General features: G+C 41.4%; 58 protein-coding genes and 1 pseudogene (1 of these 59 running past the window's edge). 45 read left to right on the top strand and 14 right to left on the bottom strand.

Features of this window, described 5'->3' with window-relative positions; genetic code table 11:
• The 13 genes from RFK25_RS03855 to RFK25_RS03795 form a co-directional block, all read left to right on the top strand.
• Positions 1-655, top strand: partial view of an ABC transporter ATP-binding protein gene (locus RFK25_RS03855; protein ID WP_332411614.1) — the final stretch only. The gene continues 1,085 nt to the left of window position 1, outside the view; 655 of the gene's 1,740 nt are visible here — the last part of the coding sequence; its start codon lies off the left edge, out of view; the stop codon is at positions 653-655.
• A 137-nt stretch (positions 656-792) separates the two neighbouring features.
• Positions 793-1,731, top strand: a complete 939-nt coding sequence (locus tag RFK25_RS03850; RefSeq protein ID WP_332411611.1) for a TDT family transporter — start codon at positions 793-795, stop codon at positions 1,729-1,731.
• A gap of 76 nt (positions 1,732-1,807) precedes the next feature.
• Positions 1,808-2,506, top strand: a complete 699-nt coding sequence (locus RFK25_RS03845; protein WP_332411609.1) for an HAD family hydrolase — start codon at positions 1,808-1,810, stop codon at positions 2,504-2,506.
• Between the two features lie 126 nt (positions 2,507-2,632).
• Positions 2,633-3,196 (top strand): carboxymuconolactone decarboxylase family protein, encoded by a 564-nt coding sequence (locus RFK25_RS03840; RefSeq protein WP_332411608.1) that lies wholly within the window; start codon positions 2,633-2,635, stop codon positions 3,194-3,196.
• Between the two features lie 235 nt (positions 3,197-3,431).
• A complete protein-coding gene (locus RFK25_RS03835; protein ID WP_248051033.1) occupies positions 3,432-4,133 on the top strand; it encodes an N-acetylmannosamine-6-phosphate 2-epimerase in 702 nt (233 codons plus the stop codon).
• A gap of 54 nt (positions 4,134-4,187) precedes the next feature.
• On the top strand, positions 4,188-5,501 hold the full coding sequence (locus RFK25_RS03830) for an ABC transporter substrate-binding protein (protein WP_332411606.1): 1,314 nt from the start codon (positions 4,188-4,190) through the stop codon (positions 5,499-5,501).
• Positions 5,502-5,655: 154 nt separating this feature from the next.
• Complete coding sequence (locus RFK25_RS03825; protein ID WP_024380549.1) at positions 5,656-6,543, top strand: carbohydrate ABC transporter permease; 888 nt, start codon at positions 5,656-5,658, stop codon at positions 6,541-6,543.
• A gap of 13 nt (positions 6,544-6,556) precedes the next feature.
• A complete protein-coding gene (locus RFK25_RS03820) occupies positions 6,557-7,387 on the top strand; it encodes a carbohydrate ABC transporter permease (protein ID WP_029187785.1) in 831 nt (276 codons plus the stop codon).
• A 29-nt stretch (positions 7,388-7,416) separates the two neighbouring features.
• Positions 7,417-7,872 (top strand): YhcH/YjgK/YiaL family protein, encoded by a 456-nt coding sequence (locus tag RFK25_RS03815; RefSeq protein ID WP_332411604.1) that lies wholly within the window; start codon positions 7,417-7,419, stop codon positions 7,870-7,872.
• 34 nt (positions 7,873-7,906) lie between these two features.
• Positions 7,907-8,566, top strand: a complete 660-nt coding sequence (locus RFK25_RS03810; protein WP_332411601.1) for a YesL family protein — start codon at positions 7,907-7,909, stop codon at positions 8,564-8,566.
• Positions 8,563-9,483 (top strand): dihydrodipicolinate synthase family protein, encoded by a 921-nt coding sequence (locus RFK25_RS03805; protein ID WP_172053155.1) that lies wholly within the window; start codon positions 8,563-8,565, stop codon positions 9,481-9,483. Before RFK25_RS03810 ends, RFK25_RS03805 begins: the two co-directional genes overlap by 4 nt.
• Positions 9,484-9,492: 9 nt before the next feature.
• Entirely contained in the window at positions 9,493-10,383 is an 891-nt protein-coding gene (locus RFK25_RS03800; RefSeq protein WP_332411596.1) for an ROK family protein, read from the top strand.
• Between the two features lie 92 nt (positions 10,384-10,475).
• Positions 10,476-11,444 (top strand): alpha/beta fold hydrolase, encoded by a 969-nt coding sequence (locus RFK25_RS03795; RefSeq protein ID WP_332411640.1) that lies wholly within the window; start codon positions 10,476-10,478, stop codon positions 11,442-11,444.
• Between the two features lie 39 nt (positions 11,445-11,483).
• On the opposite strand, the gene RFK25_RS03790 is transcribed toward RFK25_RS03795, so the two are convergent.
• Positions 11,484-12,296 carry a MurR/RpiR family transcriptional regulator gene (locus tag RFK25_RS03790; protein ID WP_332411594.1) on the bottom strand — a complete coding sequence of 271 codons (813 nt, stop codon included), beginning with the start codon at positions 12,294-12,296 and terminating at the stop codon, positions 11,484-11,486.
• A gap of 99 nt (positions 12,297-12,395) precedes the next feature.
• Here RFK25_RS03790 and ybeY point away from each other — a divergent pair, with 99 nt between their 5' ends.
• From ybeY to tpx, 14 genes are all read left to right on the top strand, one after another.
• Positions 12,396-12,893, top strand: a complete 498-nt coding sequence (gene ybeY, locus RFK25_RS03785; protein ID WP_172024105.1) for an rRNA maturation RNase YbeY — start codon at positions 12,396-12,398, stop codon at positions 12,891-12,893.
• Positions 12,874-13,275: a diacylglycerol kinase family protein gene (locus tag RFK25_RS03780; RefSeq protein WP_012027339.1), complete on the top strand. Its 402-nt coding sequence runs from the start codon at positions 12,874-12,876 to the stop codon at positions 13,273-13,275. Before ybeY ends, RFK25_RS03780 begins: the two co-directional genes overlap by 20 nt.
• Positions 13,276-13,291: 16 nt before the next feature.
• Complete coding sequence (gene era / locus RFK25_RS03775) at positions 13,292-14,191, top strand: GTPase Era (protein ID WP_222330303.1); 900 nt, start codon at positions 13,292-13,294, stop codon at positions 14,189-14,191.
• Between the two features lie 360 nt (positions 14,192-14,551).
• Positions 14,552-14,989: a GNAT family N-acetyltransferase gene (locus RFK25_RS03770; protein WP_332411590.1), complete on the top strand. Its 438-nt coding sequence runs from the start codon at positions 14,552-14,554 to the stop codon at positions 14,987-14,989.
• 534 nt (positions 14,990-15,523) lie between these two features.
• Entirely contained in the window at positions 15,524-16,351 is an 828-nt protein-coding gene (gene mutM / locus RFK25_RS03765; RefSeq protein ID WP_332411639.1) for a DNA-formamidopyrimidine glycosylase, read from the top strand.
• A complete protein-coding gene (coaE, locus tag RFK25_RS03760) occupies positions 16,344-16,946 on the top strand; it encodes a dephospho-CoA kinase (protein WP_332411589.1) in 603 nt (200 codons plus the stop codon). Before mutM ends, coaE begins: the two co-directional genes overlap by 8 nt.
• Entirely contained in the window at positions 16,933-18,138 is a 1,206-nt protein-coding gene (locus RFK25_RS03755) for a multidrug efflux MFS transporter (RefSeq protein ID WP_332411588.1), read from the top strand. The genes coaE and RFK25_RS03755 overlap by 14 nt, the downstream gene beginning before the upstream one ends.
• Positions 18,138-18,287, top strand: coding sequence for a 50S ribosomal protein L33 (gene rpmG, locus RFK25_RS03750; protein ID WP_105207038.1), 150 nt, complete (start codon positions 18,138-18,140; stop codon positions 18,285-18,287). Before RFK25_RS03755 ends, rpmG begins: the two co-directional genes overlap by 1 nt.
• Before the next feature lie 46 nt (positions 18,288-18,333).
• A complete protein-coding gene (gene secG / locus RFK25_RS03745; RefSeq protein ID WP_105207037.1) occupies positions 18,334-18,567 on the top strand; it encodes a preprotein translocase subunit SecG in 234 nt (77 codons plus the stop codon).
• Between the two features lie 219 nt (positions 18,568-18,786).
• Positions 18,787-21,153, top strand: coding sequence for a ribonuclease R (gene rnr, locus RFK25_RS03740; RefSeq protein ID WP_332411587.1), 2,367 nt, complete (start codon positions 18,787-18,789; stop codon positions 21,151-21,153).
• Positions 21,154-21,155: 2 nt separating this feature from the next.
• A complete protein-coding gene (gene smpB / locus RFK25_RS03735) occupies positions 21,156-21,623 on the top strand; it encodes an SsrA-binding protein SmpB (protein WP_002935771.1) in 468 nt (155 codons plus the stop codon).
• Between the two features lie 81 nt (positions 21,624-21,704).
• A complete protein-coding gene (tehB, locus tag RFK25_RS03730; RefSeq protein ID WP_332411585.1) occupies positions 21,705-22,562 on the top strand; it encodes an SAM-dependent methyltransferase TehB in 858 nt (285 codons plus the stop codon).
• A gap of 92 nt (positions 22,563-22,654) precedes the next feature.
• On the top strand, positions 22,655-25,105 hold the full coding sequence (locus RFK25_RS03725; protein WP_332411584.1) for a heavy metal translocating P-type ATPase: 2,451 nt from the start codon (positions 22,655-22,657) through the stop codon (positions 25,103-25,105).
• A gap of 75 nt (positions 25,106-25,180) precedes the next feature.
• A complete protein-coding gene (gene tpx, locus RFK25_RS03720; protein WP_332411583.1) occupies positions 25,181-25,666 on the top strand; it encodes a thiol peroxidase in 486 nt (161 codons plus the stop codon).
• Positions 25,667-25,734: 68 nt separating this feature from the next.
• On the opposite strand, the gene RFK25_RS03715 is transcribed toward tpx, so the two are convergent.
• The 3 genes from RFK25_RS03715 to RFK25_RS03705 are packed head-to-tail and all read right to left on the bottom strand — an operon-like array spanning position 25,735 to position 28,709.
• Positions 25,735-26,616 carry a hypothetical protein gene (locus RFK25_RS03715; protein ID WP_332411582.1) on the bottom strand — a complete coding sequence of 294 codons (882 nt, stop codon included), beginning with the start codon at positions 26,614-26,616 and terminating at the stop codon, positions 25,735-25,737.
• Between the two features lie 12 nt (positions 26,617-26,628).
• Positions 26,629-27,489 (bottom strand): ABC transporter ATP-binding protein, encoded by an 861-nt coding sequence (locus RFK25_RS03710; RefSeq protein WP_332411581.1) that lies wholly within the window; start codon positions 27,487-27,489, stop codon positions 26,629-26,631.
• Between the two features lie 2 nt (positions 27,490-27,491).
• Entirely contained in the window at positions 27,492-28,709 is a 1,218-nt protein-coding gene (locus tag RFK25_RS03705; RefSeq protein WP_332411579.1) for a hypothetical protein, read from the bottom strand.
• A gap of 160 nt (positions 28,710-28,869) precedes the next feature.
• Between RFK25_RS03705 and RFK25_RS03700 the strand changes: the two genes are divergently transcribed.
• From RFK25_RS03700 to RFK25_RS03660, 9 genes and pseudogenes are all read left to right on the top strand, one after another.
• Positions 28,870-29,205, top strand: a complete 336-nt coding sequence (locus RFK25_RS03700) for a helicase BlpT (protein WP_332411577.1) — start codon at positions 28,870-28,872, stop codon at positions 29,203-29,205.
• Positions 29,206-29,272: 67 nt separating this feature from the next.
• Positions 29,273-29,974 (top strand): ABC transporter ATP-binding protein, encoded by a 702-nt coding sequence (locus RFK25_RS03695; RefSeq protein WP_332411575.1) that lies wholly within the window; start codon positions 29,273-29,275, stop codon positions 29,972-29,974.
• 11 nt (positions 29,975-29,985) lie between these two features.
• Positions 29,986-33,351 carry an FtsX-like permease family protein gene (locus RFK25_RS03690; RefSeq protein ID WP_332411574.1) on the top strand — a complete coding sequence of 1,122 codons (3,366 nt, stop codon included), beginning with the start codon at positions 29,986-29,988 and terminating at the stop codon, positions 33,349-33,351.
• Positions 33,352-33,647: 296 nt separating this feature from the next.
• Positions 33,648-34,394 carry a lysophospholipid acyltransferase family protein gene (locus tag RFK25_RS03685; protein WP_332411573.1) on the top strand — a complete coding sequence of 249 codons (747 nt, stop codon included), beginning with the start codon at positions 33,648-33,650 and terminating at the stop codon, positions 34,392-34,394.
• Positions 34,395-34,459: 65 nt separating this feature from the next.
• Complete coding sequence (locus tag RFK25_RS03680; RefSeq protein WP_332411572.1) at positions 34,460-35,122, top strand: helix-hairpin-helix domain-containing protein; 663 nt, start codon at positions 34,460-34,462, stop codon at positions 35,120-35,122.
• A pseudogene (locus RFK25_RS03675) lies at positions 35,106-36,779 on the top strand (ComEC/Rec2 family competence protein); the annotation flags it as partial. The gene RFK25_RS03680 and the pseudogene RFK25_RS03675, both read left to right, overlap by 17 nt.
• Before the next feature lie 152 nt (positions 36,780-36,931).
• Entirely contained in the window at positions 36,932-37,567 is a 636-nt protein-coding gene (locus RFK25_RS03670; protein WP_332411569.1) for a CpXC domain-containing protein, read from the top strand.
• Between the two features lie 130 nt (positions 37,568-37,697).
• A complete protein-coding gene (locus tag RFK25_RS03665) occupies positions 37,698-38,810 on the top strand; it encodes a recombinase family protein (RefSeq protein WP_222367702.1) in 1,113 nt (370 codons plus the stop codon).
• Between the two features lie 14 nt (positions 38,811-38,824).
• Entirely contained in the window at positions 38,825-39,244 is a 420-nt protein-coding gene (locus tag RFK25_RS03660; protein ID WP_172015131.1) for a hypothetical protein, read from the top strand.
• A 137-nt stretch (positions 39,245-39,381) separates the two neighbouring features.
• Here the strand turns inward: RFK25_RS03660 and RFK25_RS03655 are convergent, their stop codons facing one another.
• Positions 39,382-40,131 (bottom strand): MurR/RpiR family transcriptional regulator, encoded by a 750-nt coding sequence (locus RFK25_RS03655; protein WP_044688804.1) that lies wholly within the window; start codon positions 40,129-40,131, stop codon positions 39,382-39,384.
• A gap of 283 nt (positions 40,132-40,414) precedes the next feature.
• Between RFK25_RS03655 and pfkB the strand changes: the two genes are divergently transcribed.
• The 4 genes from pfkB to lacD all read left to right on the top strand — a co-directional run bounded on the left by pfkB (position 40,415) and on the right by lacD (position 44,219).
• Positions 40,415-41,350 carry a 1-phosphofructokinase gene (gene pfkB / locus RFK25_RS03650; RefSeq protein ID WP_222367697.1) on the top strand — a complete coding sequence of 312 codons (936 nt, stop codon included), beginning with the start codon at positions 40,415-40,417 and terminating at the stop codon, positions 41,348-41,350.
• Positions 41,351-42,739 (top strand): PTS fructose transporter subunit IIC, encoded by a 1,389-nt coding sequence (locus RFK25_RS03645; protein ID WP_044688802.1) that lies wholly within the window; start codon positions 41,351-41,353, stop codon positions 42,737-42,739.
• An 11-nt stretch (positions 42,740-42,750) separates the two neighbouring features.
• Positions 42,751-43,194 (top strand): fructose PTS transporter subunit IIA, encoded by a 444-nt coding sequence (locus RFK25_RS03640; protein WP_044688801.1) that lies wholly within the window; start codon positions 42,751-42,753, stop codon positions 43,192-43,194.
• Between the two features lie 65 nt (positions 43,195-43,259).
• Entirely contained in the window at positions 43,260-44,219 is a 960-nt protein-coding gene (gene lacD, locus RFK25_RS03635; protein WP_044688799.1) for a tagatose-bisphosphate aldolase, read from the top strand.
• Between the two features lie 86 nt (positions 44,220-44,305).
• On the opposite strand, the gene RFK25_RS03630 is transcribed toward lacD, so the two are convergent.
• The 6 genes from RFK25_RS03630 to RFK25_RS03605 are packed head-to-tail and all read right to left on the bottom strand — an operon-like array spanning position 44,306 to position 47,414.
• Positions 44,306-44,605: a DUF5960 family protein gene (locus RFK25_RS03630; RefSeq protein WP_044688798.1), complete on the bottom strand. Its 300-nt coding sequence runs from the start codon at positions 44,603-44,605 to the stop codon at positions 44,306-44,308.
• Complete coding sequence (locus tag RFK25_RS03625; protein ID WP_172059687.1) at positions 44,592-44,960, bottom strand: hypothetical protein; 369 nt, start codon at positions 44,958-44,960, stop codon at positions 44,592-44,594. The genes RFK25_RS03630 and RFK25_RS03625 overlap by 14 nt, the downstream gene beginning before the upstream one ends.
• Positions 44,957-46,372, bottom strand: a complete 1,416-nt coding sequence (locus RFK25_RS03620; protein WP_332411565.1) for a Y-family DNA polymerase — start codon at positions 46,370-46,372, stop codon at positions 44,957-44,959. The genes RFK25_RS03625 and RFK25_RS03620 overlap by 4 nt, the downstream gene beginning before the upstream one ends.
• 4 nt (positions 46,373-46,376) lie before the next feature.
• Positions 46,377-46,505, bottom strand: coding sequence for a hypothetical protein (locus tag RFK25_RS03615; RefSeq protein WP_014636309.1), 129 nt, complete (start codon positions 46,503-46,505; stop codon positions 46,377-46,379).
• On the bottom strand, positions 46,495-46,722 hold the full coding sequence (locus RFK25_RS03610; protein WP_332411563.1) for a hypothetical protein: 228 nt from the start codon (positions 46,720-46,722) through the stop codon (positions 46,495-46,497). The genes RFK25_RS03615 and RFK25_RS03610 overlap by 11 nt, the downstream gene beginning before the upstream one ends.
• A gap of 2 nt (positions 46,723-46,724) precedes the next feature.
• Entirely contained in the window at positions 46,725-47,414 is a 690-nt protein-coding gene (locus RFK25_RS03605) for a LexA family transcriptional regulator (RefSeq protein WP_332411562.1), read from the bottom strand.
• Positions 47,415-47,696: 282 nt separating this feature from the next.
• On the opposite strand from RFK25_RS03605, the gene RFK25_RS03600 reads away from it, so the two are divergent.
• The 4 genes from RFK25_RS03600 to RFK25_RS03585 are packed head-to-tail and all read left to right on the top strand — an operon-like array spanning position 47,697 to position 53,003.
• Positions 47,697-47,903, top strand: a complete 207-nt coding sequence (locus tag RFK25_RS03600; RefSeq protein WP_125071142.1) for a helix-turn-helix domain-containing protein — start codon at positions 47,697-47,699, stop codon at positions 47,901-47,903.
• Positions 47,904-47,906: 3 nt separating this feature from the next.
• Positions 47,907-49,568, top strand: coding sequence for a DNA cytosine methyltransferase (locus RFK25_RS03595; protein ID WP_239027101.1), 1,662 nt, complete (start codon positions 47,907-47,909; stop codon positions 49,566-49,568).
• 11 nt (positions 49,569-49,579) lie between these two features.
• Positions 49,580-51,721, top strand: a complete 2,142-nt coding sequence (locus RFK25_RS03590; protein WP_172092544.1) for an AAA family ATPase — start codon at positions 49,580-49,582, stop codon at positions 51,719-51,721.
• Positions 51,714-53,003, top strand: a complete 1,290-nt coding sequence (locus RFK25_RS03585) for an LlaJI family restriction endonuclease (protein WP_172092545.1) — start codon at positions 51,714-51,716, stop codon at positions 53,001-53,003. Before RFK25_RS03590 ends, RFK25_RS03585 begins: the two co-directional genes overlap by 8 nt.
• Here the strand turns inward: RFK25_RS03585 and RFK25_RS03580 are convergent.
• On the bottom strand, positions 53,000-54,184 hold the full coding sequence (locus tag RFK25_RS03580) for a hypothetical protein (RefSeq protein WP_332411556.1): 1,185 nt from the start codon (positions 54,182-54,184) through the stop codon (positions 53,000-53,002). The genes RFK25_RS03585 and RFK25_RS03580 overlap by 4 nt on opposite strands.
• Positions 54,185-54,596: 412 nt before the next feature.
• On the opposite strand from RFK25_RS03580, the gene RFK25_RS03575 reads away from it, so the two are divergent.
• Positions 54,597-55,166, top strand: a complete 570-nt coding sequence (locus tag RFK25_RS03575; RefSeq protein ID WP_332411555.1) for a hypothetical protein — start codon at positions 54,597-54,599, stop codon at positions 55,164-55,166.
• A 38-nt stretch (positions 55,167-55,204) separates the two neighbouring features.
• Here the strand turns inward: RFK25_RS03575 and RFK25_RS03570 are convergent, their stop codons facing one another.
• The gene (locus RFK25_RS03570; RefSeq protein WP_332411554.1) at positions 55,205-57,160 is read right to left on the bottom strand and encodes a DNA polymerase; all 1,956 of its coding nucleotides are present in this window, start codon (positions 57,158-57,160) and stop codon (positions 55,205-55,207) included.
• A gap of 233 nt (positions 57,161-57,393) precedes the next feature.
• Positions 57,394-57,671, bottom strand: a 278-nt coding sequence (locus tag RFK25_RS03565) for an ssDNA-binding protein (protein WP_332411552.1), incomplete at its 5' end; no start/stop codon positions are given.

Here is a 57,671-nt window from a genome sequence, read left to right as displayed (position 1 = left end):
TCAGGCTGACAAGGGAGAAACCATAGCTCTGGTGGGCCACACAGGATCAGGCAAGTCCTCCATTATGAACCTTCTCTACCGTTTCTATGATCCTCAGGAGGGTCAGGTTTTGATTGATGGCAAAAATATCCGTGATTATTCACGTGAGAGCTTGCGCAGTCACATGGGGATTGTCCTTCAGGATCCCTATCTCTTCACTGGAACCATCGCTAGCAACGTGGCTATGGATAAGGAGAAGATGGATAGACAGGCAGTCATAGAGGCCCTGGAAAAAGTTGGGGCAGGTCCAATGCTTGCTCGCCTGGAACAAGGTATCGATGAACCAGTATTTGAAAAGGGGTCAACCTTCTCTAGTGGGGAACGCCAGCTAATTGCTTTTGCCCGCACCCTTTACTCCAATCCCAAAATCTTGATTTTGGATGAGGCGACTTCTCATATCGATACGGAAACGGAAGAAATTATCCAGCACGCTATGGAAGTGGTCAAGGAAGGTCGGACAACCTTTATTATCGCCCATCGTCTGTCCACTATTCAAAATGCAGACCAGATTTTGGTCTTGGACCAAGGTCGTATTATTGAACGTGGCAGACATGAAGACCTGATTGAGCAAGGCGGTGTCTATGCTCAGATGCATGAGATACAGGCTAGGGTGTAGGAGAAGAGCAGTATAGTCATTTTTTATAGGATGAATAAGTAATATATATTAGTAAGGATCTTCTTTTTCTGATAGGATAGGGGTAACTCGTTTAAACTTGTTACAATCAGTCATCATATCTATCACGGAGGTCCAATATGAAAAGAAGTTTAGTCCAAGTCCCCCTAGCCCTTTCAGGTCTGCTACTGGCTCTGGTAGCCTTAGCCAATCTACTGGCGACTGTTCATCCTCTTATCAAACCCAGTCTGCAAGCCTTAGTCTTGCTGGGCTATGGTCTGCTGTTTTCCAGAATTTTTGCTGTCTGGTCAAAAACTAGGACTGAGCTAGGTCAGCCCATTGTTGCTTCTTGTTTTGCTACGCTTTTTATGGGCTTGTTATTGCTGACAGCCAGCCTTTCTCCTCTACCTTTTGGAATTGGTAAAGGAATTTGGTTGACTCTGGTTTTGCTTTACGGTGCCTATATCGTCTTTTTCTCCTATCGGTTTATCGGTCCAAGAAGGTTGGAGTTGGTTTTTCCAAGCTGGTTTATCGTCTATGTAGGCTTTGCCATGGTTGGGGTGACTGCTCCAGTCTATCAAGCCTTTAGACTGGGATGGTTTTCTCTGATTTTTGCGGGTATTTCCTTTGCTATCTTGTTGCCAGTTGTTGTGTATCGTTTGCTGCGTGTTAAATTGGTTCAGGCTCAATTTCCCCTGCTAGCTATTTTTGCAGCTCCGACTGCCCTGCTTTTAACTGCCTATCTTCAATTGGCAGAGCAGGTAGATTTGCGCTTGCTTGTGTTTTTGTTAGTCCTGTCCCAATCCTTCTATCTAACAGTGGTTCTCTCGCTCAGACGATTGACCAAAAATGGTTTTAGTCCTCTCTTTGCAGCCTTTACTTTTCCACTTGTCAGCTCTGCTATTTCCCTAAAACTGACCCTAGGGAAGTTGGTGGGACTTCAATCCCTCCTGTCATTTGTCTTGCAAGTGGAGATCATCCTGGCGACGCTTGTGATTGCGGGAGTAGCTTTTCTGTATGTCAATCACCTGTCAAGAGAGTTAGTCAGTATTTGGTCCTCGGCTGAGGAGAGTGTGTAGGTCTGTGAAGGAATCTGGAAATTATTCAAAGCAGAAAATCTAGTCAAGGGGCTAGGTTTTTTGTTATAATCAAAGCATGAAAGCAGTAATTTTTGATTTAGATGATACCTTATACGACCAAATCCAGCCCTTCAAAAAGGCTTTGGATAGGCATTTGCAGGTGGATGATGAGCTAGTCGGTCCCCTTTATCTAGCCTTTCGTCATCATGCAGATCAGGTATTTGAAGCAGCAGCGACTGGCAAGATGAGTTTAAAGGACAGTCATATCTATCGGATGAAAGCAGCTTTAGCTGATTTTGGATTTCAGGTATCGGATGCTCTAGCTTTGACCATTCAGATTGATTATGATTATTTCCAAGGACAGTTGGAGCTTAGTCCGATGTTTCCAGCGATTTTTTCCCATTGTAAAGAAAGGGGACTTGCGCTTGGGATCATAACAAACGGTCCTCATCGCCACCAATTGCGGAAGATACGCACTTTGGGCCTTTTGGATTGGTTTGACCAAGACCTAATTCTTATTTCTGGTCAGCTTGGGGTAGCTAAACCAAATCCGCAGATTTTTAAGGTCATGGAGCAACGTTTGGGACTTTCCTCTGATGAGATTTGTTATGTAGGCGATTCCTTTGAGAATGATGTCATAGGGGCCAAGGCTTGTGGTTGGCAGGCTATTTGGTTTAATCATCGGTTGCGTTTAGCTCCGGAAACCAGTGTCAGCCCAGACAAGATAGTGAACAAGTGGGAGGACTTGACAGCGGCGATTATCCCTATGGATTAGCCTTTATTTATGGGCGTGATAGGTAAAATATATTAGCAGACAGGCTATTTTTATGATAGGATAGTCCCATAACCTGACTGTCATGTTGAATGACTGTCATGAAAAATCATGAAATGGAGTACCCCTATGACACAAACATTTTTCCCAATTCATACCTTGGACACTGTTAGACCTGATTTGAAAGAAAATTTGGAAACGGTCAAGAAAAATAATGGTGGCTACATCCCCAACTTGATTGGACTTTTGGCCAACTCTCCAACAGCCTTGGAAACCTATCAAACTGTAGGAGGTATTAACCGTCGCAATAGTCTAACACCGACTGAACGCGAAGTAGTACAAATTACAGCAGCGGTTGCTAATGGTTGCGGCTTCTGTGTAGCTGGTCATACGGCCATTTCAATCAAGCAGATAAAAATGCCGGATGAAATTTTACAGGCCCTTCGTCAGGGGACACCTATTGAGGCAGATGCGAAATTGGATACATTGGCTCGCTTTACCTTGGCAGTTATCCATGAAAAAGGCAAGGTCGGCGACCAGTTGCAAGAAGAATTTTTCCAAGCAGACTATACCGCAGAGAATGCCTTGGATGTAGTGCTTGGTGTTAGTCTAGCGACCCTCTGTAACTATGCAAATAACCTGATTAACACCCCAATCAATCCCGAATTGCAGCCTTATGCTTTGGAGAATTGAGTAAATAGAATAGAGTGAAAGCCAGTCGGACTAGCCGGCTGGTTTTTCAATTTTAGCAAGTGAAACTATTTTTATAAAAAAGTTAGAAAATAGAAAGTAGTTTCAAAAAATCCCCTTTTCTTTATTCAGACAGAAATTAAAATTTAAATGTAAAAGTCTGTTGAAAAGATGTCAATATATTGTATAATAATAATGTAAGCGCTAACTCGGATCCGGTAATAGAAAGGAGAAATGAATGGCTACCATCAGCAAAGAAGCCTTAAAAGAACAAATTAAAGATGGCATTATTATTTCCTGTCAAGCTTTACCAGGTGAGCCTTTATATAGTGAAGAAGGCGGTGTTATTCCTCTATTGGTCAAAGCAGCCCAGGAAGCGGGTGCTGTAGGTATTCGAGCAAACAGTGTTCGAGATATTAAAGAAATCAAGGAAGTAACCGATTTACCTATTATCGGAATTATCAAGAGAGATTACCCTCCTCAGGAGCCTTTCATTACGGCAACGATGAGAGAGGTGGACGAGCTAGCTGAGCTAGACATTGCAGTTATTGCCCTGGATTGTACTAAACGTGAGCGTTATGATGGCTTGGACATCGTTGATTTCATCAAGCAAATCAAGGAAAAATATCCACATCAACTCTTCATGGCAGATATTTCCACCTATGAAGAAGGTGTGACAGCCTACGAGGCAGGTATTGATTTTGTTGGAACGACCCTATCAGGCTACACATCCTATAGCCGACAAGAAGATGGACCAGATATTGAGTTGGTTGACCGACTTTGTCGTGCTGGGATTGATGTCATCGCAGAAGGAAAAATCCACTATCCAGATCAAGCTAGAACCATTCACGATTTAGGTGTGGCAGGTATCGTCGTTGGCGGAGCCATTACCCGTCCTAAGGAAATAGCGGAGCGGTTTATCCAGGCTCTGAAAAAATAGTTACATAGTCTAATAACCCCATATGGGGAAGCAAAAAAATAAAGGAGAAGAATGATGAAAAAAATCATACATTCATTGTTAGCTGGTGTGGCAGTTTTGTCACTCGCAGCATGTAGTGGTGGTAGCAGTAATACAACTGCTGAAAAAACAGCTGAATCAAGTGCTTCTGGTAAGACAGAAATCACTTGGTGGGCTTTCCCAGTATTCACACAAGAGAATACAGAAGACGGTGTTGGTACCTATGAGCAAAAAATTATTGCTGCTTTTGAGGAAGCTAACCCAGACATTACTGTAAAACTGGAAACCATCGATTTTACATCTGGACCAGAAAAAATCACGACTGCTATCGAAGCAGGTACTGCTCCAGACGTTCTCTTTGATGCACCAGGTCGTATCATTACCTACGGAAAAAATGGCAAATTGGCTGAATTGAATGATCTCTTCACAGATGAATTTGTCAAAGATGTGAACAACGATAACATCATTCAAGCATCTAAGGCTGGTGATACTGCCTACATGTACCCACTTAGCTCTGCTCCATTCTATATGGCCTTCAACAAAGCGATGTTGAAAGATGCTGGTGTTCTTGACCTTGTCAAAGATGGCTGGACAACTGACGACTTTGAAAAAGTTATCAAGGCTTTGAAAGACAAGGGTTACAACCCTGGTTCCCTCTTCTCTAACGGTCAAGGTGGCGACCAAGGTACTCGTGCCTTCTTGGCAAACCTTTACAGTGGTAGCATCACAGACGAAGGCGTAACTAAGTATACAACTGATTCAGAGCAAATGATCAAAGCCTTGGATAAGGCGGCTGGCTGGATTAAAGACGGCTACATGATGAACGGCTCTCAATACGCAGGTGGCGATGACATCCAAAACTTTGCAAATGGTCAAACTTCTTACACTATCCTTTGGGGACCTGCTCAAAATGGTATCCAAGGACAATTGTTAGAAGCATCTAAAGTAGAAGTTCTTGAAGTACCATTCCCATCTGAAGATGGTAAAGCAGCTCTTGAATACCTTGTAAACGGCTTTGCAGTCTTTAATAATGGCGACGAAGCACGTGTAGCAGCGTCTAAGAAATTCATCCAGTTCATCGCAGATGACAAAGAATGGGGTCCTAAGAACGTTGTTCGTACAGGTGCCTTCCCAGTTCGTACATCATTTGGTGCTCTCTATGATGACGAACGTATGGCTACTATTGACGAGTGGACTGGTTACTACTCACCATACTACAACACAATTGATGGATTTGCTGAAATGAGAACTCTTTGGTTCCCAATGCTTCAAGCTGTATCAAATGGCGAAAAAGAAGCAGAGGCTGCTTTGAAAGAATTCACTGAGCAAGCAAACGCAACCATTAAATAAATGAATTGAATGAGGCTCCTTTTCTCTGTCAGTTACTACAAAGATATGGAAAGGGAGCTCTTCCTTTCATGCTTTGTGAAAATCAAAAAAATATTTTCAGTAGGTATTTTGATTTTCATAATGAATGATTCCGAATAGACTGGAGGTGTTTTAAGTGCAGATAAATAAGATTAGAATGCGGGAGACTATTGTATCCTATACCTTCTTGGCTCCTATTCTCATTTTCTTCACCATTTTTGTACTAGCTCCAATGATTATGGGATTTGTCACCAGTTTCTTTAACTATACCATGACAGATTTCACCTTTGTTGGACTTGATAACTATGTACGGATGTTTAATGATCCGATCTTTATCAAATCTCTGATTAACACATTGATTATCGTGGTTGGCTCAGTGCCAGTAGTTGTCTTCTTTTCAGTCTTTGTCGCTTCGCAGACCTATGAAAAGAATGTCATCGCTCGCTCTTTCTACCGTGCAGTCTTCTTCCTGCCTGTTGTAACGGGTTCCGTTGCTGTAACGGTTGTTTGGAAATGGATTTACGATCCCCTGTCAGGTATCTTGAACTTTGTTTTGAAATCAGGTGGCCTTATTGAACAAAATATCAGTTGGTTAGGGGATAAGCAGTGGGCCTTGTTGGCCATCATTATTATCCTCTTAACAACTTCAGTTGGTCAGCCGATTATTCTTTACATTGCAGCTCTTGGAAATATTGATAATTCCTTGGTAGAAGCTGCGCGTGTGGACGGTGCCAACGAACATCAGGTTTTCTGGCAAATCAAATGGCCAAGCCTCTTACCAACCACTCTTTATATCGCAGTTATTACAACCATTAACTCCTTCCAATGTTTTGCCCTTATTCAGCTCTTGACCTCAGGTGGACCTAACTATTCAACGTCCACCCTCATGTACTACTTGTACGAAAAAGCCTTCAAGCTGTCTGAGTATGGTTATGCAAACACTATGGGTGTTTTCCTGGCAGTCATGATTGCACTGATTTCCTTTGCCCAATTCAAGATTTTGGGTAATGATGTGGAATACTAGAAAGGAGGAAACTATGAAAAAGAAAACCATTACACCCTTTGGTGTTATTTCAACGATTATCTTGCTCTTGTTGACCATCCTTTTCATATTCCCTTTCTATTGGATTATGACAGGGGCCTTTAAGTCACAACCTCATACCATTGTGATTCCGCCTCAGTGGTGGCCAACCCAGCCAACGCTAGAAAACTTTACCAAGTTGACGGTTCAAAACCCAGCCTTACAGTGGCTATGGAACTCAGTCTTTATTTCCTTGGCGACCATGATTTTGGTTTGTATGACCTCTTCTCTAGCTGGTTATGTCTTGGCTAAGAAACGGTTCTACGGACAGCGGATTTTGTTCTCAATCTTCATCGCTGCCATGGCTCTTCCTAAGCAGGTTGTGCTTGTGCCTCTGGTACGGATTATCAACTTTATGGGGATTCATGATACCTTAGCGGCAGTTATTCTACCTTTAGTTGGCTGGCCATTCGGTGTATTCTTGATGAAGCAATTCTCAGAAAATATTCCGACAGAGCTCTTGGAATCTGCTAAGATTGATGGTTGTGGTGAGCTGTCAACCTTCTGGAATGTTGCCTTTCCAATTGTCAAACCAGGTTTTGCAGCCTTGGCTATCTTCACCTTCATCAACTCATGGAATGACTATTTCATGCAGTTGGTTATGTTGACTTCTCGTCAGAATTTGACCATTTCGCTAGGTGTTGCGACTATGCAGGCTGAAATGGCAACCAACTATGGTGTTATCATGGCGGGAGCGGCAATGGCTGCAGTACCAATTGTTACTGTCTTCCTTGTCTTCCAAAAATCCTTTACTCAAGGTATCACCATGGGAGCAGTTAAGGGATAAGAATCTGGTTAATTCATGGAGAAAGAACTATGATTTATGATCATATTGACAATTGTTCACAATATAAGGGACTACATCCCAACTTGGATCTTGCCTTGGCTGTTCTGGAAAAGGGTGATTTTCGCGAGCAGGACCTAGGTAGGTATGAAATCGCTGGTCAGGATGTCTATTATTTCCTTCAGGAAAATACTCTATCTGAAGAGTTCAAGGAGGAATTTGAATACCATCGTTCATACGCTGACATCCATTTTATTATCAGTGGACAGGAACAAATTTCTTACGGTTGTCGTCTGGTTGGAGAAGATACTGGTTTTGATCCAGCAAGTGATATCGGTTTTGTTCCGAGTGAAAAATGGGTGGATTGCCTACTTGATGGGAATTACTTTGCCATTTTCCTACCTGGTGAGGTTCATCAACCAAACCAATGGGCAGGTGGACAAAAGACTGTCCGTAAGTTTGTCATTAAAGTCTTACTAGACGACTAGTTCTCAATAAGAAAATAGAAAGGGGAGGATGTGAATGAAAGGAAAGGGTGGTAGAACACTGGTTCAGTCCTTGTTTGATGTTAATCATCCAGCTTGGCAACTGGTAGAAAAACTCTTTGATCTCATGCTCTTAAATGGCTTAACTGTTTTGGCAAGTCTTCCTCTTTTTACCTTGGGAATTGCCAAACTAGCCCTCCAAGCGAGTTTATGGGACATGAATGAAGAAGGAAAAATCAAGGTCTGGTCGACCTACTGGCGTCATTTTGGTCGCCAGTGGAAACAGGGTCTGGTCTTGTCACTGGTAGAAATTGGGTTAACGACATTTTGTCTCTTGGATTTATATCTGATTTGGGGACAGGCTGGTCTGGTATTTGACAGTTTTCGTGCAAGCTGTATTGCCATCCTGCTCTTTAGTCAGCTACTTTGGGTCTATATCTACCCGTTAGCCAGTCGATTTGATTTGCAGTTGAAAGACTTATTCCTAAAAGGAATTTTATGTCTTGGGAATATGTTGTCCTTGACCGCTATGGTTGGTCTGGTCTTTTTACTTGTAGCTACTATCCTCTTTTATTCAGACCTGACATTTTTAATCGGTCTGGTTTGTCTGCTATTTTTTGCCTACGCTGGCCTATCTTTTCTATTCATTAGAGAATTTGGGTCAAGAATAAAAACAGTTAAAAAGGAATTAGAATGAAAGATTTATCGAAATATCATGGAATTATCCCAGCCTTCTATGCCTGTTATGACGAGGCTGGTGAGATTAGTTCAGAACGTGTAAAAGCCCTGGTTCAGTATTTCATTGACAAGGGTGTTCAAGGGCTATATGTCAACGGTTCATCTGGTGAATGTATTTACCAAAGTGTGGCAGACCGCAAGCAAATTCTTGAAGCGGTCATGGAAGTTGCCAAGGGTAAATTGACCATTATCAACCATGTGGCCTGCAACAATTTGAAGGACAGTGTGGAGCTGGCTCGTCATTCGGAAGAATTGGGTGTTGATGCTATTGCAGCCATCCCACCGATTTACTTCCGTTTGCCAGAGTACAGCATTGCTGCTTACTGGAACGGTATTAGTGCAGCTGCACCAAACACTGATTTCATTATCTACAATATTCCGCAACTGGCTGGTGTTTCCTTGACACCAAGTCTCTATAAGGAAATGCTGAAAAATCCACGAGTGGTTGGGGTGAAGAATTCCTCTATGCCAGTTCAGGATATTGATACCTTTGTCAGTCTAGGCGGTGAAGACTATGTGGTATTCAATGGTCCAGATGAGCAATTCTTAGGTGGTCGCCTCATGGGCGCTAAGGGTGGAATTGGGGGTACCTATGGTGCTATGCCAGAACTCTTCCTGCGTTTAAACCAATTGATTGCGGACAAGGACTTGGAAACAGCCCGTCAATTGCAGGCGACTATCAATACTATTATTGGTAAACTGGTTTCCGGTCATGGTCATATGTACGCAGTCATCAAGGAAGTCATCCGTATCAATGATGGCTTGGACATCGGTTCTGTTCGGGAACCGCTGACAGCCTTGACGGAAGCAGACTTGGTCATTGCTCAAGAAGCAGCTCAGGTCATTCGTGATGCTAAGGAAAGATTTGGTGCCTAGGAGGTGTCTATGAAAACCTATCTTGCTATTGATATTGGCGGAACTCAGATTAAATATGGTCGTCTGGATGAAGTAGGTCAGATCCTGGAAAGTTTTAAGATAGACACGGAAGCCCACAAGGGTGGCCCCCATATCCTAGCGACAGTCAAAAAACTAGTGGCAGATTTCCATGTCCAAGCCCCCCTTTCTGGTGTAGCCATTTCTTCGGCTGGGATGGTTGACCCTGACAAGGGAGAGATCTTCTACTCAGGGCCACAAATTCCAAACTATGCTGGTACCCAGTTTAAGTCTGAAATTGAAGCAACTTTCGGACTTCCTTGCGAGATTGAAAACGATGTGAACTGTGCGGGCCTAGCAGAAGGTATTTCAGGTGCTGGTCAAGGTAGTCGGATTTCCATTTGCTTGACCATTGGCACGGGCATTGGAGGTTGCTTGCTAGTGGATGGTCAAATTTTCCATGGCTTTAGTAATTCAGCCTGTGAGGTCGGCTATCTCCACCTTTCAGATGGGGCTTTCCAAGACTTGGCTTCAACGACGGCTCTTGTCCAAGAGGTGGCTCGTTTACATGATCAGGATCCAGCAGACTGGAACGGCTATAAGATTTTCCAGGAAGCCAAGACAGGAGATGCTCACTGTATTGCTGCCATTGACCGAATGGTCAACTATCTTGGTCAAGGTATTGCCAATATCTGCTATGTAGCCAATCCAGAAGTGGTTATTCTTGGCGGTGGTATTATGGCGCAAAAAGAGTATCTTTATCAGAAAATCCAAGCAGCTCTGAAGGCAAACCTGGTTTCAAGTCTAGCAGACAAGACCAAGCTGGCCTTTGCAGAGCATGAGAATGCTGCTGGTATGCTGGGAGCCTTCTATCACTTCCAACAGAAGCAGGGGCTACTATAATATACGATAAGATGGAGAGCTTCCTTCCCTTTCTCTTCTCCTTTAGATTTGGAAGCTTTCCGTCTTTTTTCTAGTTGTAGAGAGGTTGAATGATGATTGATAATATGACCTTGCAGGATATGCTGACCTATCGTGGTCGGCAGGAAGTCCCTGCAGATTTTGATGCTTTCTGGCAGAATGAAAAAAATCAGTTGACAGGTCTAGCAAACCATGTATTACTTGAAAAAGAATGTGGCTTGCCTCATGTAGCTTGCTACGAACTGACCTTTACGGGTACAAATGGCTCCAAGGTTTTTGCCAAGTGCCTCTTTCCAAAGAGTGAGCAAGCTGTTCCCGTTCTCTTTTATTTCCATGGCTACCAAGGTCAAGGACCCGACTGGTCTGAGAACTTGAAATTTTTAGCAGCTGGTTATGGGGTAGTAGCTATGGATGTCCGTGGTCAGGCGGGGCGTTCTCAGGATTTGGGGCAATTTGATGGTCTTACTGTTAAGGGGCAGGTTATTCGAGGGATGTTGCAAGGACCAGAACACTTGTTTTATAAGGATGTCTATCTGGATGTCTATCAGCTGATTGAGATTATTGCCAGCTTGGACTTTGTTGACCAGAAGCGCCTGGTGTCTTACGGTGCCTCACAGGGAGGAGCCTTGGCTTTAGTAGCGGCTGCTCTCAGTCCCCACATCAGTAAAACGGTAGCTATCTATCCTTTCCTATCTGACTTTAAACGGGTCTTGGAACTTGGCAACAATAGTGAAGCCTACGACGAATTGTTTCGATATTTCAAATTTTCAGATCCGTTTCATGAAAGGGAAGAGGAGGTTCTTCGAACCCTATCCTATATTGATGCAAAAAATCTGGCTCACTTGATTTCATGCCCGGTAGCTATGGTGACAGGCTTAGAAGATGGCGTTTGTCCTCCATCAACCCAATTTGCTATCTACAATCGACTGGAAGTTGAAAAAGAAATGAAAATCTTACCAGAATATGCCCACGATGCCATGCATGTAAAGGTTAATGACTATGTCTATGATTATTTAATTGGGACACGTTTTTCGGCTAACTAATTAAAGGCACTACTTGAAATACAGTAGTGCCTTTTCTGCTTATTTCTTGATGGTTTGTTTGAAAATACTTTCTTTTCTGTCCTTGTCGATGGATAAAAAATAGGCGTAGATAACATCAAGCATGATGAGGAGGGGAATTTGAGGGGAAATACGGTTGCCATAGTTGAGATGGCGGACAGAGGCGACTGGAATGACTTGGTCAAAGGGGGATTGAGAAGGTGTCTTGGTGGTTAGAAGGGCAGTTGTGCTCCCTTTCTGAGCAGCCAAGTGTAAGTGTTCGATGACTTCTTCTGTCTGACCGGACAAGGAGAGTCCAATGACCAAGCAGGTCTGATCTAGGATATTGGTTGTCCAAATGAGGTTGTTTTTGTCTGTAATGGCATCACAAACGACCCCCAGTCGCATAAAACGGGATTTGATTTCCATGGCCACTAAGCCAGAACTGCCTATACCATAGAAGTAGACACGTTTGCTACTGTCAATGAGCTTGGCAATTTCTTCCAATTTTTCTTCATCCACTAAATTGTTGGTGGCAGTCAAGATTTCTTCGTAGTCGATCAAGACTTTTTTCGTCAGGCTGCGCTGCAATTTCTCAAAATGCTTATCCAAATACTGCTGGTTATTTTGAAATGCGAAAACAAATTCCCTGTAGCCAGAAAATCCACATTTTTTAGCAAACCTGGTCAGAGCAGATGGGGAAATATGCAGGGTTTGGGTGGTGTTTTCAAGGCTGAGATCAGCACTAGCAGGGTCCAACTGGGTAAAGTAGCTGGCTACTTGTTTTTCAAGCCTTGTCATTTGGTCCAAATGAGCTTCGATAATTGCTGTAATATGTTTCGGTGTTTGTAACATTTTCCATTCCTTTGATAGCTTCTGAGGATATTATACCACTAAAAACTCCTCATTGATAGGTTTTGTGTTATAATGGAACTGTAAAAGGAACGTAATATTATGTATATTGAAATGATAGATGAAACAGGGCAGGTTTCTGCTCAGATGCAGGAGCAGATTACGGAATTGCTTCAGTTTGCTGCCGAAAAAATTGGCAAGCAGAATAAGGAAATGGCTGTGACCTTTGTGGACAATAAGCGTGTCCATGAGGTTAACTTGGAGTACCGAGGAATTGACCGTCCGACAGACGTTGTCAGCCTAGAATATAAGCCAGAGTCGGAGATTGTTTTTGATGAGGAAGACTTACTGGACAATCCTGAATTGGCTGAAATGATGGAAGATTTCGATGCCTATATTGGTGAATTGTATATTTCTATCGATAAGGTGCGTGAGCAAGCAGAAGATTATGGTCATAGCTACGAGCGCGAAATGGGCTTTTTAGCTGTACACGGTTTTCTGCATATCAATGGCTATGATCATTATACGCCAGAAGAAGAAGCAGAAATGTTTGGTTTACAAGAAGAAATTTTGACGGCCTATGGACTTACAAGAGAATAATTCAAAAAATCGCTGGAAAAACCGAGAATTGATTGCTAGTCTAGAATTTGCAGTAACAGGTTTGTTGACTGCTTTCAAGGAAGAACGCAATATGAAGAAGCACCTGGCTTCAGCTGTCCTAGTTGTACTTGCGGGATTGATTTTCCAAGTATCTGTGACAGAATGGCTCTTCCTCTTGCTTAGCATCAGTCTGGTTATCGCTTTTGAAATTGTGAATTCGGCTATTGAGAATGTGGTGGATTTGGCGTCGGACTATCATTTTTCCATGTTGGCAAAGAATGCAAAAGATATGGCAGCAGGGGCAGTCTTGTTTGTTTCAGGCTTTGCCTTGTTGACAGGATTGATTATTTTTGTGCCGAAAATTTGGGACTTTATTTTTTAGAATATAAGGAGAATACATGACATTTAAGTCAGGTTTTGTGGCGATTTTAGGTCGTCCAAACGTTGGGAAATCGACCTTTCTCAACTATGTAATGGGGCAAAAAATTGCCATCATGAGCGATAAGGCTCAAACCACCCGTAACAAGATTATGGGGATTTATACGACAGAAGAAGAGCAGATTGTCTTCATTGACACACCGGGAATTCACAAGCCAAAGACGGCTTTGGGGGATTTTATGGTGGAATCTGCCTATAGCACTCTGCGTGAAGTGGACACGGTCCTCTTTATGGTGCCAGCGGATGAGAAGCGAGGCAAAGGTGACGACATGATTATGGAACGCCTTAAACAGGCCAAGGTTCCAGTTATTCTCGTTGTTAACAAGATTGACAAGGTTCATCCAGACCAGCTCTTGGAACAGATTGATGATTTCCGTCAACAGATGGAGTTCAAGGAGATTGTGCCTATTTCTGCTACTCAAGGGAATAATGTCAACCGCCTCATGGAAATTCTCAAGGAAAACCTAGACGAAGGTTTCCAATATTTCCCTGCGGACCAAATCACAGACCACCCAGAACGCTTCTTGGTGTCTGAGATGATTCGGGAGAAGGTTTTGCACCTGACTCGTGAGGAAATTCCGCACTCTGTGGCCGTTGTCATCGAGTCCATGAAACGTGATGAATTTACTGACAAGGTTCACATTCGTGCGACGATTATGGTAGAGCGTGATAGCCAGAAAGGCATTATCATCGGCAAGCAAGGAGCCATGCTCAAGAAAATCGGCTCCATGGCCCGTCGTGATATCGAACTCATGTTAGGCGACAAGGTCTTCCTCGAAACCTGGGTCAAGGTCAAGAAAAACTGGCGTGACAAAAAACTCGACCTCGCCGACTTTGGCTATAATGAGAAAGAGTATTAACAATGTCCAGTGGACATTGTTAACCCGAGCTTGAAAACTGGAGAGCGAGGAAGGTCCGGGGGAGTGAAACAGTCTAGGATTAGACTGTTTCAGCAGGTTACCTATAAATGCGAAAGTGACCATGTGAAAAAACGAGCCAAGAAATTGGAGAGCGAGGAAGGTCCGGGGGAGTGAAACAGTCTGTGAATAGACTGTTTCAGCTGGTCACCTAGAAATGTGAAAGTGACCATGTGTGAACCTAGCTTGAAAACTAGAGAGCGAGGTAGCCTGGTGTGACTTGTCTCACCAGAATAGAAATGAATCAATTTCAAGCGTGAAGCACCACTTTTGTGGTGTTTTGCGTCGTTACGGTGAGATATAATGACGATTAGAGCAGTTACTGAACGATCTCTTCCTACTTGGACTCTCTTTGCAAGTCAGGTTTGGCAGACAAGTGAGCAAGTTTTGATAGAGAAATTTTCAAATAATGAGTTTCCTTTTGAGTTTCTGTACTATTCTCAAAGTGAGGAGCCGATAGCGTGGATTAGTTTGTCGCTCCGTCAGGACTATGTAGAAGGCTGTCAGACGAGTCCAGTGGCCTATTTAGAAGGAATTTTTATTAGTCCGAATTACCGTAGTCAAGGGATTGCAGAAGAACTGTTGCATTTTGCAGAAGGTTGGGCTAAAAGCCGTGGTATAAGCCAACTGGGGTCTGATGCAGAATTAGATAACCTACTTAGTCAGAATTTTCATATCAAGCATGGCTTCCGTGAAGTTAGCCGAACAGTTCACTATGTTCGAGATTTGACTAGTGATTAACAGGTTATCAATCAAAAATTTAGTTGAGAAAGGAAAGCCGGTTAGGTGTTGTCTTGAACCCGCCTACGACTCTTTGAAAATCACAACCATGACCTAGGTTCCGATGAACCGTCGGTCATGTTTCTATTTTTCTTTGACATTGTAATTTCATTAGAAAGGACGAGTGTTTGCGTACTTGAAAAGGTAGTTTGTTGCACTATTTAAGGTTAGTGTCAACATCTCAGCACAGTAGTTGATTGGCAGATTTGTTCGTGTTCCACACTCCAAATCAGGCCTATACTAAGGAAGCGAACCCTGTTCGTACTATTTCCAACCTCCAAAGGTTCCCCAAACCTTTGGAGCTGTGTGGGGGTGGGAGTAAAATAGTCCAGTGGACTATTTTAGCCCGAACTTAGATTTAAGGATGTGAGGTAAGTTCTTCTATGATTGTTCGAGTTCTTTCCCTCTCCCAAATAGATAGAGCTTCTTGTGTGCAAGTCACACAGCGTCGCTCTCCTAATTTTCAGTCGCTTTTTACGCTCTTGGTATCGTACATTGCCCGAATTGCCTGAGGTTGAGACGGTTCGTCGTGGTTTGAATCGTTTGGTCAAGGGAAAGGTTATTTCCAAGGTAGAAGTAGCCTATGCTCCCATGATTAAGACTGGTGCTACTGTTTTCTGCCAAGACTTGATTGGTCAGGAGATTTTAGATGTGGCTCGTCAAGGCAAGTATCTCTTGATTTACCTGACGGATCATGTCCTTATTTCCCACTTGCGAATGGAGGGCAAATACAATTTCTTTCCAGATCAGGTGCCTGCCAACAAGCACTTTCATGCCTTTTTCACCTTTACGGACGGTTCAACCTTGGTCTATCAAGATGTCCGCAAGTTTGGGACCATGGAGCTGCTGGGCAAGGCTGATGTAGAAGCCTATTTTCTCAGTCGCAAAATCGGTCCTGAGCCGACGGAAGCGGATTTTGACTTAAAAGAATTTGCAGTCAAGTTAGCCAAGTCGAAAAAGCCCATTAAGTCGCATCTTTTGGACCAGTCTTTGGTGGCTGGTTTGGGAAATATTTATGTCGATGAGGTCTTGTTTAAGGCCCAAGTTCATCCTGCACAGACGAGTAATCTGTTGTCGGCAGAGCAGGTGGCGGACCTCCGTCAAGCCACCATAGATGTTTTACAACTGGGTATTGAAAAAGGTGGTTCAACCATTCGGACCTACAAAAATGCCTTGGGCATGGATGGGAACATGCAGGATTATTTACAAGTTTACGGAAAGACAGGACAGGCTTGTCCCCGTTGCCAGACAGAGATTGTCAAAATCCAGCTGGGCGGTCGTGGGACACATTTCTGTCCCAAGTGTCAGGTGAAAGATGGCTAAAGTTATCGGAATAACAGGTGGCATCGCCTCTGGAAAATCAACCGTTACAGCTTTTCTGAGAGAACAAGGTTATCCAGTCATCGATGCGGATGCGGTCGTGCATGAGTTGCAGGCCAAAGGTGGCAAGCTCTATCAGGTTTTGGTGAAAGAGTTTGGTCAAGACATCTTATCAGATGATGGAAATTTAGATAGGGTCAAGCTGGGGCAGGCTGTTTTTGCGGATAGCAAGTTGCGAGCTCGTTTGTCTGTCTTGCAGGACCAAATTATCAGGCAAGAATTGTTGGCTAGAAGGGATGCGCTCAAGCAGACTGAGGATGTAATTTTCATGGATATTCCTTTGCTCTACGAGGCGGATTATAGCGGGGAAGTAGATGAAGTTTGGCTAGTTTATGTCGATAGAGCGCAGCAGTTGGATCGGCTGATGAAGCGCAATGGTTATTCAGCTCAAGATGCAGAAAATCGACTGGCTGCTCAGCTTTCTTTAGAGGAAAAGCGGAGCAAGGCCCAGTTTGTGATTGACAATAGCGGAGCAGTGGAGGCGACCTTGATGCAGGTGGCCAAAGGTTTGGAGGAAATGAAGGATGGACGAAGGTAGTCATTACTGGCAGCGAAATATGAAAGTGGCTTGGCTGGGTAACTTTTTGACGGGAGTTAGCTTTACCCTGGTCATGCCCTTTATCTCGGTCTTCGTGGAGGAGCTGGGAGTGGGAGCTGGTCAGGTAGAATACTATGCGGGCTTGGCGGTGTCGGCCAATGCCTTTTCGGCGGCGGTTATGGCTCCTATCTGGGGGAGTTTGGCAGACCGCTACGGTCGCAAGCCCATGATGGTGCGAGCAGCCTTTGCCATGATTTTTACTATGGGTGGTATGGCCTTTGTGCCTAATGTCTTTTGGCTGATTGTCCTGCGGGTCTTGAACGGGATGTTTACAGGTTACATTCCCAATGCGACAGCCCTGATTGCCAGTCAGGTGCCCAAAGATAAGACAGGCTATGCCCTAGGAACCTTGTCAACAGGGGCAGTGGCGGGTAACTTGATTGGGCCAACGCTAGGCGGTATTCTGGCGGAGATGTTTGGTGTCCACAATGTCTTCTTGCTGGTCGGTCTGCTTTATGCCTTGGTCGTCGTGCTAACCGTTTTTTACATTCGTGAGGATTTTGTTCCTGTCAAAAAAGGTGATGCTATGTCTGTTCAAGAGGTCTTTGCACAGGTCAAGGATAAGCAGATGTTGGTGGGGCTTTTTGTAACCTCGATGGTCATCATCGCGGCCGCTCAGGCTGTGGTGCCAATTTTGACCCTTTATGTGCGGCATTTGGGACAGACGGACAATCTCCTTTTTGTAGCTGGATTTATCATTTCCTTGCCTGGTATGGCATCGCTAGTGACATCAGGATATCTTGGGAAAATAGGTGATAAGATTGGTAATCATAGACTATTGCTAATGGCCTTGGTCTATAGCCTACTCATAAACGTTCTTTGCGTCTTTGCTCAAAATCCCTTCCAACTAGGTCTTTTGCGGTTCCTCTATGGATTTGGAACGGGGGCCTTGCTACCTTCGGTCAATTCCCTTTTGACAAAGCTGACGCCTAAGGAGGGGATTTCCAGGATATTTTCTTATAATCAGATTTTTAACAATATGGGGTCTGTTATCGGGCCCATGTTGGGATCAAGTGTAGCAGGTCAACTGGGTTATGATTGGGTATTTTATTTGTCCAGTGGCCTTGTCCTCTTCAATCTGGTTTGGTCTGTTATCAATTTTAGAAACTATTTGAAAGTAAGGGAGATTTAGTGAGAGTTAAAATCAATTTGCAATGTACGGAGTGTGGAAGTAAAAATTACTTGACTAGCAAGAATGCCAAAAATCACCCAGATAAAATTGAAGTCTTAAAATACTGTCCAAAAGAGAGAAAAGTAACCCTTCATCTTGAAACCAAATAGGTATTGTGGTATAATATGTTAAGTTATTGTAGAAAGTGAAAAAAATATGTATCAAGCATTATTAACAATTCTGTTGATTTTATCTGTTATTTTGATTGCAGTGATTTTTATTCAACCAGCTAAGAACCAATCTAGCAATGTCTTTGACTCAACTAGTGGTGCTTTGTTTGAGCGTACAAAGGCGCGTGGTTTTGAAGCGGTTATGCAACGTATTACAGCTATCCTTATTTTCCTATGGATGTTGGATGCGCTAGCACTTGTTATCATTTCAAGTAGATAGATAAATCAGACTGGGACTTGTTCTTGGTCTATTTTTTTGGGAGTGGGCCAGAACTCGACAAATGCAAAGGAGTTCGTCTGCCCACCCCCGCACAGTTGATTAGATCAGATTTGGAGTGTGAAACACGTACAAATCTGTCAATCAACCACTGCGTCTGGATATAACGCACACTAAGAGAAATAGTGCTAGATTCTTAACTAGCACTCTGGTAAATACAACATGAAAAACGAAATTATTAACTATATTAAAGAAGTTGGTCCTGTGACCATGGATCAGCTGGCAGACCAGTTTGGAGCTAGTTCTGCGAAGAGCTTTACAGATTTGGTCAAGCTGGTTTCTTCTATGGAAGGACGGCGAAAACTGGTTTTCGACCAAGCTGGAAGAATTGCTCTTCCAGCGCCCAAGGTTACTAGAAATAGAGTAACCTTGCAGGGCATTTTCCGTGCCCACAAGTCAGGCTTTGGTTTTGTGACCATTGACGAGGAGGAAGATGATCTCTTTGTCAGTCGTGACGATGTTAATTTTGCCATCGAGGGCGACCGAGTGGAAGTGGCGATCAAGAAAGTGGCGGACAGGCTCAAGGGGACGGCTGCGGAAGCGGAAGTCATTGATATTTTAGAACATAGCCTGAAAACTGCGGTGGGCCTAATTGTCTTTGACGAAGATAAGCCAGAATATGCAGGCTACATCAAGTCTAAAAACCAGAAAATCGCTCAGAAGATTTACATCAAGAAGTCACCTCTGGTATTGACCGGAACGGAAATCCTAAAAGTCGATATTGAAGCCTATCCAAACAAGAAACGTGACCACTTTATTGCGACCATTCGGGATGTGGTGGGGCATAAGGATGATGTAGGGATCGATGTCTTGGAAGTTTTGGAATCCATGGATATCGTGTCGGAATTCCCTGATGAAGTTTTGGCGGAGGCCAACCGAGTACCAGAAAGTCCGTCTGAGAAGGACTTTGAAGGACGCTTGGACCTGCGAGGTGAGATCATCTTTACTATCGACGGTGCGGATGCTAAGGACTTGGACGATGCGGTCCATATCAAACAACTCAAGAATGGCAATCTGGAGTTAGGTGTCCATATCGCTGATGTCAGCTACTATGTGACCGAAGGTTCTGCCTTGGACCAGGAAGCTGTCAAGCGTGGGACTTCTGTTTATGTGACCGACCGTGTGGTACCAATGCTGCCAGAACGCCTGTCAAACGGCATTTGCTCCCTTAATCCAAATGTGGACCGTCTAACCCAGTCAGCTATTATGGAAATTGACCGTAAGGGCAAGGTGGTCAAGCACTGGATTGGCCAAACGGTTATCAAAACCACCTTCCGCATGACCTATTCCGATGTCAATGACATGATTGCAGGCAATCAGGAAAAGCTGGACAAGTACAAGGCAATCGTGCCGAGTGTGGACCTCATGGTCAAACTCCAGGAAACATTGGAAACCATGCGCTATAAGCGTGGTGCTCTCAACTTTGATACAGCTGAAGCTAAAATTATCGTCAACAAGGACGGTCTGCCAGTCGATATCCAACTGCGCCAGCGAGGCATTGCCGAGCGGATGATTGAGTCCTTCATGCTGGCGGCCAACGAGTGCGTTGCCGAGCATTTTGCCAAGATGGACTTGTCTTTCATCTATCGGATCCACGAGGATCCTAAGTCAGACAAGTTGCAGAAGTTTATTGACTATGCGACCAGCTTTGGTCTGACGGTTTACGGTACGGCTAGCTCTATCAGCCAGGATGCCCTTCAAGATCTTATGGAGCGGGTCAAGGATGAACCCTATGCGGATGTCCTCAACATGATGTTGCTGCGTTCCATGCAGCAGGCGCGTTACTCAGAGCACAACCACGGCCACTACGGACTGGGGGCCGAGTTCTACACCCACTTCACCAGCCCTATCCGCCGCTATCCTGACCTGCTGGTTCACCGTATGGTGCGGGAATATGGTCAAAATCCTGCGGAAAAAGCAGAGCATTTTGAACAGGTTATTCCTGAGCTTGCCAAGTCTTCGTCCAGTTTAGAACGCCGTGCCATTGAGGCAGAGCGGGAAGTCGAAGCCATGAAGAAGGCAGAGTTCATGCAAGAATTTGTTGGGCAAGAGTTTGACGGAGTCGTGTCTAGCGTGGTCAAGTTTGGGCTCTTTGTAGAGTTGCCAAATACAGTTGAAGGCCTGATCCATGTCACCAACCTCAACGAGTACTACCAGTTCCACGAGCGAACTTTGACCTTGCAGGGTGAGAAATCAGGTCGTGTCTTCCGTGTCGGTCAGCCAATCCGTATCAAGCTAACGCGGGCGGACAAGATGACAGGGGAAATCGATTTTGCCCACGTGCCGTCCGAGCTGGATATTGTCGAAAAAGCTTTGAAAGCCAAGCGGAGAACTGCTAGTCACTCCAACCGTGACCGTGATGATCGGTCAGGGCGAGGACGGGGCAAGCACCACAAACAAGAAGCTGTTGGTCGCGACAGCGGACGTCACAAGTCTGGGAAAGACCACAAGTCTAAGGCTGGTAAGCCAGACAAGAAAAAGAAACCATTTTACAAAGAAGTAACGAAAAAGAATAAGAAAAGGAGATAGGCATGGCCAAGGGTGAGGGCAATGTGATTGCACAGAATAAAAAAGCCCGCCACGACTATACCATTGTCGATACAGTGGAGGCGGGGATGGTCCTGACGGGAACGGAAATTAAGTCTATTCGTGCGGGGCGGATCAACCTCAAGGACGGCTTTGCCCAGATCAAGCAGGGTGAGGCTTGGTTGGTCAATGTCCATATCGCTCCCTACGATGAGGGCAATATCTGGAACCAGGAGCCGACGCGGACCCGCAAGTTGCTCTTGCGGAAGAAGCAAATCGAATCTCTGGGCAATGAGGTCAAGGGAACAGGGATGACTCTGGTGCCCCTCAAGGTCTATATCAAGGACGGTTTTGCCAAGGTCCTGATAGGGCTTGCCAAAGGGAAGCACGATTATGACAAGCGAGAGTCCATCAAACGCCGTGAGCAAGACCGTGATATTAAGCGGACCATGAAGGCTATCAATAGTCGCTAAGACTGGGAGAAATCCTGGTCTTTTGTTGCTTGCAAACTTCATGAAGTTTTTCTATAATATTAGCATGGAAAAGGAGAGATAATGACAGTTTTAGTTCCTTACAAACGCATGCCCATTTGGAATCGGGAGACGGTTCCCCAGCATTTTTTAACCAAGCACAATACCAAAGTAGGTACTTGGGCTAAAATAAAAGTCTTGAAAGGTCAGCTCAAATTTGAGCCGATTTCAGATGATAACGATATTTTAGGGGAATTTGTCTATGGTCCGATAGATGATGTTCCCTTTGTCGAGCCACAGGCTTGGCATCGGGTGACCCTGTTGACAGAAGATACTGAGTTTTTCTTGGAATTTTTCTGTCAGCCAGAGGATTATTTTGCTAAAAAGTACGGCTACACGCGGACGCATTCGGAGGTTTTGGAGGCCTTACATACTATCAAACCTTGTAAGGTCTTGGACTTGGGATGCGGTCATGGTCGTAACAGTCTTTACTTGGCCCAGCAGGGTTTTGAGGTGACGGCAGTTGATAAGCATGTGCCGAGCATTCAGACACTCTTGCAGGTCAAGGAAGCAGAAGATTTGGATTTGCAGGCTGGGACCTATGACATCAACTCGGCCAGTTTGGAGCAGGACTACGACTGGATTATCTCAACCGTGGTTTTCATGTTCTTGGAGCGTGACCGTGTACTCGCCATTATCCAAAATATGCAGGAACGAACAAGACCGGGCGGTTACAACTTGATTGTGGCGGCCATGGATACGGAAGATGCACCCTGTCCTATGAATTTCTCCTTTACCTTTGGAGCAGGGGAGTTGAAGGAATACTATCGTGACTGGGAATTGGTCAAGTACAATGAAGATTTTGGTCAGCTACATAAACGTGATGAGAATGGCAATTTCCTCAAAATGCGGTTTGCGACTATGTTGGCTAAGAAGAAGTAGAGGGCAACCTCTCTTTTTTCAAAACAAATTCGTTTACAAATGTAGTCACATTTTGTATAATGTGATTACAAACGTAGTCAAAGGAGAGAACAATGCAAAAAGAAAGTATTAGTGTATCAGGCATGACCTGCGCCTCTTGTGCTCTGACAGTGGAGAAAGCTGTCGGGAAATTGACAGGAGTAGAGGAAGCCAGCGTCAATCTGGCAACTGAAAAATTGAGTGTCAGTTTTGATGAAAATGTCTTGAGTTTGAGCGACATTGGTCAAGCAGTTGAAAAGGCAGGTTATGGTTTGGTTCGCAATCTTATCACAGAAACCTATGCCATTGAAGGCATGACCTGTGCTTCCTGTGCTATGACGATAGAAAAGGCGCTAGGGAAACTGGCTGGTGTAGAAGAAGTGGCTGTTAATCTTGCGACAGAAAAGGCCAGTATCACCTATGACAAGGACCGCTTGAATGCGGCTGCCATTTTATCTGCTGTTGAGCAGGCTGGCTACAAGGCTATCAAGCCAGAAGTAAAGAGTCAGGAAAAGGTGGCAGACAGGCAGGATGAGAAAATTGCCAGCCTCTGGACTCGTTTTATCTGGTCAGTAGTTTTCACCCTCCCCTTATTGTATATTGCCATGGGTCCCATGGTTAACTTGCCCCTGCCCCAGTGGTTACATGAACCCATGACTTTTGCCTTGGCTCAGTTTATTCTGATTTTACCAGTGGTTTATCTTGGAAGAAGCTTTTTTACCAAGGGCTTTCAGACCCTGCTAGCAGGTCATCCCAATATGGACTCCTTGATTGCCATTGGTACCAGCTCTGCTATTGCCCAAGGCCTTATCATGATTGCCTTAATCGCTCAAGATGCGGTCGAGATGGGACATGGCGGGCACCCAGAACTCTATTTTGAGTCGGGGGCGGTTATCTTGACCCTAATTACGCTAGGCAAGTATCTGGAGGCCGTGTCCAAGGGGAGAACGTCAGAGGCTATTAAGCACCTCATGGACTTGGCACCCAAGACGGCTCAGGTCCTGCGTAATGAGCAGGAAGTGCAGGTGACATTAGAAGAGGTGGTCGTGGGTGACATTGTCATCGTCCGACCAGGTGAAAAAATTGCGGTGGACGGTGTGGTAGTTGAGGGGCAATCGACTGTCGATGAGTCCATGTTGACAGGTGAAAGTCTGCCCGTCAGCAAGTCTGTCGGAGATCAGGTGGTCGGTGCCTCCCTCAATAAGACCGGTGCCTTTCGCTTCCAGGCAACCCGTGTGGGTCAGGACACCAGTCTGGCTCAGATTATCCAGTTGGTTGAGGCAGCACAGGGGTCTAAGGCTCCCATTGCCAAGCTAGCCGATCAGGTGTCGGCGGTCTTTGTGCCTATTGTCATGGGTCTTGCGGTCCTCTCAGGCCTAGCTTGGCTGCTCTTGGGGCAACATTCCTGGATTTTCTCTCTGTCTATCACCATTTCGGTCTTGGTCATCGCCTGTCCTTGTGCACTGGGCCTAGCGACACCAACGGCAATCATGGTCGGAACTGGCAAGGGGGCGGAGAACGGCGTCCTCTTCAAGTCCGGTCAGGCCTTGGAAATCCTGCCCAAGGTTGAGGTCATGGTCTTTGATAAGACAGGAACTATCACCCAAGGTCAGCCGCAGGTGACAGACCTGATTTCCTTCTCGGATCGGACAGAGCAGGAACTACTCCAGCTGGCAGCCAGCAGCGAGCAGAACTCAGAGCACCCTCTAGGCCAGGCCATTCTGGATGCGGCCAAGCAGGCGGACTTGGAGCTCTTGCCGACAACCAACTTCCAGGCCCATGCAGGTCGAGGCTTGTCGGTGACCATAGCAGAGCAGACCATTTTCTTTGGGAATGCCAAGCTGATGGTGGAGGCAGGTGTGGATACGGCACTTGCCAGCCAGCAGGCAGAGCGATTAGCCAGTCAAGGCAAAACTCCTATGTATCTAGCAGAAGCAGGTCAGCTTCTGGCACTTATAGCCGTAGCCGATACGGTAAAACCCACTAGTCGTCAAGCCATCGCCAAACTGCGTCAGCAAGGAGTGGAAGTGGTCATGCTGACAGGTGATAACGAGAAAACTGCTCAGGCTATTGCCAAGGAAGTCGGGATTGACCGCGTGATTAGCGATGTCCTGCCAGAAGACAAGGCCCGTCAGGTCCAAATCTTGCAGGCAGAGAGTAAACGAGTGGCCATGGTCGGAGACGGCATTAACGACGCACCTGCTTTGGCACAGGCAGATTTGGGCCTAGCCATTGGCTCTGGTACCGATGTGGCTATCGAGTCAGCAGATCTGGTCTTGATGCGGAGTGACTTGTTAGACGTGCCGCGAGCCCTCACGCTCAGCCGAGCAACCATGCGAACCATTAAACAAAATCTCTTCTGGGCTTTTGCCTACAATGTATTGGGCATTCCAGTTGCCATGGGGATTCTTCATTTGTTCGGTGGCCCCTTGCTCAATCCCATGCTAGCAGGAGCAGCCATGAGCCTGAGTTCAGTCTCCGTCCTCTTAAACGCTCTGCGATTGAAAAGGGTGAAAATAGACTAAAAATACCAGTCAAAAAACTGGTATTTTTTTACATAAACGCTTACAATAGATATATTAAATACAAGGGAGATAGATATGACAACCTTTATTGGAAAACCAGTGACCTTGGTAGGTCCGCAGTTACGAGTGGGAGATACGGCTCCTGACTTTGTCCTTATGGCCAATGACTTGAGTTTGAAAAGTCTGAAAGACTTTGGCAAGCAGACCAAGGTCATCAGTGTTGTGCCTTCTATTGATACAGGGATTTGTGATACCCAGACTCGTCGCTTCAATCAGGAACTGGCTGATCGTGACAATACGGTTGTCATCACCATTTCGGCTGACCTGCCATTTGCCCAAAAACGCTGGTGTGGAAATTCTGGCCTGGAGTCTGCAGTGACCCTGTCCGACTATTATGACCATGCCTTTGGTAAATCCTACGGTGTGCTCATGCGGGAGTGGAACTTGCTGGCGCGTGCGGTCTTTGTCCTCAATGCCGACAATGAAATCACCTATGTAGAATACCTGGATAATGTCAACGAACATCCAGACTATGATGCGGCTTTGGAGGCTGTCAAATAAAAGAATATAACGATGTCTGAACAGGCATCGTTTTTTTGCCAGCAAAAAGCCACCATTTTCAAGGTGGCTTATTTTCGCTTATATCTTTGTAGGACTTTAGCAGTTGCTAATCGGATAAAGGTCAGATAGAAACCTATCACACCAGCCATTTCCAGCAAGAGTTTCTGCAACTGCTTCCCTACTGTTATAGTAGACTGAGGATTTGTGTCGACTAGTAGAGGATAGTCTTTCTGGAAGGTAAATTGGAACTGATGTGCCAGTAAAAGTAGCATGAACAGGATGAGAGTATAGATAGCAACTTGGAGGAAAAGTGCAAGTAAGGTCAGGCTAGTGGCATATTGACTTGGGGATAGTCCGTTGATAAAGAGGAGACCACGATGTTTGGAAAGGTCGGTCATGAGGAGCCAAGCTAAGAGACAACAGATGACAAGAGGAATCATATAGATACTGGCAGGAAGAAGTTGCAAGAAGGTCATATAAAAGTCCTTGGGAGCAGTAGGGTAGTGAAAGGTAAGAGTTTGCTCTAGAACTTTTTTATAGACTGTGATACGTTCTGCTAGTTCGCTGCTCGTAAAATGATTGACTCTATTTCCCTTTGCCTCCCAGTTTTGCAAGGTCTGGTAGAGTTCTAGCTCCGTTTCCAATACCTCCCGACTTTTTCCTTGGATATGTTCCTTTTCTAAGTAGGTAGTCGCTAGTTCCAAGAGTATTTTATAATAATCCATGCTTTCCTGGTCTAAGGCTTGGGCTTCATTATCGTCAGAGTACAAGGCCATTTCAGCTTCTTTTTTGACTTGTGTGATACGGGCTCGATCCTCAAATCGCAGGTTTTCGGACTCTAGGACATTCCGATAGGACAGGGCAAATGGGATAAGGGCGATAGCGGTTATCAGGGATAGAAAAATAGCATTGCGTTTCAGTCGTAGGATGAAAAGGGACAGTAGCTTCATGGTCAGACCTCCCTATTCAAATAGTTCTTTATAAATCTCTTCGGACTGGTGTTCCTGAAGTGTAATATCCAGGATTTCCACCTGACACGTCATGACTTGGTCTAGGTAGAAATGCAGACTATGAACACTCGTGTCTACCTGAATGCTATCATTGACCAAAGTCAATCCATTTACTTGCCCAAGTTTCTGATAAACGGTCTGATTGTCACTAGTCTGAACGGCATATTGTCGCCCAACCTGTTCCAGTTTTCGCTCGATGATTTTTCCTTGTTTGAGAAAGAGCAGTTGGTCGGTTAGTTGATCCACTTCGTTTAATTGGTGGGAAGACACGATAATGGTTGACCCATTCTTTGCTAGTTTCTGGAGCAATTTTCTGGTCTGGATGTAGCTGGTCGGGTCCAAGCCGTTCAAGGGTTCATCCAAGAGCATGACCTGGGGCTTGTTCATAATACCGATAGCCAGCAGGAGATGTTGTTTCATTCCCAGGGAATAATTTTTGACAGGGATCTTCACGTAATCACGGATACCGATTTCTTGAATGACTTCCTCAATCCGCTCTTTTGGTAAATCTTGGATAGTTTGGACCAGTCGCAAATGCTCCAGCCCTGTCAATTCAGGGTAGAGGACCCGGTTGTCCTGCAGGTAGGCAAAGGTTCGATAGATAGTTGGGTCATTGTGCTTCTTACCGTTTATAGAAATCTCTCCCGAATCAAAGGTTTGCAGATTGGCAATGCAGTCTAGGAGGGTTGTCTTTCCAGCTCCATTTGGTCCAATCAAGGCCCAGATCCCAGGCTCCACCAGTTCTAGGTTTAGCTGGTCTAGTATGTTCTTTTTCCCGTAGGATTTGCACAAATTGTGAATAGATAATCGCATGGTTAGACCTCACTTTTTCTTGTCAGGAGATAGAATTGCAGGCTGTAGATGAGCAGGTTGCTGATGAGCAGGACTGTAAAGACTTTTGGAATGCTGTAGCCAGTTAATTGATGGTAGATGATAGCACTTCCGTCTGCCAGATTGCCTGCATTCCAAAGGCTGAATGGATTGAAGATATGGGGATAGAAGTTGGCAGAGATGACAAGTCCTAGTGTGACAACCAGTCCAGCCAGTCCATTTTTTAAGACTCTAGCCAAGGTCTGTGCCACTCCCAGCAAAAATAGAAGGTAGAGATAGTGCATACCACAGGCCAGCAAGATGACTTGGTAAATAGGTTTAATGGCTGTGGTGATAAAACTGTAAGCCAGTCCCTTACTGCTATAGATTGTGACGGGATAGATCCAGCTACTATTTCCATTTAGCAAAAAAGCGACGAGAAAATGGCTCAGATAGAGGGTGAGAAAGAGGGTGGTATACAGTGTCAGGAAGGCTAAGTATTTATTGGTTGTAATTCGGATTCTAGTCAGCCCTAGGGTCTGTAAAAGGCGAATCTGTCGGCTAGTTCCCTGCTGGTCCTTTATGAAAAAATTGGTGAAAGTTAAGAGAAAAAGAGGAAGGGTGATGACCATGCCCAGCTGTTTTTGACCCTGCCAGATTTCGTGACTGGTTCCCTTTAAGGCCTGTTGGCCCAGGCTCTTGACGATTTCTCTGTCTGTTGGTGTTTTGGGATGTTCAAAGGCTGTTAGGTAAAGCTCAGTTGGAAAGGCTGAGGGTATCTCCTTTTCTAGCAGGTACTTGGAAATCAAGAAGGTATTTTCGATAGTTTGTGGGGTAAATTCATAGCTTCGGTAGGAAAGGCTGATGTATTGGCCATCCTGCTGATAGTGCTGGATATTTTTCTCATAAAAATAGGTCCAGTCCTCCTTCTTGACCGCCTCAATCTCCATTTGGTAGTTGGCAATATAGTCTGTAAAGAAGTCCTTTTCAGCCTGATAATCTTCTTCACTGAGAGTTTGATTCTGATACTGTGTTTCTAAATCTTGTATGATATTTTCAAAATTTCGGATAGACTGTTCATAGTGTTGGATGACTTTTAATTTGGCTTGCCGATTGTAGTAGCCTGCTAGAAGGGAACTAGCTAGAATCATCAGCAGCATGACCAAGATAGCGAACAAATTTTTCTTGCTACGGAAAAATAGCTTACCTTCAATTTGAAACATAGATACCTCCAAGGGAGAAATGGCGAACGGATAGATGTATAAATGTGTCCTTTTTTATAATTATAATATCTATATAAGTATAAGTCAAGAGATTACAAAGGACTTGAATATTTTTGTCTAATTTGATATACTAAATTTATCAAAACAAGGAGGGTCTTTTATGGAAAAGACACAGATTATTCAAGACGTTTTGGCCCTCATTCAAGACTTGAATCAGGCCTTTCAAGCAGATAAGCGGGGGACAGCTGATGAACAACGGTTCCAGCATAATTTGACAGAGACGATACGCATATTGTCGGAGGCCGAGTCTGTTACCAATACAGAACTGATTGCGATTGAGAAATTTTATCGTTCGACCAGTTTTTTGGTTGGACTGGGCGATTTGCGATTGAGTGAAACCAGCAGGCAGGCTTGGCGGGCATTTGACAGATATTACTACGAAACGATCAGAGAAGAACTCAAACTCTATGGCGGCTCTGCTATTGCCCAAGTGTAAAAGATGAAGGAGAGGGTGAAAACCCTCTCTTTATGTTATAATATTACTAAGAAAAGCGAGGTGTACCATGTCCTATATCCAAGTAATCAATTCTTCTAAATACTACCAAATGGGGGATGCGACCATTGTGGCCAATGACAGCGTGTCCTTTGAGATTGAACAGGGGGAGCTGGTCATCATTCTTGGTTCATCTGGTGCGGGCAAATCCACTCTGCTCAATATCTTAGGTGGCATGGATAGCAATAACGAGGGGGAGGTTTGGATTGATGGTGTGGATATCTCCAAGCTGTCCAGTCATGAACTGACCAATTACCGCCGAGACGATGTAGGCTTTGTCTTTCAATTTTATAACTTGGTTGCCAATCTGACCGCTAAGGAAAATGTGGAACTGGCAGCAGAAATCGTCAAGGATGCCTTGGATGCCGAGGAAGTCTTGGAACAGGTCGGACTCGGTCACCGAATCAATAATTTCCCCGCTCAGCTTTCAGGTGGTGAGCAGCAACGGGTGGCCATTGCCCGTGCCGTTGCAAAAAAGCCTAAAATTTTACTTTGCGATGAACCAACTGGCGCTCTGGACTACCAAACAGGTAAACAGGTCTTGCAAATCCTGCAAGATATGTCCCGCAAACAAGGGGCAACGGTGATTATCGTGACCCATAATAGCTCTCTGGCACCTATTGCAGATAGGGTCATTCGGATGCGGGACGCCCGTGTGCATTCTGTCGAGTTGAACGCAGATCCGCAGGACATTGCTAGTCTAGAATATTAGTGGGTGATATGATGAAAAAGAAAATCTACTGGAAGGATATGAGGCAATCTCTGCTTTCTTCCAAGGGGCGTTTTTTGTCCATCTTTAGCCTGATGATGCTGGGAGCTCTAGCATTGACAGGACTGAAAGTAACAGCTCCCAATATGGAAAAGACGGCCCAAGCCTATATAGCCAGTCATCGAACGATGGATTTGGCGGTAATTTCAGGTCTGGGACTTAGTCAAGCTGACCTGGACGAATTGGAGGCACTAAAAGGTGCGACAGTAGAGGCTGGCCATTTTAAGGATGTAGTAGACAAGAAAAATCAAACGGCCGTTCGGCTATTTTCAGTGCCAAAATCTATTTCCACCTATAAATTATTAGAAGGTAAACTCCCTAGCAAGAAGGACCAGATAGCTCTATCTCCCTCCCTACAAGCAAGTTACAAAATAGGTGACACCTTTCAGGTAACTGAGTCAGATAAGGATGGCACCATCCTGACCCAAACTACCTTTACAGTTGTTGGTTTTGTGGCTTCGTCAGAAATCTGGGACAATGAAACTATGGGTATGGCCACAAGTGGTGATGGCCAACTGGTTGGCTATGGGGTGGTGAGCAAGGACAGTTTCCAATCAGAAGTCTACACAATCGCCCGGCTTGCTTATGATGATTTGAAAGACCTGCCCTATTATAGCCAGGCCTATCAGGAGAAACTGGACCAACACCAAGAAGACCTAGAAAAGTTATTGGCTGATAATGATGAAAAACGCTTGGCCAGCATTCAAGCAGAAGGGCAAACAGAGATTGCAAAAGGTGAAGAAGACATTGCCCAGGCCCAATCTCAGCTGGATCAAGCAGCAGAAGACCTGGCGACTGGTCAGGAGCAAGTCGCAAGTGGCCGCAGTGAATTTGCGCGTGGCAGGGCCAAACTAGTTCAATCGGAAATGGAATTGCGGACCATCCTGGCTCAATTATTGCAAACCAAATTTCAATTAGAAGAAAGCAAGAAAGAATTGGACAGCCAGAAAGCCAAACTGGACCAAACCAAATCCTTCTTGGACGGAAGTCATACCGAACTGCTTCAAAGGGCGCAACAATTGGAGAGCGCCAAACAAGAACTAGATATGCAGAATACCCAACTCAGTCAATCTGCCTCAGAAATATCAACCGGTCGTTCCAATTGGTACCAAGGAAAAGAATCACTCAACCAGCAAATTGCTAGTCAGGTCCAGGCAGGACAGACCTTATCTGACTATCCAGATTTACTGGCCAGGCAGGAAGTTTTGGATACTGAAAATGCTCGTCTCGACCAACTTGAAGCTAGTTATGACCAAGCTCATCAGACCTACCTCAAGAATTATGACTATTATCAGGGCAAGGTGAGTGCCTATGAGTCTGAACTAGCTGACTACAACCTGTGGAATCAGGAATACCAGACAGGCTTGGCCCAGTACCAAGCGGGTTTTGCTCAATATGAGCAGGGATTGGCAGCCTATCATAAGGGTGTTTCTGATTATGAATGGGGTGTTAGCCAACTGGAATCTTCTGACTTAACCTTGCGACAAGAAGAACTCCGTTTGGATGAAGCTGACAAAGAATTGACCCAAGCTCAATCCAACTTGTCTACAAAGCAGGCCCAAGCCAATCAAGAAATTAGTCAAGCCAAAACAGAAATTGCCCAGGCCAGGTCCGACCTGAGCAAGCTGGAAAAATCGCCTTATCAAATTTACACCAGGTCCAGTTTGCCAGGAGGCGATGGCTATACAACCTATAGCAATGCGACCAAGTCCATCGCAGCAGTAGGCAATGTTTTTCCGGTAGTTCTCTACCTAGTTGCAGCTCTAGTTACCTTTACCACCATGGCTCGTTTTGTTGATGAGGAGCGGACCCAGTCAGGCATTTTCAAGGCCCTTGGCTATACCAATAGGCAAATCATGGCCAAGTTCATTTTGTATGGACTAGCAGCAGGCCTAGTTGGTACTCTTGTCGGCATTCTTGCTGGAAATCTTGTTCTATCACCCATCATTTCGAGCATTATCACGCAGACGACGGTGATTGGACCTGCCAAGCTACACTTTTATCCTCTCTGGACTGGGTTAGCCGTCCTCCTATCATTGATTTCCTCCGTTTTGCCCGCCTACTTGGTGGCCCAGAGAGAATTGACCGAGAAACCTGCCCAGTTGCTCCTTCCCAAACCACCAGCAGCAGGTTCAAGCATTTGGCTAGAAAAATGGCCCGCTATCTGGTCTCGTCTGAGCTTCACCCACAAGGTGACTGCCCGCAACATCTTCCGTTACAAGCTCCGCATGCTTATGACCATCTTTGGTGTGGCAGGGACGGTCGCCCTTCTTTTCGGTGGCTTAGGCATTCGCTCCTCCATTTCAGGAGTAGTCCAACGGCAGTTTGGGGAACTCATTCATTATGATTTGTTGGTAGTGGAAAATAGCAGAGCAGATGAGGAGGACTTAGACAAATTAACAGCCTTTCTCCAGTCAAATCAAGTTGGTCAATTCTTGCCAGTGGCTTTTGAACAGCTCAGTCAAACAGTGCAAGATGGCGACCAGAGAAAAAATATTTCCATTGGTCTGTATATTTCAGACCGTCAGGATTTGGGAAATCTAGTCAGTCTTGAAAATTCTTCTGGTAAAGCTATCCAGCTGAGTGGCAGGGGCATTGTCCTCACGGAAAAACTAGCCCAAATCTACGGTGTCAGTGTCGGGGATAAATTAGGACTTACTCTGGAAGATAAGGAAGTGCAAGTCAGGGTCGTAGCTGTGGCGGATATGTATGCCGGGCACTTTATCTATATGACCAGAGGTTACTACGAGCAAGTGACGGGCAAGCAAAAGACTGCCAATGCCTATCTGGTACAGTTAAAAAATGATAAGACCAGCCATGTCCAGAAGCTTGCTAGCCAGCTACTAGCCATGCCAGCTGTCAAAAGTTTGGTGCAAAATACTTCCCTCATGGCTATGCTAACCACTATTGCAGGCTCCTTACAAACCATAATGACCATTCTGGTTCTTTTATCTATCTTACTTGGACTGGTCATTCTCTATAATCTCACTATCATCAACATGTCCGAGCGGATTCGAGAATTATCCACTATTAAAGTTTTAGGCTTCCATAATCGGGAGGTGACCATGTATATCTATCGGGAAACCATTGTCCTTTCCATTATCGGAATTGTGGTCGGACTAGTAGGCGGTACCTATCTGCACAGGTTGCTCCTTGAAATGATTGGGTCGGACAGCATTCGATTTAATCCCGCTGTCGGACTGGAAGTTTATATCATTCCAGTTGTGGCTATTATCGGAATTCTTGCAGCCCTTGGCATCTATGTCAACTACCATCTAAGAAAGGTGGATATGCTGGAAGCCTTGAAGTCGGTTGATTAAAACAGTCTGGGAATAGACTGTTTTAACCCGAGCCTGAAAACACGAAAGCGAGGACAGTCTGTGAATAGACTGTTTTAACCCGAGCCTGAAAATACGAAAGCGAGGACAGTCTGTGAATAGACTGTTTTAACCCAAGCCTGAGAACACGGAAGCGAGGACAGTCTGTGAATAGACTGTTTTAACCCGAGCCCGAAAACACGGAAGCGAGGACAGTCTGTGAGAAAAGCTTTACAACTTTGGTCTAGGGTTATCCATCTATTTATGCTATAATAGGGGAGATTGAAAAGGAGAAGTCTATGTTTTATTCTTATCTACGAACGCTATTAACTTTTTTACTTTGGGCTATCAATGGTAATATTCATTATCATGACAGAGAAAAAATCTTGCCACAGGAAGAAAATTATATCCTCATCTCCCCGCACAAAACCTTCTGGGATCCTGTTTTTCTAGGCTATGCGGCAGCACCCAAGCAGTTTATCTTTATGGCCAAAAAAGAATTGTTCAAGGACCGTGGTTTTGGTTGGTGGATTTCAAAATGTGGAGCCTTCCCGATTGACCGTGAAAATCCCGGCATGGCAGCGATCAAGTATCCTGTCAATATGTTGAAAAAAAGTGACCGCTCACTTGTCATGTTCCCTTCTGGTAGCCGTCATTCCTCTGAACTCAAAGGTGGAGTAGCAGTCATTGCCAAGTCAGCCAAGGTCAAACTCATGCCAGCTACCTATGTGGGTCCCATGACTATCAAGGGGCTTTTAGCTGGTGAGCGAATCGATGTGGCTTTTGGAAATCCTATCGATGTTTCGGACATCAAGCGTATGGATGATGCAGGTACAGCAGAAGTAACTAGCCGAATCGAAGCGGAATTCAAGAGATTGGATAACCATGCAGCTTCTTTCCAGACCAAGAAAAAGCCAAATATCTTGACTTATATCTATCGTATCCCAGTTCTTTTGCTGGTTGCTCTTATCTTGGGATTGACCTATGCCTTTAGCTATATCGCCAGCTTCTTCTGGCAACCAAGTACTCAGTTGGATAAAAAATAGGATTGAAACTCGTAAATTTGCGAGTTTTTTTGTTTTTTTGCGAACTATATAGGTGGAGGTAATTTATGGATACAATCAAAACTTATATAGAAATGCTGAAAGAATACAAGTGGCAGATTGCCTTGCCCGCAGCAGCTGGTTTGCTTATGGCGACATTCTTAATATTCAGCCAACCAGCTAAGTCTAATCAGACAGGCCTGACAGATTTTCCGCAGACCGAACAGGCTTCTAGCAGCTCTGAGTCCGTCGAGCAAACCAGTACAGAAGTAAGTGAGGAACCCAGCCAGCTGGTCGTTGATGTCAAAGGAGCGGTGGAAAAACCAGGGCTTTACACTTTAGAAGCTGGTGCGCGTGTCAATGATGCAGTTGAGGCAGCTGGTGGCTTGACCAGTCAGGCAGATCCCAAGTCTATCAATCTGGCTCAGAAGCTCAGCGACGAGGCGGTGGTCTATGTGGCCAGTAAGGAAGAAAATATCTCGGTGGTGACCAGCACGACGGCTAGCTCTGCTATGTCTCAAGACGAAAAAAATACCACTCTTGTCAATCTCAACACGGCGACCGAGGCTGATTTGCAGACCATTTCGGGTATCGGTGCCAAGCGGGCGGCGGACATTATTGCCTATCGAGAGGCCAACGGTGGCTTCCAGTCGGTAGACGACCTCAACAATGTTTCGGGCATTGGCGACAAGACCGTGGAAAGCATCCGACCTTATGTCACGGTTGAGTAAGCTCCCCTGCCAGCCCATCCACTTGGCTCTTTTGGCGGTGGCGGCTTACTTTGCAGTCCACTCTTTTTCCTTGATGACAATGGGCCTGTTCAGTTTGGCAGCAGTTGTCTTTGGGTTTCGGCAAGGTAAGACGGTTTTCCTCAAAACGCTGCCGCTTCTAGCCCTGTTTGGTCTGTTTTTCGGATGTCAGAAGGTCCAATGGGAGCGGGCAGACCAGACAGCTCCAGGTCATGTCGACCAGATCCAGCTGCTTCCCGATACCATCAAGATAAACGGGGACAGCCTGTCCTTCCGCGGTCGGGCTGACGGACAAACCTATCAGCTTTTCTATAAATTAACCAGTCAGGAGGAGCAGACTTATTTTCAAAAGCTGGCAGACCTGGTCCAGCTAGAAGTGGAAGCAGAGGTCAGCCTGCCAGCTGGTCAGCGGAATTTCAAGGGCTTTGACTATCAGGCCTATCTGAAAACACAGGGCATCTATCGGACTGTCAAGCTAACGGCGATTAAGAAGATTGTCCCTGGCCAGTCTTGGAATGTTTTTGACTGGCTATCAAGCTGGCGGAGGCAAGCCTTGGTCTATGTCAAAATCAATTTTCCAGCCCCTATGAGTCACTACATGACAGGGCTTTTGTTTGGGGAGCTGGATAGTGATTTCGACCAGATGAGTGACCTCTATTCTAGTCTAGGAATCATTCATCTCTTTGCCCTGTCTGGCATGCAGGTTGGCTTTTTCATCGACAAGTTTCGCTGGATGTTACTGCGTTTGGGCTTGACCAAAGAAACAGTGGATAAGTTACAAATTCCCTTTTCCCTTGTCTATGCAGGCTTGACAGGCTTTTCGGTGTCAGTGGTGCGGTCCTTGGTTCAGAAAATTTTAGTCAATATGGGCTTGCGGAAGCTGGATAACTTTGCGGTGACGGTTTTTGTCTGTCTGCTGATTCTGCCCCGATTTTTGCTGACAGCTGGTGGTGTCCTGACCTTTACCTATGCTTTTTTGCTGACAGTTTTTGATTTTGAGGACTTGGGGCAGGTCAAAAAGGCTGCGGTGGAGAGTCTCAGTATTTCACTGGGAATTTTGCCGGTGCTTATGACCTATTTCTATGCCTTTCAGCCCCTGTCCATCCTTCTGACCTTTGTATTTTCCTTTGTCTTTGATATTCTGCTTTTGCCAGGTTTGTCGGTCATTTTTCTCCTCTCACCCTTGGTCAAGATAACTTGGGTCAACGGATTTTTTGTCTTTATGGAAAAAATCATTGTCTGGGTGGCGGACTTGGGATTGCGGCCTTGGATACTGGGCAAGCCGTCTGGGGTAATTCTTGTTTTCTTGCTGGTCTGTCTCTTCTTACTTTATGATTTTCACAGGAAAAAGAAATGGCTCATAGGACTGAGCTTGGTCCTCGCTCTGCTATTTTTCATGACCAAACACCCGCTGGAAAACGAGGTGACGGTGGTGGACATCGGGCAGGGGGATAGCATCTTTTTGCGGGATATGCGGGGGCGGACGGTTCTGATTGATGTGGGCGGACGAGTCGATTTCGCGGCAAAAGAAGCCTGGCAGGAGCGGTCTCGGCAGGCAAATGCAGAGCGGACTTTGATTCCCTATCTGCATAGTCGAGGTGTGGATAGGATTGATTGTCTAGTGCTGACCCACACCGAAGTGTGAGTTCTGAAATTGATACAATAACACATAACGGTTTTTAATGAAGTTTATTATTTTTTTTGAAAAAATTCGCAAATTTTACTTTTTCTTGCGAATATAATAAGTGAAAGCAAATTGCTTACTTATTAATGATGAAGAGGAAAAGTAGAATGACAACTATATTTTTAACAAAAACAAACTGCACTAATTGTGGAAAACAAAGTATATTTGAACGATTTGATAGGGTTTATGCGGTGAAGACCCCCGACATTATTTCTGCTATTTTGGACTGGGATTTCTTTAAGTTTACCTGCCATAACTGTAACCATATGGTGCTAATTGATTACCCAACAGTCGTAGTAGATGAAGAACAAAAAACAATTATTCAATATTGTGCAGACGGTAATGTTGATGTTCTTTCTATGCAAATATACTCTTTGATTTCTGAGGGTGTTGATCTCAGTGAATATAGAATTCGAGTAGTTTCGGATATAGAGTCTTTTGTTGAGAAGGTACAGATTGTTTCAGCAGGGTATGATGATAGAGCAATTGAGCTTATGAAGTTTATGAATAGTCCTCTAGAGGATGGTGATATTCAGTTTAACTATGAGCATATGGTTTTTACCAAGGTTGGACAGGGAAGCTATCAGTTTATGTTTATTGATAACCAGATTGCAGTAGCATCTCTCGACTTTTCTCAAGAACAATATGAGTACTACCTTACAGATGTTCAAGACCTAGAAACGAATACATATTACATAGATTCTAGATGGGCGGAATCATTCTGTAGTACCAGTTTGGCATAAAATTAAAAATTTATTTACAAGTATTAATGGCCTAATTTTTAGTTAGGTCATTTTTTATCTTCTAATTTAGAAAAATGTAGTTAATATATATATAATTATTATGTAGATTTCTAGAAAGGAGGTAAAACCAATGGTAAGACGGAATTCTAAAACTACTCATCAACAGAAGAAAATTCGAGATGCATTTGTATCTGAGAGAACTGTTGAAATTATTCCTGCAAAGCGAGAGTTCACTGATGTTAAGACTAAGAAGTTGCGTGTTGCTGCCTATTGTCGAGTAAGTACTTTTGACGAATCTCAGTCAGGTAGTTTTGAACTTCAAAAACAAACCTATACTGAAAGAATCAATAGTAACCCTGATTGGATAATGGCTGGAATCTATGCTGACCAGGGAGCTTCAGGAACATCAATCAAACGACGCGAACAATTCCAACAGATGCTTCATGATTGTAGAAGTGGTAAGATTGACTTGATAATCGTTAAAAGTGTAAGTAGGTTTGCTCGCAATCAGCTAGATTTTATTAGCATTTACCGAGAGTTGAAGGCGCTGTCCCCACCTGTTGGAATATACATCGAAGATATAAATTTGAATACACTTGATACGAATAGTGAATTCATTCTTGGTATTATGGCCATAGTAGCTCAAGGTGAGAGTGAGCAAAAAAGTGCTTCAATTACATGGTCTGTAATTGAACGCTTTAAAAGAGGGATACCAATGATTCCTACCCATAACCTTCTGGGGTATACGAAAGACCAGTATGGTCGAGTAGTGATAGATGAGACAGAAGCAAAAATTGTTCGCCTAATATATGATTCGTACATTGAAGGTATGACTGCAAGTGAGATTGCTTCAACTTTAATGACCAATCATATACCAACAGTTACTGGTTTGGAGCGTTGGACAAGTTTAGCTGTCTATAATATTCTCAGGAACGAGAAATATAAAGGCGAAATCATCATGCAGAAGACATTTACTGTTGATTGTTTTAGTCATAAAACTCGGAAAAATAATGGTGAAAAGCCAAAATATCGATTAAAAAATGGAATTCCCTCTATCATACCAGAATCAAGATGGGATTTAGTACAAGAATTACTCAAGCAACCTAGAAGAAAATCGAAATCTACTTCTGAGATATTTGTACCTAAACTCTATATCAAGAAACTAAAATCTGGTAAGTTGAGGGATTTTGTTGTACTTGATCCTAGTTGGAAGTCGGAAGACATTCACGAAGTTTTTAAATAAGAAAGAGGTAAATTATGCGTTTTAAAGATTTTAATCTTGAAGTTGTTAATGTTGAACGTTACTCATCAGATTATAGTATGACGGTGAACAAGAACTTTGTTACTTTTAGTAAAGGAATTGTCCAAGCTTTAGAATATCCAGCACATGTATTGGTTGCCTTTAATAAGGATACAAAGGTAATGGGTATACAAGTTTGTCGTGCAAAAACTAGGGGAGCATTTTCTTTTTCAAAACCTGTTGGGGAGCAAAAAGGTATTGTTCAGGTAGGTCATAAAAATTTAAAAGAAACACTCTTAACAATCATGAGTGAATGGAAATCTGATAAGCGTTATAGGGTAGAGGGGATTCACATTCCTGAAGATAAGGCATTTATTTTTGAATTGAAGGATTTTGAGGAACTATCTGACTTTCGTAAAAACGACAATAAATATTAAGGAACGAAGATAAAATTTATTGGTGGGAGTACAACTATTGTATTCCTACCATTTTCATATTCTTTAAGTCCATATACACAAGGGGGTTAAAAAATTTGATAATTGTTTATGATGTTTTGTATTGTAATAGTAGAGGTCTATTTTTGATTTGCAGCTAAAGTATCTAATAGTAAACGCCCAATAATGTAAAGTGGAAGGCGTGAATGTACTTCTACATCTGGGAAGTATGTTAACTCTGTTTTAAATCCAAAAAGCTTTATCTGAGTATAATTTGATAGGCTACCTGAGGGGTTAGCACTCAGGAGTATAGTTGTGGTATCGTTCTTTTGACAAATTTTTGCAGCATCTTGTAATTCAATCGTTTCTCCATTTAAGGATACAAATACCACACAATCATTTGCATCCAATCTGGCACTTACAGTACGGATAATGTTTGGGTCTGTATGAAGTTCTGTATAATACCCTAGTAAGAGAAATTTTGTTTGCATCTCAGTAGCAAGTAATTCAGAAAATCCTCTGGCAAAAATAGTAATTTTCTTTGCACTTTGTAGTTTTGAGATTGCCATTTCTAATGTTTCTAGGTCAAGTTCATTAAGAGTTTTTGTAACTTCTTGATAACTCTTTAATACGGAAACTTTGATTTCGTCGGTAATTTTTTTATCTTTGAGGATGGATAAGCTATCCTGTTTTCTGTTTCTTACATCGTGCTTAAAATCAGAAAATCCAGTATAACCTTTTTTTTGTAGTGTTCTAGTAATAGTAGCAGTTGAAACATTTAATAATTCACTAGCTTCCGAAATGCTAAGAGTAGAGATCTCTTTAAATTTATTATTAAGATGTGTCCAAGTGTGTTTTTCAGTTTCAGTCAAATGTTTATTAATCGCCATTATTATTCCTTATGCTTTATGAATTTTTTATCTCAAAGAGGGAAGAGCATTTTTCATCTAATCATCATTAAAGAAACTGCAACACAAAAAATTAGATGAAGTTGTTTTCTTAATACTGATAATTTATGCTCATTAATTTATATGATTTTCAGTTTACCTTTATTGAATTTTGGGATGTCCTGTAGAGTAAATTGTTACAAAATCATTAGAATATTAGAAAACACTTACATTTTAAAAATGTTATTATTATTATAACAAAAAAAGAATGAAAGGAGAATAAGGTGTGGGTATCTATACTTTAACAATGAATCCGGCTATTGATATGTTTATCAAAACAAACCAGCTAAAAAATAACATCGTTAATCGAACTTTATACGATGAACTGCAACCAAACGGAAAAGGTGTTAATGTCTCGTTAATTCTAAAGATGCTAGATATTCCAAATACAGCTTTTGGGTTTAGTGCAGGTTTTACGGGACAGTTCATCAAGGATGAGTTAGTTGCTAAAGGGATTACCGAAGAGTTTATTGACGTTGAAGGAATAACTAGAATTAATGTGTTCACACAGGTTCTAGAAACATCAGAGGAATATAAATTGGTAAATAAAGGCCCAGAAGTTTCTCCTTCTGCTCAAGATGCTCTATTAGAAAAAATTCGATTGCTCGGTTTAAATGATTATTTAGTTATTTCAGGAAGTCTTCCTAGAGGAATTGATTCCAGTTATTTAGTTAAGATAGCTGAGATAACAAATGAAAATAACGTATCTTTAATTTTAGATATTAGTGATCCAGTTATTCTCACTTGCCTAAAGTATAAGCCATATCTGATTAAGCCAAATGATGAAGAAATTGCACAATGGTTCGAAGTGCAAGATATATCAGAAGATGACATTTTAGAATATGGGAAATCGCTTCAAGACTTAGGTGCAAGAAATGTACTGATTTCTTTAGGTAGTAAGGGAGCAGTAATGTTTACGGATAGTGGAGAAATATTTACTTGCAACGCTCCGAAAGGAGAAGTGGTAAATACTGCTTGTGCGGGGGATACTACTCTTGGTACTTTTTTAGGATCAAAAATATTGGGTCTATCAACTGAGAAGTCCTTAATCAAAGCAGTTGCTGCAGGCTCTTCGACGGCATTTAGAAGTGGACTAACGGATTTTTCAGATGTCGATGAATTAAGTAAACAAATATTACTAAAAAAAATGGAGGTAAAGTAGATGGCTACTTATAAATTGATTGCAGCTACTGGTTGTCCAACTGGTATTGCACATACATTCATGGCTCAAGAAGCACTTGAGCAAGCGGCTAAAGAGCGTAACGTTTCTATCAAAGTAGAAACTCATGGTCAAATTGGTATTGAGAACGAGTTGACAGCTGAAGAAATTGCTGCAGCCGATGCGGTTATTATTGCAGCTGACAAGGATGTAAACGCAGAACGCTTTGCAGGGAAACGTGTCATTGAGACTTCAGTTGGGGAAGGTATTAAAAATGCTTCTAAATTGATTGATGATGCTCTATCTGGTAAAGGTGTTGTAAAAGCAGGTGAAGCTATTAAGCAAGAATCTTCATCAGCAGGAAATGAGAGTTTTGGACGTCAAATCTATAAACATCTAATGAACGGTGTATCTCACATGCTTCCATTTGTAGTTGCAGGAGGAGTTTTGATTGCCATTTCATTCCTATTTGGTATTTTTTCATTTGACCCAAATAGTGAACAATATAATCCTTTTGCTGCTATGTTGAAAAATGACATTGGTGGTGTAGCAATGGGTATGATGGTTCCTGTTTTATCAGCTTATATTGCCGAATCTATTGCTAAGCGTCCTGGATTTGTATCAGGTCTTGTCGCTGGTTTGATGGCCGCAAATGGAGGTTCAGGATTCTTAGGTGGTATCGTTGGTGGTTTCGCTGCTGGCTATATTGTTTTGGCTCTAATGAAACTATTTAAGGGATTGCCAAAATCACTAGATGGTTTGAAAGCTATTTTCCTATATCCATTGTTCGGTGTATTTGTTACTGGATTATTTATGGTGGCAGTGAACTCTCCAATGACATGGGTAAATGAATCTATGATGGCTTGGCTCGCAGGATTTGAAAATGCCAATCCTATAATTCTTGGAATTATTATTGGTTGCATGTCTGCTTTTGATATGGGTGGTCCAGTAAATAAAGCAGCGTATGTAACAGGTACAGCCCTTTTAGCACAAGGAAATACTAGCTTTATGGCAGGTGTTTCTGCAGCATGTATTGTCCCACCATTGACAACTTTTGTTGCTACAACAGTATTCCGTAAATATTACTCTGATGAAGATTGCAATGCAGGTCTTGCAAATTTAATCTTAGGTTCTACACATATTACTGAAGGTGCTATCCCATTCGCTGCAAAAGATCCACTCCGTAATCTACCAACATTGATGCTTGGGTCATCAATTGGTGCAGTGTTAACTTATCTTTGGGGTGTAAAAGTCCCTGCTCCACACGGTGGATTCTTAGTCCTTCCTGTAGTAACAAATGCTGGACTTTGGGTGTTAGCAATTGCAATTGGAGCTATTATTTCAGGATTACTTCTAGGATTTATTCAAAAAACTAAAATTGAAAAGGTATAAGAGGTACATTAATGATAGATAAGAAATTAGTACTAGTTGATGTGTCTGCTTCATCAAAGGAGAGTGTGTTTGATTGTTTATCACAACTGGTTTTTGAACATGGATATGCAACAGACATTGCCTTAGTTAAAGAAGCACTTCTTGCAAGGGAAGATGAAGGTACTACCGGAATGATGGATGGTTTTGCCATTCCACATGCTAAATCTTCTGCAATCACAAAACCTGGCGTAGCTGTTTTGAAATTAGCTAATGGTGTTGAATGGCAGTCAATGGATGGTCAACCTATCACTTCAGTTATTGCACTATTTATTCCGGAAACGGAAGCAGGTACCACTCACTTAAAATTTTTATCAAAAATTGCTCGTTTACTCATGAAGACTGAGTTCAAAACATCTTTTACAAATGCTAATTGTGTAGAGGAAATTGTTGAGCTATTGGAGAAACACTTAGTGTAATCATCTTTATCTCCTGACGTATAGAGTAGATGTCAGGAGATTTCTTTATTTAGAAAGGAATAAAAATGGTAAAAAATCTATCTAAGTTAATGACAAAGAATGGTATTATATCAGCTCTTGCTTTTGACCAACGTGGTGCTTTGAAAAAAATGATGGCAAAACATCAGGCAGAAGAACCTACTGTGGAGCAGATGGAAGAGCTAAAAACGCTAGTTTCTGAAGAACTAACACAGTTTTCTTCTTCTATTCTTTTAGATCCTGAATTTGGCTTACCAGCTTCACGCACCCGCGATGAACAATGTGGTTTACTTTTGGCCTATGAAAAAACTGGCTATGACACCAGCTCTACCAGTCGTTTGCCAGATTGCCTAGTAGAATGGTCTGTAAAACGACTAAAAGAAGAGGGGGCAGATGCCATTAAGTTTCTACTCTACTATGACGTTGACGGTGATCCATACGTTAATCTTCAAAAACATGCTTATATTGAACGCTTAGGTTCAGAATGTCAGGCAGAAGGTTTGCCATTCTTCTTGGAGATTTTGAGCTATGATGAAACAATTGAAGACAATGCTAGTGTTGAGTTTGCTAAAGTTAAACCTAGAAAAGTAAATGAAGCCATGAAAGTCTTTTCGGACGAACGTTTTGGAGTAGATGTTCTCAAGGTAGAAGTACCTGTGAACATGAATTTTGTAGAAGGATTTGGAACAGGGGAAGTCGTTTATACAAAAGAAGAAGCAGCCGAATATTTCCGTCAACAAGAAGCATCAACTCATTTACCTTATATTTATCTAAGTGCAGGTGTTTCAGCTAAACTCTTCCAAGATACTCTAGTGTTTGCTCATGAAGCAGGTGCTAAATTTAACGGTGTTCTCTGTGGTCGTGCAACATGGGCAGGTGTTGTGCCAGTCTATATTGAACAAGGAGAAGAAGCTGCACGTGAATGGTTACGAACTGTTGGTCGTAAAAATATTGAGAGCTTAGATAGAGTATTATCTCTTACTGCTAGTTCTTGTGAGGAAGGATAGATAGAACTATTCTAAGGGCAGTTTCTGAGTACTTTAAAATAACTTTAATTCATGTTATAAGAAAATAGGAGCATATTTATGAACTCCTATTTTTGTGCTAAGTAAGTTGTTGTTTTCTTATATGAATAGCGGTAGATTAGTGGATTTTCATCTATGGTACTTACCTCAAAAATGAAAAAATGATCACGATTATCTCTAGCCTTTTCCTTATTTAGGACAAAGTAATTCTTATGAGAAGTCGCCATTGTTTTGAGGATATCATCAGTCAGGAAGGTCAATGGAATATTCATGTTGGAGTAGCGGTAGAAGTCACGTTCAAAATCTTGGTAGCTCTCACTGTAATAGTCCATTTGCAGGTGATTACGCTGAAATTCAAGCTGATTCATAGGAGACCTCCTCTTCAAGTTCAATACTAATTATGTCTTTCAATTTCAAATTGATGTGACCTGTTGTAGTTTTTATCAAAATGAAATCTTTGGTCAGACTTGGTATTGTCCCAGTGTAGGAAACTCGCATGTTTTTTTCAACGACATAAATGCGCGTGTGAAGTTGCCCAGCATACACCTGACTTAGGAGTAATAATTTCTTCTCTAGTGATAAATCAGACATGTACGTTACTTTGTTTGCATCGTCAGTGAGTGCTGATGTATGCTCAGATAGGAAAAATCCCATCCATTTTTGCATCTTAGTATCCTGGTACTCTCTTGCTGACTGAAATGGCAAGTATGAACGATCAATCATTTTAATCCCTCCAATCCACCAGCGGAATGACCGCCGATAAGTTTACTGCGTTCTATATTTCTGGAACCTTCGGTTAGGACGGTTCCTTTTTGAATAGCTAAAAAGCCAAACTGTTCTCTGACAACATCAATTGCTGTCTGAAGTCTATTTTCTTTTTCAATTTGTTCTACATCATCAAAAAGTGACAGTAGAGTAAAGTTTTCATCTACAAAGCCACCATAAGACACACCGATTTGCCTCACTGCACCAGAGGTGTATTTCTTTCGGAATAATTCAAGTACATGACCAACCATTGTTTTTGGAAGATTTGCTGGGTCAATTTTTTTCTGAGCATTAATTGATTTTTTCATCTCAGTTCTAGAATAGCCAATATGAATAGAAACGACAGTAGCTTTTTTATGTGCCGAGCGAAGACGGTTAGCAACTTGGTCAGCCATTTCAGCTAATACGATTTCAATTTCTCTTTGGGTTCTGTAATCTCTAGGAAGTACTTGAGAATTACCCAATCCTCGTGATTTTGGTTTATAGGGGTCATGGACGTTGCTCTCGTCAACTCCATTTGCGTGAAACCAAAGCTGAACTCCGACTTTACCGAATCCTTTTTTGAGAATATCGGGATTGAAATTGGCCAGTTCTTTGATTGAATGAATACCAAGTTTTTGTAAATGAATCTCTGTTTTACTGCCAATCCCCCAAAAGTCTGATAATTTTGGTATGGACCATACTTTGGTTTCTACATCTTGGTATGACCAGTTAGCCCTCATTGTAGCAGTTTTCTTAGCTTCATTATCTAGAGCTAGTTTAGCTAGCAGGGGGTTGGAATTGCTCATGCCTACAGTTGAGATAATACCTGTTTTACGGTAAATATCTCTCTGAATCATAGCGGAAACATTATCTAACTTATCTTTCCTTGACATTGACTTATCAGAAATAAAGTAAGAAAGTGAGCTAGTAAGGTCGATAAAACCTTCATCAATTGAATAGGGGAGAATGTCATCTGGAGCAGCATAGTCTTGAAAGATATGCTGAATCTCTAGATTCTTCTCAATATATCTGTCCATTCGAGGAGGAACGATGAGTGTACGCTTTGCCCAGTGTTCAATAAACGATTTATACTTTGGTGTTACCTCAAATCCTTGTTTCCATGCATTTTGATAGCTGAATTTTCGAGTGTCTATGTCAAATGGCAAGTCGTAGGAACGACCTACATTTGCTTTTCCGAAGACTTTCTTAAACATAGGAGAAGAAGCGAGAATCAATCCTTCCGAGTTGTCTGCACGGCTCATGACACACAGTGATGTGTAGAGCGGATGCAAACCTCTATCCACACATTCTACCGAAGCGTAGAAGGACTTCATATCGAGGAAGGCTATGTCACTTTGAGGTTCAATAGAATAGTCGATATAGCCCATAGTGTTATCTCCTTTTAAGTTTTTCTAGCTCTTCGATAAGTTCTCCGATGTAGTCAGTGATGTCGTATTCAAATTTGTCAGGGGTGAAGATAATACGTTCGTCTTTGATGTAAATCATTTCTTTAACGTTCATTGGTATTGTCCTCCTCCTCGGTCATAGCAATTAAAATAGAATCTTCTATCAAAAAAGCGTAAGGATAGATTTTAGAATCCTCATTTTGAGGAATAAGAATTTCATCGAATCCTTCATTTTCTAGTCGTTCTTCAAAGTTGTCCATATTGAATATTTCAACTTTACAATCAGGGTTGAAACCATACGTTCCAAGTTCTAAAATATCCTTTAGCTTCATGATTATACCCCCTCTACAGGCATGAAGTGTCCCACAACTAGACCAACAATTCTTGGCTCATCCTCATAAGGGATGAACTTCTCTGGATAGTCCTTATTCAAGGATACCATTCTAAATCCATCCTCATCACGGTAGAGTTTTTTGATATAAACAGAGTCTTTCCATGATAATGCATAGACCGCACCATCATAGTCGAAACCGTTGGAGCGGATAAGTGCGACTTCTCCACTCTTATATACAGGCTCCATAGAATCTCCCTCAATCCAAGCAGCAATGTCGTAACCGTATTGTTCCTCATCTGAGTAGACTGTTTCAGTTTCAAACTCGTCAAAGAATCCTTCTCCGAGACCAGCTGAGAGTTGGATATCCGATAGCACTTGGACTGAGAAGAGTGGAGTTACTTTAGAGGTTTGTTGGGAAAGAAGAAGCTCCTCTACAAAGTCTTCTGCCTTTATCTGATTATCAGGAGATAACTGAAGATAGTTATTGACAATATTGTATTCAGATTCAAAATAAGTGACTGGGACATCTAGGATTTTTGATAAAGCGGTGAGATTCTTCTGATTAGGGATAGATTTACCAGATTCCCACTTACTATAAGAAGCTCTATTGATATCTAATATATTGGCAATTTCCGACTGATTTAAATTTTTTTCAATTCTTTTTTCTTTAAGACGAATTCCAGAAAACATGATGCACTACCTTTGTTGCTTTATTATGCAACAAATATATCAAAATTAATATTTTTTTTCAAGTTTTAAAGTCATGGAGTTGAAGATTGCAGGGGTAGAGAATTAGCATTTTGTTGTGAAACATTGTGGATACTGTGACAAAAGTAAAGTTTAAGTGGTTATGAGTTCTAAAATTAAAGTCCTATACTAGAGTGAAAAAAGTTCGCAATAAAGGACTAATGCAAAGCTTAAAGTACCAAAATGTGGTATAATACTTCTTGTTAATCAAATGGAGGTAGTTGAATGATTAGGTTTACTTATAAGAAATTATTCAAAAAAATGATTGATTTAGAAATTAATAACTCGCAATTAATGGAAATGGCAGGTATTAGTAAGACAACTTTCTATAAGTTGAAAAATGGTGAGAATATTACAACAGATGTTTTAGTTAAGATATGTAATGTTTTGAATTGTGATATTTCTGAAATTGTCGAGTGTGTGGAGGAATAAATAATGTTAAAATTAGGAACCGTATTTAGTGGAATCGGTGCTATTGAACATGCTTTAGAGCGTATGGGAATTGACTACCAAATAGAGTTTGCTTGTGATAATGGTGATGTAGATATTTTCTCGAAAAAAGTTGGTGATAATTTCAATGAAATTACTGATGAAATTACTTATTTGAAAAAAACTTCTAATCCCGTTGAAGGGCTAGATTTAATCAGAGAGTCCTTGAATAAAATAAATGATGAAGTTAAGGTGACTGAAGTAAATGAGGAAGAATTACTATCGATTTTAGATAATTATTCAAAATCCGGGAAAATGAATAAAAATCAAAAATCTGCCTATGAGTCAATTGAAAAGAAAATTCATGATTCTATTGATGTAATATCTAAGAAAGTAGAATTTATGAAATTAAGTATAAAGTTAGAATCTGATATTAATAGGAGTGAATTATCACAATCCGAGAAAAAAGAACTATTAAAAATAGTTAACAATACTCATTATAAAAAACTACTCAAAGAACTCAAGATGCTCTCAGAAAAGCTATCGATGATTCATGAAAAAGAAAACTTGGAAATAATGAGAGAGAAAGTTTTTGCTTTGGGTTCGTTAAAAGAACAAAAAGAATTTGTTGACAATCTGTATGAAGGTCAAGAATCGAAGAACAAAGTAATGCAATCTTACCTTGCTAACTATGATATTGAACCTAGTAATTTCCATTGGAATGTTGCATTCTTAGATGGAACTCATTTCAGAGATAAGATTGATTTGTTTGTGGGAGGGAGTCCCTGTCAATCATTCAGCTTGGTTGGAAAACAACGAGGGTTAGATGATACAAGAGGGACTTTATTTTATGAATATGCTAGATTAGTCGGGGAAATTCAACCGAAAGTATTCATTTATGAGAATGTTAGAGCCGTGTTATCAAATGATAACGGTGAAACATGGAAAACAATGTCGAAAATATTTGACGATTTAGGTTATGACTGGTCATATCAAGTTTTGAATGCAAAAGACTATGGTGTCCCACAAAATCGTGAAAGAGTATTTGTTGTTGGTTTTAGAAAAGATTTAGGAATAACTAATTTTAAATTTCCTGATCCTATTGAGTTAACAAGTTCTATGAAAGATTATTTGCTTGATAACGTATCGGGGAAATACTATCTACCTAAAAAAGGTGTTGAATTTGTTACTTCTGAAAAGAACTTGGATAAGAGATATACTCAAATAGACGGGGATATTCAACTATGCCAAAAGAAAAATCAACAATTTAATTGGCATGGCGATTTTGTTTTTGTTGAAGAAAATACTAATCAAGAAAAATTAATGGAAGATTTAGAGAAATATTTTTTGTCAGAAAAAGTTAAAAAATATGTACTGTCAACTGGTACAAAGGGCTTCTATTCAAAACCAGAAATTGATTTAGATATTGCTAGACCTTTATTGCAATCTATGCATAAAATGCATAGAGCTGGGATTGATAATTACGTGACAACTGAAGGTAGGTTAAGAAAATTAACTCCAAGAGAGTGTTTACGTTTAATGGGTTTTTGTGATAGCTTTAAAATTGTTGTTTCAGATACAAGTGCTTACCAACAATCAGGGAACTCAATAGTAGTTGATGTATTAATGAAAATTTGTGAAGAAATTTTTAATAAACTAAAGTTCTAGGAGACATTTGAATGCAAAAATTAGATATTAACATTTCAAGTAGTTTTGTAAAGAAAAACCTAAAATTAGTAAATGACAAAGGTGCAGGGGAAGCTAAGCTTTTTGTCGGTTCAATGCAAAAAGAAAATGAATTAGATTCTTTCTTTAATAATTTTTCAACATCCAATAAATATTACTTTGAAAAAACAAATTTATTAGATTATCTAAAATTTATGAAGATAGAGTACTTAGCTCAAAAGTGCAACGAATACAAAGATATAGATGCTGACTATTATGACAAAAAACTGAAGGAAGTATTGTCAGAAGGTGAAAGAATAGATTTTTTGATTGAACCATTCAAAGATAGCCATCGAATATACATAAGAGGATATGGTAATACGAAGGAGATTTTTGAAAAATATACTAGAGAATTAGCACTACCTAAAATAAGCAAAATACTGGTTGAAAAGGAGGGAGATCAATTTAAGTTTTTACTTACACTTGATTTTGATGAAATATTAAAACGTGAAGTTTTACAAACTACAAATGATAAAGTACAGAATGCCGTAGAGTTTCTACAAAAACTTATTCAATTAAATGATAAACATTTCGAAATTGATGAATTAAAAATGAGTTTAGATACTGCTGCAAAAAGTTTTAAAGATAAATTTTCTTTAGATAATTTACAGCAATTAAATGATGATGAGTTGGAGAGAAAAATTTTCGGTGGTAAGGACAATGATTCACTTCTGTATAACTTGGTAAGCAATCCGGAATATAGAATATTTGGAGGTATTGGAACAGTAAATCCGTATACTCATAAAAATATAGATTCAAAAGATTTACTTCAGCATTTATCAGATATTGACGAATTTATAAAAAATATTTCATCTGAAAAACTTGAATCATTTATTAGTTTGATTGAGTTTATAAATTCTAAATCAGAGGTCTATATGGAGAGACTATGGTTTAAGAAATTATTGCACATTTACTATCCTGATTTTTTTCCAGCACAGATAAAATATGAGGAACAAAAGAAAGTTCTATTAGATTTAGCAATAATTCCCGATTCTTTAGAGCAGTCGTATTTCTACTTATCTACTATTGCTCGATATCTGAATATCCCAACAGAATATTTTTATTATATAAATACTTTGTCAAATGAATTTGAAGAAGTGGATAATGAAACTCAAATTGATGAATCAATCAGAATATCTGGTGGTGAAAATGTCCTGTTCTATGGTGTACCTGGCTCTGGGAAAAGTCACACATTAGAAACGGAATTTGGCAAAGAAAATATGGTTCGTGTGGTTTTCCATCCTGATTATATGAATACAGATTTCATTGGCCAAATTCTGCCATCTATAAAAGAAGATGATACAATTTCTTATGAGTTTAAACCAGGTCCATTTACAAAGGTAATGGAGCAAGCATATAAGAATCCATCCAATATGTATTATTTAGTAATTGAAGAAATAAATAGGGGGAACGCACCTGCAATATTTGGGGAAATTTTCCAATTACTAGATAGAACTGAAGATGGTGAGAGTAAATACGCAGTTGTTAATTATGATGTTGCAAAGGTTATTTATGGAACTGAAGATAGACCAATAAGGATTCCCTCAAACTTAACACTTTTAGCAACAATGAATACCTCGGATCAGAATGTTTTCACCCTAGATACAGCATTTCAAAGACGATGGAATATGAGAATGATTGTCAATGATATAAATAGTGCCGAGCATAGAGATGAATCCATAGCTGATAGCACAGTTACTTGGGGTAAATTTAATACTATTATTAATGAATTAATACTGAGTAGTAATACAAATATGCTATCTTCGGAAGATAAGAGACTTGGAGCATATTTTATTTCTCCAACTGACTTAAGAAGGAAAGATGAAGTTGAACGTAGTTTTTCGGAAAAAGTAATAAAATACCTTTGGGATGATGCTTTTAAATTCTCACGAGATAAGTTGTTTGACACTTCAACATTAAAAAGTCTTGAGGATGTAATATTAATGTTCATTACTCAAACTGGAGATGCTAGATTTAATATTTTCAAAGAAGATATTAAGAAATCGCTTGTTTTTAAGCCCTCAGTTGTAACAAATGAGGACTCAAAAGAAATAGAAGCTTCGGTTACACAGACTGAGGGAGTTGAAAATGAGTAGCACAAATGAGGAGTTTCATTTAGAAAAACCACTATATAAATATTGTAAAAATGCTACTAACCGAGAGGGTGATACTTTTGTTGGAATAAAATCTGAACTAATAGATGAAAAGCATAGTTTAACGGTCTATTTTCCATTAGGTTATAAAATTTCTCAAGATGATGAGTTAGTCAGAAATGAAATTATTCAACTCCTATCAGTGCTTCAAGATTATAATGATGAGCAATCTCAGGTTGCATCAATATCTCCTGAGCAATTATTAAAGACGGTAAGGTTTCCAGCTCAGGCCTATATACGAGTGATTTCGGATTACATAAACAATGGCTATTACAAAATGTCTGAGAATGAATTTAGGTTAGGAACCTCTGGTCCAATTTCTTGGAATAGGACTAGAAATCAGATAGAACCAATAGTTACAAAAAATGGCTTTGTCTTTCCACACTATGTTGTTAGACAGCATAATGAAACGGATAAACAGCTTATTACAGAAATTAGTAAGTATTGTGTTTTTGAAAGCTATGTAAAAATAGGATGGCTGTATGGAATGCCACATGTTCATAAGCCACAGATGACTAAAGAATTGTCAGTATATAAATCATATCTAAATGGAATGAAAGAACGAGCTACAAAAGACAGGGATAAGCAACTCTTTTCAGCTATGCTTGATATTCTGAATTTTACAAATCAGCAAGATGAACCTGAGGAATTCTACTTTGGGACAAACAAGTTTGAATATATTTGGGAACGTCTAATTGAGGCTACATTTGGAAACGAAAATAAAGAATACTATTTTCCCAGAACAAAATGGTTACTACATATTGGTAGTAAAAAGACAAATAATGCTATTGAACCGGATACAGTCATGAAACAAAATAATGATATATACGTATTAGATGCAAAATATTATAAATATGGAGTAACCTTGAATCCAAATCATCTGCCTGAATCAACTTCCATAAATAAGCAGATCTCATACGGTGAATATATACGAACGAATGCAAAGTTTGAGGATGAAAGGAAACAGGGAATGTCAATTTATAATGCTTTTCTAATGCCTTATGATTCCAAAAGTAAACCGTTCAATGATATTGATTCAAAATACTTTTCGATCGGAGAAGCAGTAGCTGAATGGAAGAATTCTACTGAACCTTATGAAAGAGTTCAAGGAATTCTAGTTGATGTCAAGCATTTAATTAGTAATGTAGTAAGACCAAATAATAATGAGATAGCAAATTTATCTGAAACAATACTTGAAAGTCTACGAAAAAAGCAAGAGAGTTAGTTATTCTCTTGCTTTTTTCTTTGTCGCATGATTCTAGCATTCTTACTATCTCTACAGTTATCAGAACAATGTCGTTTGGTACTATTGGTACTGGATACCTCGAAATACTGCTTACAATAATCATTCTGACATACTCTATAAATGACATTTTTAGAATTTTTATAATAGATCGAGAAGTATAGTGCACTAATCAATGAGGGTAACTTCCAATCAGGTGCCATAGTCTCTGTGTTATATGTAAAGTGTATGTCATCAAGCATTCTCTCAAATTCCTCACGAATAGTTATTTTTGATACTTCTAGAAGATATTCAGTAAAGTGAGGGAGTGCTTCTATATCTTCATAAATTGCAGCTGAGAAAGTCTCCTTTATTTTGACTTGTTCTGAATAGAACGGATTCAGTAGGTATATGCAACCGAATAAGAAATCAATTTTTTTATTTAATTCATCAGTAAAAACAAGGTTATCAAGACTGTAAAATAAATTGAAAATTCTTTTACACCAGTGAGGTGTATTTTCATCTTGCATGATTTGCTGAGCATCTAACAAATCAAATTCAACCATTTTATTCAATGATTCTGAATATCTTGAAAGTCTTAATTGAGCTTGACTTTCTACCGATACAGTTTTTACAGCACTATGATCTTTTGTTAGCGGAGTGACTGCTGCATCGAGTTGATTTTGAAGAGCAGAGTTTGTAGGTAAAAACTTAGACTTCTTATAAGATGTTGTAGAATATTTTCTTAAAAGGAGATAAAGTGTTGAGTCAAATAATTCTCGGTATTCTATTTTTGATTTGTTTTGATTGTTTATCAAATTAATAAAAGCTTTTAAGCGTTCTTGAATCGAGTGTAGCTCTTCAATATCCACCGGACAATATTTTTCTTGTGATATAGGATAGATGAAACCATATTTGTGAATAAAGTTTTTTAATTCGGATAAGTTATTTAAATCGAGTCCTAGAAACTCACCAAGTGGGTTATTCTTTCGTCTATTCCAAGTAATTATTTTTAGCCCCTCACCAGGACTATAGCCCATTTCTATGTAAGGAAGATTAATTGATTTTATTACTAAGCGTTCTGTCTTTAATCCAGACACTTCATCTATTAGTGATTCAAATTCAGAAGATACAGCTTCATTTGTAAAAGTAAATTCTCCTAAGTAACTTTTTTCACTACTCATTTTGTCCTCCGTAATTGGTAATTTAATAAAACTCTATGACAATATTTATTATATCACTTATAACAATCAAAATACCAATGATAAAAAAATTTTATCATTGGTATTTTTGATATCTACTAAAATTGCGTGAAATGACAGAGAATATATATATCAAGAAACATTTATGAAATGGCATGACGATGTTGTTTAGCATGAATGTTTAGCTATTAACAATAGCACTTGAGGTATCTAAGCTGCATTGTTACAACTGTAACTAAGCCATTATTGTTAGTTTGGATACAGTCATCTCAAATGGCAAGTTGACTAATTATGTATAAACCGCAAAGGAAAAGCATATGAAGTCATTTACAAAATTTAATGTTGGGTTGTCATACTCTTTTTCTTTGCATGTCAAAGAAAAAGGAGTCCTACAATGCCAATTAATGAAAAATTTTTTAACTACTGCCAAGCTCAATCTTCATCAACTGGGGTAGATCCAACTGAAGGTGAAGTACTAGCTCCCATGTTCGTACAGGATTACTACATGAGTTCACGCCATTCAGGTTTGCTACGTGGTACGTTTCGTCAATGTCGTATTATGGGTATTCCAATACTAACTGCATTTGTTCCAGTTGCAGAAGAGGACTATGAACAGATGGTCTGGTGGTACAATAACTCAGTTAATGATTATTTGAAAGATTTTCGTAAACCTAGTAAAAATGCCCCTAAGATTTCATCTTGGGAAGCATTCACAGAGAAACAAGATTTACCAATGATAGATGATGGCATTGAGCTTTATCTATTCATGGATCAGTTTGAGTTTCTGAAAGCAAAACTTGCAGAATCGAATTTTCAAGCTCCAGAAATATTGGAAATGCTATTTGATGGTTATGAAAATAAGGAAATCTTTGAAAAGCTAGGAGTACAGAAATCTGCTGGCTATAAGAAAGTAAAAAATACTCAGAAAGAAGGGTTAGAGCTTTACAACAAATTTAATAAATAACAGAATCGCCATCTCAATTACGAGGTGGCGATTTTTTGCTAGTCTTTTTGATAGAAAAAGCATTCATATCCATCTGCCCTAAGATTAATATCAGACAACCAGTCAGGTGCTATCCCCATCAACGATGCAACTTCATCAAGTTTTTGTTCCATTGGACATTCTATTATGACTTCATCGTGGACATGGCCTACAATTTTAAACTCTTTCAGTTGCTTCAAAGAGTAAGCAAGAATGTCTCTACTGATAGCTTGGACAATGTTCTCCACAAATTTTGGACCATAACTTTCTAGCCTCTCCCAACGTTTGGCAGTTCCAGTTCCTTCGTAGGTGACAGATTCTCCTCCGAACTGGTTCTCGCCAATTCTTGGCTTAATATACGCTAGTTTGCGACCAGAAGGAAGGGTGATGAACAATATACCACTTTTGACTTCAAATTGAATATTTTGAGTAGATGTTGGAAGTAGTTCCTTTACAGCAGTCTTTACAGCATTATCGACATCCCACCAATAGAGAACGATATTCGGATTTGCTTGTCGCCATGAGTTAACAAGTGGTTGGAGTTCTTCCTCTGATAGTCCCATATCAAGTGCTCCCATGGCTTTCAATGCACCGACTGAACCACCATATCCGCAAGCAAGCTCTGCAATTTTCCCTTTTTGTCTCAATTCAGAATTTTGTCCATGTTTTTCAACTGGTACTCCAAACATCTGAGAAGCAGACATACAGTAAATGTCTTTCCCTTCCTCAAATACCTTACTCCGCCATCTCTCTCCAGCTAAGTGGGAGAGTACACGAGCTTCGATAGCTGAAAAGTCGCAAACAATGAATTTCTTTCCTTTACTAGGGACAAAGGCTGTTCGGATAAGTTGAGATAGGGTATCTTGTGTGTCGTAGAGTAGCTCAGTAGATTCTAAGTCACCTGTTCTGAAAAGTTCTCTAGCTTCCTTTAGGTCAGGAAGATGGTTCTGTGGTAAATTCTGAAGTTGTACCAGGCGACCAGCCCAACGACCAGTACGGTTAGCCCCGAAAAATTGAAACATTCCTCTTGCACGACCGTCCTTACATATACAGTTTATCATAGCTTGGTATTTAGACACACTTGATTTGGCGGCTTGCTGACGAAGTTTGAGAACTTGAGCAGTTGTTTCATCAACCGTTTTGAGAAGTTCTTTCACAGCTTTTTTGTCTAGAGAATCTGTTGCTACTTCATGTTCTCGCAACCAACTAATCATCTGCAGAACAGAGTTGGGATTTTCAAGACCTGTTAAGGCTTTTAACTCTGTTTGAATTTTGGCTTTGCTATCGCCGTCTATTTTTATAGCGGCTTTTACAAAGTCAACATCTATGCCAATACCACGGTCGTTGATAATCTGATCCTGGTGGTACTCATCCCAAACAAAGTCAGGAACTGGGAAGTTTTTCAGCCGTTCTTTGATAGCCAATTCAACTTCGACATCTCGTATGTTGTAATCGTTAAATGTAGTCCACTTGTCAGGCGCGTGATGAGCGAGGTTACGTGTCCGTCCACCGTTAATTTTCGTCGGCTTACAAGGCACGCAGAAGTAGCGAATGAGGTCAGCCCCCTCTCTCATCTTTTTGTCTTTGAGTTTGAGAACTGTTCCAACCCCTTCTAAGGAAAGTGGGAGCCCTAAATAGGCGGACCAAATCATGCTACACCGCCATGAAACTGGGGAGAGAAATCCATCTGACAACAAATCAGGATGATGTTTCTTAAGCCAGTTGGATAGGCAAATTCGCTCAAATGAAGCGTTGAAAGCCCATTTAATGACACTATCGTCTACCAAGGCCTCAAGGATATCTTGTGGTAATTTCTCATTAGTTAAGTCGTAAATAGTTACTGGTCCATTATCGACAGATACTGCAAACAAAAGGAGTTCAAAACTGTCATCTTCCGCATAGCGATAGACACCAGATTTTCGTAGGTCAATTTCGCAATAGGTTTCAATGTCGATGCTGAGTTCTTTTATCGGCATAGTTTGTCCTTCCTAAAAAGGTGACAGAAGTACTGCCACCTAAAGTTCTATTTGTTTTTTCGACTGAGTGGTGTTTGGCTAAGTTTTTCTTTATTTTGCTTTGCCTTTCGTTCTATTTCATTTCGAATGTCATCTCTAATGGTCATGTACCCGAAGTATAGTCCGATAAGCACCCAGAGTCCCATAATAGTACAAGTTAAAATAGTATACATCATCGATCTAATTCTCTCTTTCTAGTTCAAAAAGTCATCATCATCTTCAGTCGCAAAATCATCCTCAGCACGAGTACGTCCTCCGAGCGGCTCACCATCGCGCAATTTTTGTAAGTTATTCAAACCGCAAGCAATACCTTTATTACCATTTGAATTGAAAGCATAGAAGGTAATAGAAGCACGACCATAGATACCAGAGTACAATTCTGAAGTATCAATGATTTCTTGACGATTTCCGTCAACCACCCCAGGTTTGTGTGGAGAGTTGGCATTCACAAAGTAAGCATTTTTGTATGCTT

Source organism: Streptococcus sp. SS-4456, from assembly GCF_036680365.1.
Lineage (GTDB): Bacteria > Bacillota > Bacilli > Lactobacillales > Streptococcaceae > Streptococcus.
This window is presented reverse-complemented; position numbering and strand designations above follow the sequence as displayed.

Coding starts and splice junctions, on each gene's coding strand:
- RFK25_RS03820 (WP_029187785.1), top strand. CDS start 6,557: ATGAAAAAGAAAACCATTACACCCTTTGGTGTTATTTCAACGATTATC.
- coaE (WP_332411589.1), top strand. CDS start 16,344: ATGGCTAAAGTTATCGGAATAACAGGTGGCATCGCCTCTGGAAAATCA.
- RFK25_RS03755 (WP_332411588.1), top strand. CDS start 16,933: ATGGACGAAGGTAGTCATTACTGGCAGCGAAATATGAAAGTGGCTTGG.
- RFK25_RS03800 (WP_332411596.1), top strand. CDS start 9,493: ATGAAAACCTATCTTGCTATTGATATTGGCGGAACTCAGATTAAATAT.
- RFK25_RS03845 (WP_332411609.1), top strand. CDS start 1,808: ATGAAAGCAGTAATTTTTGATTTAGATGATACCTTATACGACCAAATC.
- RFK25_RS03645 (WP_044688802.1), top strand. CDS start 41,351: ATGGCTACTTATAAATTGATTGCAGCTACTGGTTGTCCAACTGGTATT.
- RFK25_RS03595 (WP_239027101.1), top strand. CDS start 47,907: ATGTTAAAATTAGGAACCGTATTTAGTGGAATCGGTGCTATTGAACAT.
- RFK25_RS03690 (WP_332411574.1), top strand. CDS start 29,986: ATGAAAAAGAAAATCTACTGGAAGGATATGAGGCAATCTCTGCTTTCT.
- RFK25_RS03830 (WP_332411606.1), top strand. CDS start 4,188: ATGAAAAAAATCATACATTCATTGTTAGCTGGTGTGGCAGTTTTGTCA.
- RFK25_RS03710 (WP_332411581.1), bottom strand. CDS start 27,489: ATGCGATTATCTATTCACAATTTGTGCAAATCCTACGGGAAAAAGAAC.
- RFK25_RS03680 (WP_332411572.1), top strand. CDS start 34,460: ATGGATACAATCAAAACTTATATAGAAATGCTGAAAGAATACAAGTGG.
- RFK25_RS03790 (WP_332411594.1), bottom strand. CDS start 12,296: ATGTTACAAACACCGAAACATATTACAGCAATTATCGAAGCTCATTTG.
- RFK25_RS03700 (WP_332411577.1), top strand. CDS start 28,870: ATGGAAAAGACACAGATTATTCAAGACGTTTTGGCCCTCATTCAAGAC.
- RFK25_RS03570 (WP_332411554.1), bottom strand. CDS start 57,160: ATGCCGATAAAAGAACTCAGCATCGACATTGAAACCTATTGCGAAATT.
- RFK25_RS03835 (WP_248051033.1), top strand. CDS start 3,432: ATGGCTACCATCAGCAAAGAAGCCTTAAAAGAACAAATTAAAGATGGC.
- RFK25_RS03850 (WP_332411611.1), top strand. CDS start 793: ATGAAAAGAAGTTTAGTCCAAGTCCCCCTAGCCCTTTCAGGTCTGCTA.
- lacD (WP_044688799.1), top strand. CDS start 43,260: ATGGTAAAAAATCTATCTAAGTTAATGACAAAGAATGGTATTATATCA.
- RFK25_RS03620 (WP_332411565.1), bottom strand. CDS start 46,372: ATGGGCTATATCGACTATTCTATTGAACCTCAAAGTGACATAGCCTTC.
- RFK25_RS03810 (WP_332411601.1), top strand. CDS start 7,907: ATGAAAGGAAAGGGTGGTAGAACACTGGTTCAGTCCTTGTTTGATGTT.
- RFK25_RS03610 (WP_332411563.1), bottom strand. CDS start 46,722: ATGAAGCTAAAGGATATTTTAGAACTTGGAACGTATGGTTTCAACCCT.
- RFK25_RS03665 (WP_222367702.1), top strand. CDS start 37,698: ATGGTAAGACGGAATTCTAAAACTACTCATCAACAGAAGAAAATTCGA.
- RFK25_RS03670 (WP_332411569.1), top strand. CDS start 36,932: ATGACAACTATATTTTTAACAAAAACAAACTGCACTAATTGTGGAAAA.
- tpx (WP_332411583.1), top strand. CDS start 25,181: ATGACAACCTTTATTGGAAAACCAGTGACCTTGGTAGGTCCGCAGTTA.
- RFK25_RS03725 (WP_332411584.1), top strand. CDS start 22,655: ATGCAAAAAGAAAGTATTAGTGTATCAGGCATGACCTGCGCCTCTTGT.
- RFK25_RS03575 (WP_332411555.1), top strand. CDS start 54,597: ATGCCAATTAATGAAAAATTTTTTAACTACTGCCAAGCTCAATCTTCA.
- RFK25_RS03795 (WP_332411640.1), top strand. CDS start 10,476: ATGATTGATAATATGACCTTGCAGGATATGCTGACCTATCGTGGTCGG.
- RFK25_RS03590 (WP_172092544.1), top strand. CDS start 49,580: ATGCAAAAATTAGATATTAACATTTCAAGTAGTTTTGTAAAGAAAAAC.
- RFK25_RS03685 (WP_332411573.1), top strand. CDS start 33,648: ATGTTTTATTCTTATCTACGAACGCTATTAACTTTTTTACTTTGGGCT.
- RFK25_RS03660 (WP_172015131.1), top strand. CDS start 38,825: ATGCGTTTTAAAGATTTTAATCTTGAAGTTGTTAATGTTGAACGTTAC.
- RFK25_RS03640 (WP_044688801.1), top strand. CDS start 42,751: ATGATAGATAAGAAATTAGTACTAGTTGATGTGTCTGCTTCATCAAAG.
- RFK25_RS03615 (WP_014636309.1), bottom strand. CDS start 46,505: ATGAACGTTAAAGAAATGATTTACATCAAAGACGAACGTATTATCTTC.
- RFK25_RS03705 (WP_332411579.1), bottom strand. CDS start 28,709: ATGTTTCAAATTGAAGGTAAGCTATTTTTCCGTAGCAAGAAAAATTTG.
- RFK25_RS03805 (WP_172053155.1), top strand. CDS start 8,563: ATGAAAGATTTATCGAAATATCATGGAATTATCCCAGCCTTCTATGCC.
- era (WP_222330303.1), top strand. CDS start 13,292: ATGACATTTAAGTCAGGTTTTGTGGCGATTTTAGGTCGTCCAAACGTT.
- secG (WP_105207037.1), top strand. CDS start 18,334: ATGTATCAAGCATTATTAACAATTCTGTTGATTTTATCTGTTATTTTG.
- RFK25_RS03695 (WP_332411575.1), top strand. CDS start 29,273: ATGTCCTATATCCAAGTAATCAATTCTTCTAAATACTACCAAATGGGG.
- RFK25_RS03780 (WP_012027339.1), top strand. CDS start 12,874: ATGGACTTACAAGAGAATAATTCAAAAAATCGCTGGAAAAACCGAGAA.
- RFK25_RS03600 (WP_125071142.1), top strand. CDS start 47,697: ATGATTAGGTTTACTTATAAGAAATTATTCAAAAAAATGATTGATTTA.
- RFK25_RS03715 (WP_332411582.1), bottom strand. CDS start 26,616: ATGAAGCTACTGTCCCTTTTCATCCTACGACTGAAACGCAATGCTATT.
- tehB (WP_332411585.1), top strand. CDS start 21,705: ATGACAGTTTTAGTTCCTTACAAACGCATGCCCATTTGGAATCGGGAG.
- RFK25_RS03625 (WP_172059687.1), bottom strand. CDS start 44,960: ATGATTGATCGTTCATACTTGCCATTTCAGTCAGCAAGAGAGTACCAG.
- rnr (WP_332411587.1), top strand. CDS start 18,787: ATGAAAAACGAAATTATTAACTATATTAAAGAAGTTGGTCCTGTGACC.
- RFK25_RS03630 (WP_044688798.1), bottom strand. CDS start 44,605: ATGAATCAGCTTGAATTTCAGCGTAATCACCTGCAAATGGACTATTAC.
- ybeY (WP_172024105.1), top strand. CDS start 12,396: ATGTATATTGAAATGATAGATGAAACAGGGCAGGTTTCTGCTCAGATG.
- RFK25_RS03585 (WP_172092545.1), top strand. CDS start 51,714: ATGAGTAGCACAAATGAGGAGTTTCATTTAGAAAAACCACTATATAAA.
- RFK25_RS03580 (WP_332411556.1), bottom strand. CDS start 54,184: ATGAGTAGTGAAAAAAGTTACTTAGGAGAATTTACTTTTACAAATGAA.
- RFK25_RS03605 (WP_332411562.1), bottom strand. CDS start 47,414: ATGTTTTCTGGAATTCGTCTTAAAGAAAAAAGAATTGAAAAAAATTTA.
- RFK25_RS03655 (WP_044688804.1), bottom strand. CDS start 40,131: ATGGCGATTAATAAACATTTGACTGAAACTGAAAAACACACTTGGACA.
- RFK25_RS03770 (WP_332411590.1), top strand. CDS start 14,552: ATGACGATTAGAGCAGTTACTGAACGATCTCTTCCTACTTGGACTCTC.
- smpB (WP_002935771.1), top strand. CDS start 21,156: ATGGCCAAGGGTGAGGGCAATGTGATTGCACAGAATAAAAAAGCCCGC.
- RFK25_RS03815 (WP_332411604.1), top strand. CDS start 7,417: ATGATTTATGATCATATTGACAATTGTTCACAATATAAGGGACTACAT.
- RFK25_RS03840 (WP_332411608.1), top strand. CDS start 2,633: ATGACACAAACATTTTTCCCAATTCATACCTTGGACACTGTTAGACCT.